Genomic DNA, 57671 nt, shown 5'->3' on the forward strand with positions numbered 1-57671 from the left:
GACGCCGGTGACCCGGCGGTGCTGTGGGCGGAGAAACGCCGCGAGGACGAGCTTCGACGGCTTGGCTACGTCGTCGTCCGCATCACGTGGGCAGACCTCGAGCGCCCGGGAGCCGTGTCCGCGAAGGTGCGTTCGGCCCTCGCGGCGGCGTGACCGCGAAGGCGCGCTCGGCGCTCGCGGCGGCGTGACGGCATACAGGCGTGACGGCATACGGGGCCGGTCGCCTGCGAGAGGGGGCAACCATGCGGAGGGAAGGTTGAGGCTCCGGAGAGAAATGTTCCGTCCGGACCCTCAAGGTTCCCTCATGGGGAGCAAAAGTTCGTGGGGTCAGAGGGCGGTGAGGATGTCGTCGACGCGCTGCTTGGCGTCGCCGAAGAGCATCTGCGAGTTCTCGCGGAAGAAGAGCGGGTTCTGCACGCCGGCATACCCCGTCGCCATCGAGCGCTTGAAGACGACGACGTCGCGCGCGTTCCACACCTGGAGCACCGGCATGCCCGCGATCGGCGAGGTCGGGTCCTCCGCGGCCGCCGGGTTGACCGTGTCGTTGGCGCCGATGACGAGGACGACGTCGGTCGAGGGGAAGTCGTCGTTGACCTCGTCCATCTCGAGCACGATGTCGTAGGGCACCTTGGCCTCAGCGAGCAGGACGTTCATGTGCCCGGGCAGGCGCCCCGCGACCGGGTGGATGCCGAACCGGACGTCCACGCCACGGTCACGCAGCCGCTTGGTGAGCTCGGCGACGGGGTACTGCGCCTGCGCGACCGCCATCCCGTAGCCCGGCGTGATGATGACCGACGACGCGTCACGCAGCAGGTCGGCAGCGCCCTCGGCGGTGATCTCGCGGTGCTCGCCGTAGTCCTTGTCGTCGCCGAGAGCGACCTCCTGGCCGAACCCGCCGGCGATGACCGAGACGAACGAGCGGTTCATCGCGCGGCACATGATCCACGACAGGATCGCACCCGAGGCTCCGACGAGCGCACCCGTGACGATGAGTAGGTCGTTGCCGAGCATGAAGCCGGCCGCGGCCGCCGCCCAGCCGGAGTAGGAGTTGAGCATCGACACGACGACGGGCATGTCGCCGCCGCCGATCGACGCGACGAGGTGCCAGCCGAACGCCAGGGCGATGACCGTCATGAGCAGCAGAGGCACGACCGAGTGCGACTGGACGAACCACACCATGAGCAGCGCCGACACGACGAGCGCGGCGAGGTTGAGCCAGTGCCGGGCGGGCAGCATGAGCGGTGTCGAGGCGATCCGTGCCGACAGCTTGAGGAACGCGACGACCGACCCGGTGAGCGTCACCGCACCGATGAACACCCCGAGGAAGACCTCGACGGAGTGGATGGTGTCCGACGCGTCGCCGACCGTGAGGTGGCTGTTGAAGCCGACGAGCACCGCGGCGAGACCGACGAACGAGTGCAGCATCGCCACGAGCTCGGGCATCTGGGTCATCTCGACCTTGCGCGCCCGCCACAACCCGATCGCGGCACCGATCGCCATGGCCAGCGCGATGAGCAGCAGTGTGGCGAGGGCGTGCTCGGACCGCGAGAGCGTGAGCCAGACGGTCGCACCGAGGGCGATGACCATGCCGGTCACGCCGTAGGCGTTGCCCTCCTTGGCACTCTCGTGCTTGCTCAGCCCGGCGAGGGAGAGGACGAAGAAGACGGCAGAGACGATGTATGCCGCAGAGACCACGTTGGACGTCATCGTCGCCTCAGTCCTTCCGGAACATCTCGAGCATGCGGCCGGTCACTGCGAATCCTCCGAAGATGTTGATGCTGGCGACGAGGATGGCGAGGAACGCCAAGGTCTTGACGACGAGGTCGTCGGAGTCGATCTGTAGCAGGCCGCCGACGACGATGATCCCGCTGATGGCGTTGGTCTCGGCCATGAGTGGGGTGTGCAGGGCGTGCGACACGTTGGAGATGACGTAGAAGCCGACGATGACCGCGAGCGCGAAGACCGTGAAGTGGCCGAGGAAGACCGCGGGGGAGGCCGAGGCGATGAGTGCGAACACCAGTGCGCCGACGGCCATCCAGAGGTACTTGAGGCGCGGGTCGCGCTTCTTCGGCGGCGAAGGCGGCGTCGCGGCGACCACCGCCGTGGCGTCCGGGCCCGATGACCCGGGCGCGGCCGAGACCTGCACCGGCGGCGGGGGCCACATGACGTCTCCGTCGCGTACGACGGTCATCCCCCGCTGCACCGGGTCGTCGAGGTCGAGCTCGAGGTGGCCGTCCTTCTCGGGCGTGAGCAGCTTGAGGAGGTTGACGAGGTTGGTGCCGAAGAGCTGCGACGCCTGGCTCGGCAGCCGGGCCGGCAGGTCGGTGTAGCCGAGGATCGTCACTCCGTTGGGCGTGACGACCTTCTGGTCCGCGACGGACCCGGCGACGTTGCCGCCGTTCGCCGCAGCCATGTCGACGATGACCGACCCGGGCTTCATCGAGGCGACCATGTCCTCGTCGAGCAGCCGCGGCGCCGGCCTGCCCGGGATGAGGGCGGTCGTGATGACGATGTCGACGTCCGCGGCCTGCGCGGCATAGAGCTGGGCGGCCTTGCGGTTGAAGTCCTCGCCGGTCTCCTTGGCGTAGCCGTCGGCCGAGGGCCCGGTGTCCTCGACGTCGATCCGGAGGAACTCGGCGCCCATCGACTCGACCTGCTCGGCAACCTCGCTGCGGGCGTCGAAGGCGCGCACGACTGCTCCCAGCGACCCGGCGGTGCCGATCGCCGACAGCCCGGCGACACCGGCTCCGACGACGAGCACCTTGGCCGGCGGCACCTTGCCGGCCGCCGTCACCTGCCCGGTGAAGACCGACCCGAACTCGTGCGCCGCCTCGATGACCGCGCGGTAGCCGCCGATGTTGGCCATCGACGACAGCACGTCGAGAGACTGGGCCCGCGAGATGCGCGGCACCGCATCCATCGCGAGCGCTGTCACCCCGCGCTCGGCGAGCGCCTCGACCAGGTCGGGACGCAGCGCGGGCGAGAGCAGGCTGACGAGGGTCTGTCCGGGCCGCAGCCGCGCCACCTCGACCTCGGAGGGCGCGTTGATCTTGAGGATGACGTCGGTGTTCCAGACGTCCTCGCCGACGATGTCCGCCCCGGCGTCGACGTAGGCGGAGTCCTCGAACGACGAGAGGTGGCCCGCGCCCGACTGGACGAACACGGCATACCCGAGGTCGACGAGCTGCTCGACCGTCCGGGGAGTCGCCGCAACCCTCGTCTCACCCGCCAACGACTCCAACGGCACACCGATGCGCACGACACGACCTCCTGGTGAGGGACAGACACGTGACCGCGAACCTACCTGTCACAGCGGTCCGGGGCGCGCCCATGTGACTGCCACGACGGAGCGTTGGCTTCGGAGGCCGCCAACGCCCCCTCCCGCTCGCGAGTCGCACTACGGTCGTTCCCATGGAGAACTCGGCGCTCTGGGTCGTCGGCGTGGTGGCCCTCGCGGTCGTCGTCGCCGCCTTCGTGTGGGTCCTGCGACACCGCGACGACGCGGCCGTCCCGGAGCACCACCACTACGCCGCGCCCGAGGTCACCGGCTCCGGCGGCTCGTCGGAGGGCGTCTCGACCTTCGGCGGCGTCGGCGACGCCCCCGTCGACGAGACCGTGCCGCTCAGCCGGCTCGGCGGCGCCGGGTGGCGCGACGGCGGCGCCGTCCCGCAGACCCACACGACCGACTCGTATGCCGTCGGCTCACCCACGTGGGCCGAGGACCCGTCCGCGGACGCGACCGACTCGCCCCTGGAGCACCACGTCTCGGTGGAGTCGAGCGGGGAGGGCGGCGAGGCCGACGACGAGCTCGACCGCCGCCGGGGTGGTCACTGGTGACGCGGACGCCGCACTGACTGGCCGGCTCACCCGGCAGCCGACGTCCCCCGGCACGACGACGCCCCGCCGGCAGCACCGGCGGGGTGTCGTCGTCGAGGGTCAGCCCTCGGAGGGGTTGAAGCCCGCGCGGCGGGCCGAGTCCTCGTCGTAGAACCAGACGTCGGGCTCCGCGGAGTCGTAGCCCTGCGCGCCCGGGGCGCGGTAGGTCATCGTGTCGCGGTAGGCCTGGATCGGGTGGTCGAGCGGCTGTGCCCGGTCCTCGAACGGTGCGGCCGAGCCGACGCCGAAGCCGCCGTCGCGGATCTCCTCCATCGACGAGATGCGCCGGCCCTCGCCGTCGGAGGAACCGCCGTCGGTGGTGGTGCCGTCGGTGCTGGCACCATCCGAGCTGTCGCTCTCGGTGGCGGCGCTGTCCGAGCTGCTCCAGTCGCCCGAGTCGGAGTCGTCCGTGGAGGACTCGTCGTCGGACCTCGTGTCGTCCGAGGTGTCGTCGGTGGACGTGGCGTCGTCCGAACCGTCGTCGACCTTGTTGATCCGCTCGGTGCCGTCCGGCCAGTGCGACGCGTCGCCGCCCTCGGTGGAGCCGTTGGCGTCGGTGTCCGAGCCCGTGTCGCTGGCCGAGTCGGTGCCACGGTCGTTGCTGGTGTCCGAGCCGGTGTCGCGGTCGGTCTCGGTGTCGCGGTCGGTCTCGCGGTCCGAGCCCGCCGCAGCGGCACCGGCCACAGCCCCGGCTCCCGCCCCGGCGCCCGCGGCCCCTGCCGTGCCCCAGTCGGAGGAGCCGGAGTCCGACGTGCTGCGGTCGCGCTGCTCGTTGCCGGACGCGTCGTCGGCGTCGGTGGCGGCGTCCGCCCTTCCCGAGTCCGCGACCTCGGTGTCGTGGTAGACGTCGTCGCTCAGGGCACCCTTGCTGGCAGACCCGTCATCGACCGCCGGACGCGCGTCCGAGCTGGACCGCTGGTCCGAGCTGGAACGCTCGTCGGATGTGGAGGCCTCGTCCCGGTCCCACGTCTCCTCGGTCGTCGGCTCGTCGTCGCTCGCCGCACGGTCGGAGCCTGCCTCGTCCGACGTCGACTCGTCCGACGCCGGGGCGACGCCGGGGGTCTGCTCGTCGGCCGGCAACGGCTCCGTCGAGGCGTAGTCCTCGACGTCGCCGATGATCGTCATGTCCGCGTCGCCGGAGGCCTCGTCGGAGCGCGTCGAGCCCTCGTCCTCCGAGCGGGCGTCATCCGCCTGCGAGCCGCTCTCAGCCGCACCGGCGGCGGCACCAGCGCCCGCCGCCGTCGCGCCTCCGGCGACGGAGTCGTCGGCCCGGCGCTCGCCGGCACTCTCGTCACCCGACGCCCCGCCGGTCACGCCCCCGTCACCGGCAGGGCTGGTCGAACCCTCCTCGCTGGAACGCTCGGCCCGCTCAGCGGCTGCTGCTCCGAAGAGCTCGTCGTCAGACATCGTTGTCTCCTTCGTGGGGCTGTCACCTGCATCCGCCACCGTGGCGTCATCGTCCCGGGAGTCGGGGGCAGTCGCCCCACCGGCCGCCAGGCCGTCGCGCGTGTCGTCCGCACGCGCGCTGTCGTCACCCATCTCGTCCGCGCGTGCGGCGTCGTCGCCCGAGGAGCCGTATACCGGCGTCTCGCTCGACACGGGGGTCCACGCCCGGGTCTCGGGCTCGTTGTCGGCGTAGTCGACACCGGAGGCGAGGCGAGCGGACGCCTCGTCGGGGTCGTTGCCGCGCGTGCCGGCATACGCGCTCCCGGCGGCGGCAGCGGCACCGCCGGCCACAGCGGCTCCGGTGCCCCAGCCACGGCCGGAGCCCGACTCGTCCGCGTCGGTCGCAGCCGAACGAGAAGAGGTGTCGTCCGACCCTTCCCAGCGGCTCGCTTCGGGCACGTCGGCGGCCTCGACCTCGCCGCGCCCAGCGGTCACGTCGTCACCCCGCTCAGACGTCGGCGAACCCCAGCGGCTCGCCTCGGGCTCCTCGGTCCCGGCGGCAGCAGCGGCCGGCACGGGCCGGTGGACCCGGGTCTCGTCGACGGAGCGGACGTCGTCGTCGAGGTCCTCGGGAAGCGGACGCGGGTCGTCCTTGTCGAGCTCGACGTCGGGGTCGATCTCGTCGGCCCGGCGCAGCTCGGCGTCACGCTCGAGGCGTCCGCGCTCGAGGTCGGCCTGGTGGCGCCTCGCCTCCTCCTCGACCCGCTGCGCCTCGCGCGCGCTCTCCTCGGCCCGACGGGCCCGCTCCTCGGCCTCCCGGCGCGCGAGCTCGGCGCGCTCGCTCGACTGCTGGGCGAAGACGGCCTGGCCGCGCAACGCCGTGTCGCGCTCCTCGGCGCCGGCCCGGATGCGGGCGGCCTCGGCGCGCTGCTCGTCGAGCCGGCGCTGTTTGCCCCTCGACACGAACCACCAGACGAGGAGGAGGAGGGCAACGATGACAAGGGCACCGATGAGGTACTTCACGGGATCTGCTCCTGACGTTCACGTCGAGTGCGGCGGCACCCGCTCGTGCCCAAAACTACCGTCGGACCTGCACGGATTGGGTCAGGGCCGACGCCCGCGTCAGCCGCCCTCGCCGAGGCCCAGCTCCCCCACCGTGATCTCCCGCATCTCGACCTTGCGGACCTTGCCGGTGACCGTCATCGGGAACTCGTCGACGATGCGGACGTAGCGCGGGACCTTGTAGTGGGCGAGCCGTCCGGAAGCGAACTCGCGCAATGCTTCCGGGGTCAGCGGCTCGGCCCCGTCGCGCATCCGCACCCACACCGCGAGCTCCTCGCCGTACTTCGGGTCGGGCACTCCGATGACCTGCGCGTCGACGATGTCGGGGTGGGTGTAGAGGAACTCCTCGATCTCGCGCGGGTAGACGTTCTCCCCTCCCCGGATGACCATGTCCTTGATCCGGCCGGTGATCTGGACGAAGCCCTCGGCGTCCATGACCGCGAGGTCGCCGGTGCGCATCCACCCGTCGACCACGGCCTCGGCGGTCTTGTCGTCCTGGCCCCAGTAGCCGAGCATCACCGAGTAGCCCTTGGTCCACAGCTCACCGGGCTCGCCGTGCGGCACCGTCTCGAGCGTCACCGGGTCGACGACCTTGACCTCGAGGTGCGGGCCGACCTGGCCGACGGTGCCCACCTTGCGGTCGAACTCGTCGTCGGTGCGGGTCTGGGTCGAGACCGGCGAGGTCTCGGTCATGCCGTAGCAGATCGTCATCTCGTCGATGCCGGCCGCGATGACCTTCTTCATGAGCTCCGCCGGGCACGTCGAGCCGGCCATGATGCCGGTCCGCACCGAGCTGAGGTCGTGGTCGCCGAAGGTCGGCAGGGCCCACTCGGCGATGAACATCGTCGGCACGCCGTAGAGGCTCGTGCACCGCTCCTCGGACGTCGCGGCGAGCGTGAGCCCGGGGTCGAACCCGGGCGCCGGGATGACCATGCAGGCGCCGTGCGACGTCGCCGCGAGGTTGCCCATGACCATCCCGAAGCAGTGGTAGAAGGGCACCGGAATGCAGATCCGGTCCTCCTCGGTGTAGCGGCACAGCTCACCGACGAGGTAGCCGTTGTTGAGGATGTTGCGGTGGCTCAGCGTCGCGCCCTTGGGGAACCCCGTCGTGCCCGAGGTGTACTGGATGTTGATCGGGTCGTCGGGCGAGAGCCCACCCGCCACCTCACGCAGCCGGTCCTCGGCGACGTCGTCGGCGCCGGCGAGCAGGTCGGCCCAGCTCTCCTGTCCCAAGACCCACACCTGCTCGAGGTCGGGGCACTCGTCGCGGACCTCCCCCACCATCGCGACGTAGTCGGACGTCTTGAACGACGGCGCCACGACGAGACCGCGTATGCCGGCCTGCTGCAGGACGTAGCCGAGCTCGTGCGAGCGGTAGGCCGGGTTGATGTTGACGAGGATGATCCCGACCTTCGCCGTGGCGTACTGGACGAGGGTCCACTCCGCGCAGTTCGGCGCCCAGATGCCCACCCGGTCCCCGGTGCGCAGGCCGGCGGCGAGGAACGCCTTGGCGAGCCGGTCCACCTCGGCCCCGAGGACGGCATATGTCCACCGGATCCCCTGGGCGCGGTCGACGAGCGCCTCGCGGTCCCCGTGGCGGGCGACGGTCGCGTCCAGGTTCGCCCCGATGGTCTCGCCGAGCAGCGGCGGCTCGGTGGGTCCGGTGGAGTGCGACAGGGTCGGGTCGGTGGTCACCATCGCGCGCGTCGGTCCTTCCCAGCCATATGGGCTCCTTGGCGTCGGTCTCGAACTCAGAACGTACTCCCGTGACCGGGCCCCTGTCGGTAGGGTCGCGACATGGAAGCGAGTGAGGGTGACGAGATCCCCGAGGGCGCAGTCGTCGTCGGCATCGGCAACAGCGACCGGGACGCGGAGTGCCTGACCTGGGCAGGGAGCTCGGCCCAGCGCTCCGGCAGCCCGCTCCACATCCTCCATGCCCACGAGCTCGGTGCCGAGCTCTCCGCGATCGACCCCGTCGCGGGCAACACGATCTCGCTCGGGCCCGAGGGCGACATCGGCAACGCGAGCCTGCTCGACGAGACCCTCGCGGAGGCGCGGAGGCGCTGGCCCGACGTGCCGGTGACCGGCAGCTTGCCCTTCGCCCGGCCCGAGCAGGCCCTCATCGACGCCTCGCGCACCGCGCGGCTCGTCGTCGTCGGAGCCGCCCGCGCCGGTGCGCTCCAGCGGTTCGGCCTCGGGCGTCCGTCGCTGGCCGCGGCCATGCACGCCGCCTGCCCCGTCGTCATCGTCCCGCAGGGGGCACGCGCCGAGGCCGAGGGGCCCGTCGTCGTCGGCATCGATGGCTCGGCGCACAGCGCGGCCGCGGCCGAACGCGCGTTCTGGATCGCCGACCTGCGCAAGGTCCCGCTCGTCGCGATCACGACGTGGAACGTCGAGGTCGTCGACGGTCTCGTCGTCACGACACCGGGCACCGACGCGTGGAACCAGGTCGAGGCGAAGTACCGCGCCGTCGCCGACCGCATCGTCGAGCCGTTGCGCGCCCAGCACCCCGATGTCGACTGCAATGTCGAGGTCGTGCGCGGCGTGCCGGCCAAGGTGCTCGCGGAGCGCTCGGCCGACGCCGGCCTGCTCGTCATGGGGACGCGCGGCCGTGGCGGGTTCGCCGGCATGCTCCTCGGCTCGCAGAGCCACAAGGTCCTCGAGACGGCGGCGTCACCGGTCATGCTCGTGCGCGCTCCGCAGCCGGACTGACCGCGGGTGGGCAGGCGCGACCGCTTCGACGGACACATCGCCGGCATCGGCTCGGCCTCGGGCACCCGGGTGGTCGTGGGCCACTGGCACTCGACGCCCCTCGGCTCCTTCAGCGACGCCATGGTCGAGACCGCAGGCGGTCACCGCGTCCTCCTCGCGCCGACCGAGGAGGTGGCCGACTACATCACCTCGACCTACGTCTTCGACGAGGTGCGGCTGGAACCGTTGTCCTGCACCGCCGGTGGCGCCTCGTGGGTCGTCACCTCTCCTTCGCTCTCGCTGGACCTCACGGTGGGATCTCGTATGCCGTTGGGCTGGCTCCTGCGCGCGGTGCCGCGCCCGCTCGGCGCCAGCCCGCTGTGGGCCCGGCTCGTGAACCCCGTCGCGCGGGTCGTGCTGCCGGGCGTGCGCACCGTCGGCACCGCCCTCGAGGGACGCCGCGAGTTCTACGGCGCGACCGACCTGCGACGGGTCACGGCGATGTCCGGGTCCTTCGACGGGACGCCCCTCGGTGCCCTCGCCGACATCGACCCGCCCTGCCGCTTCGGCTTCTCCTCGACCCCGCGGACCCCGTCGGTGACGACCGTCGTCACCACGGTCGTGCGCAGTGCCCGGCCGGGCACGGTCGTCACGCGCCGCAGCGTGGGGCACGACGGTCACGGACACGGGACCGGACGGCATACGGGCTGACCGACGCGACGCTCTGCGGCGAAACCTGCGCGCACGCGCCCCATGTCGTCTGGGAGCATGCGGGCATGCGCCGCATCGTCCAGAGCAGGAAGCTCCAGCACGTCCGCTACGACGTGAGGGGGCCGATCCTCGTCGAGGCCCAGCGGCTCGAGGCCGAGGGACACAAGATCCTCAAGCTCAACATCGGCAACACGGCGCCGTTCGGCTTCGAGGCACCCGAGGCGATCCTCGCCGACATCATCCACAACCTGCCCGAGGCGCAGGGCTACAGCGACTCGCGTGGGATCTACTCGGCGCGCACGGCGGTCGCGCAGTACTACCAGTCGCGCGGGCTCACCGAGACGACAGTCGAGGACGTCTTCATCGGCAACGGCGTCTCCGAGCTCATCTCGATGGTGCTCCAGGCGTTCGTCGACGACGGCAACGAGATCCTCATCCCCGCGCCCGACTACCCGCTGTGGACCGGCGCGGTGGCGCTGTCCGGCGGCACGCCGGTGCACTACCGGTGCGACGAGGAGAACGGGTGGAACCCCGACCTCGACGACATCGAGTCCAAGATCACCGAGAACACCCACGCGCTCGTCGTCATCAACCCCAACAACCCGACGGGCGCGGTCTACTCGGAGGAGACGGTCCGTGGTCTCGTCGACATCGCCCGCCGCCACCAGCTCGTCCTCATGGCCGACGAGATCTACGAGAAGATCCTCTACGCCGACGAGGCCGTGACGCCGGTGCACCACCACGTCGCCACCTACGCCGAGGACGACGTCCTGTGCCTCACCTTCAGCGGTCTGTCGAAGGCCTACCGCGTGTGCGGCTACCGCGCCGGCTGGGTCATGGTGTCGGGGCCGAAGCACATGGCGGAGGACTTCCTCGAGGGCCTCACGCTGCTCGCCAACATGCGCATGTGCGCGAACGTGCCTGCGCAGCACGCGATCCAGACCGCGCTCGGTGGCTACCAGTCGATCAACGAGCTCATCGTGCCGGGCGGCCGCTTCTACGAGCAGATCAAGCTCGCCAACCGGCTGCTCAACGAGATCCCCGGCGTGACGTCGGTCGAGCCACACGGCGCGCTCTACTGCTTCCCGCGGCTCGACCCGGAGATGTACGCGATCGAGGACGACCAGCAGTTCGTCATCGACCTGCTGCGCGCCAAGAAGATCCTCGTCACCCACGGCACCGGCTTCAACTGGTTCGAGCCCGACCACTTCCGGCTCGTCACCCTCCCCGACACCGAGGTGCTCACCGAGGCCATCGGCCGGATCGCGGAGTACCTCGAGACGATCCGCCGCTGACCCGTGGCCGTCCGGACACGTGACCTCGCGCTCGTCGCCGTCGGCGGCGTGCTCGGCTCGCTGACCCGGTATGCCGTGGGCACCGCGGTTCCGCACCCGGCCGGCGCCTGGCCGTGGGCCACCTTCGCCGTCAACCTCGCCGCGTCGGTGCTCGTCGGGCTCGTCGCCGGTTTCGCCTACTGGCGGCACGCCGCTCACTGGGTTCGCCCCCTCGTCATGACCGGCTTCCTCGGCGGCCTCAGCACCTTCTCGGCCTTCGCGGTCGACACGGTCACGCTCGCGGAAGGCGGAAGGGCAGCCCTCGCCACGGCATACGTCGTCGTGACGTTCATCGCCTGCGTCGTCGCGGTGGGTGCGGGAACGGCTGTGGCACAACGCATCTGGCAGCAACGATGACGCCGGTCCTGCTCGTGGCGCTCGGCGCCGCCGTCGGCGCGCCGATCCGGTATGCCGTGACGCACCACCTGCGCGACCGCGGCGCGACGACCCACGCGGGGACGCTGATCGTCAACGTCGTCGGCTCGCTCGTCCTCGGTCTGCTCGTGGGCGGCGGCGCCGGGGACGGGGCGACGGCGCTCGTCGGCATCGGGTTCTGCGGAGCACTCACGACGATGTCGACGCTCGCCCTCGAGCTGTGGGACTCGGTCATCGAGCGCCGGTCGCACCACGCGGTTGCCTCCGTCGTCCTGCACCTCGTGCTCGGGTTCGGCGCCGCGTGGCTGGGATGGGCGGTGGTGTCGTGAACCCGCGAGTGCATGCCATCCACATCGCTCCGGGGCGCAAGGTGCCGACGCGGTCGTTGGAGTCCGTCGAGGCGGAGGCAGGTGTGGGTCTCGTCGGCGACCGCTACCACGGCAGCAGGCACCGGCACGTCACCGTCCAGGCCCTCGACGAGGTCGAGGCCGCGGCCCGCGACCTCGGCCACGACATCCCGCTCGGAGCGACCCGCCGCAACATCACGATCACGGCCGGGCCGATCCCGAAGCGACCCGGCGAGCGGATGCGCATCGGCGACGTCGAGCTCGAGGTCGTGCGCATTGTCGCGCCGTGCCGGCTCCTCGACGACTGGATCGGGGTCGGTGCGATGAAGGCGATGCACGCCCGCGGCGGCACGGTCTTCCGGCTGCTGTCGTCGGGGACGATCCACGTCGGCGACGAGGTCCGGTTCGACTGAGGCGGACCGGGCCCAGCACGGCTCAGCTGGGGTCGGTCGGCTCAGGTGGGCTCAGGTGGGCTCGGGTCGGGGAACCCGCTCGGCGAGGGTGGGCGGCGCCTGGATGCAGTAGGAGTCGGTGAGCAGCTCCGCGAGCTCGGCCCAGTCGGTGTCGTCGTCGAGCATCAGGCCCACGACGTTGCTGCCCCAGCTCGCCTTGAAGTAGGGCTCGCCCATGTGCTGGAAGGCCATGACCTCGTCCGGCTCGGCGCGGAAGGTGATGCGGAACCGCTGGTCCTCGCCGCCGAAGACGTGCGCGACGGTGGCGGACCGGACCTTCCAGGCCATGCCCACCCACGCGTCGTGCTCGCGCACCTCGGGGAAGGCCGACACGATCGCCGAGAGCCGCTCGACCCAGTCGCGGGGCACGTCGGGGCGCGTCGTGCTCGTCACGGTCGACAGGCTAGGACCTCCCGCCGACAGCGCCCGGTCCGAACCGACGTCAGCCCTGCTGCTCCCAGGTCGCGCGGGCGCCGGCGTCCCCGGCGAGGAACGCGTAGACGAGCGTCGCCAGCGACACGAGCACGAGCAGGACGGGCAGGGCCGTCTCCAGCCACGGCGCGGCGAGCTCCTTCGCGCCGCGGCCGCTGGCGAAGCCCGACGGACCGCCGAGGAGCCACGCACCCGCAGCGGTGACGGCGAGCAGCCCGAGGACCACGAGCGACAGGGTCTCGCCGCGCTCCTCGTGCTCGCGGATCGCCGCGAGCACCGGGTTGTCGGCGGGCAGCGACGCGAACCGCGAGTCGAAGAAGTCGGTGCCGCTGATCCGGGCGAGCCACACGGTGACGGTCGCCACGAGGGCGAGCGCCAGCGCGGGCCAGCGCGTGAGGTAGCGCCACCGCGGGACCACCGCGAGGAGGGTCGCGGCGAGCGCAGCCAGCGGGGCGAAGACGACCGCGCCGTGCACGACGAGCACGTGGGCCGGAAGACCGTTGATGTCCATGGGTGCACCTGCCTGTCGCTCCAGCACGAGGACCTCCAGTCTCCCGCCGCCGCGTTCCACCCGGCCGGGATTCCGGCGAACCCGCCGCGGAGACAGGTATGCCGGCCGCTCGAGGTGAGCGGCCGGCATACCGGGATCGTGCGGGTCAGGACCGCATCGTCACTGGACGACTCCCAGGGCGTTGACGATGCCGTCGCCGTAGAAGGAGTTGAACTCCGCCGTGCCGACGCAGGTCGCCGTGAACTCGGCCGAGCGGCCCTCGGGCTCGTAGGAGCGGGCGGGCGCGTTGCAGGCGTGGTTCGTGGCCGTGCCCATGAGCAGGGCCTTCGTGGTGTCGGGCGCGAGCGAGAAGCTGCCCGCGTCCGCCCCCGTGCCGTGCGCGGCGACCGCGAGCGCGGCCACCCCGGCGGCGTGCGGGGACGCCATCGACGTGCCCTGGTACCAGGCGTAGTAGGAGCACGTGGCCTTCTGGTCCGGCTGGCGGCGGTCGGTGCACTGCTTGATGACGCCGTTGACGCGGCCCGGCTGGGTGATGTTGCCGTTCTTGTCGACCTCGCCCGTGTTGCGCAGGGAGGCCAGCGAGACCGACGACAGGATGAGGTTGCCGTTGGTGCGGTAGGTGTCGGTGCCGATGCCGTCGCGGTACCAGCCACCCGGGGCCGACACCTCGAGCTCTCCGGACGTGAGGTCCGTGGCCCAGTTCGAGTAGTCCGCCTTCTCACCCGTCGGGCCGAGCGCGGAGACGCCGATGACGTGCGGCCCCTCGACCGGGAGGTCCCAGCAGGTCTCGTTGTCGATCGTGCGCGGGTGCTCGGTGCCGCCCGGGTAGTCCGGGCTCGTGAGGTCGGTGCGCGGGTTGCTCAGGTCCTCGTGGTTGTTGCCGAGGGCGCCGACGAGCGTGACGTTCTTGGAGTGGGCGTAGTCGAGCGCCCGCGTCATGGCGGCGATGATGACGTCCTGCTCCATCGCCTCCTCGGGGCTGTCCTCGGGAGCGCCGCCGGCGCAGTTGTAGAGCCACGGGTCGACGTAGAACGACATGTTGACGACGTCGAGACCGGTGTCACCGGCATACGTCAGGGCGTTGACGACCGGGCCGAGGAAGAAGTAGCCGCTGTCCTGGCCACCGCGGATGTTGACGAGGTCGACGTCGGGGGCGACCCCGCTGAGGCCGAACCCGTTGAGGGCGGCGCCGATCGTGCCCGCGACGTGCGTGCCGTGGCCGTCGTCGTCGACGTTCGCCGGGTCGACGCAGGACGCGACCTCGCACGGGCCGTCGATGTCGGGCATGTCGGTCGTGAAGTTGCGCGAGAGTGCGGAGTCGAAGTTCGCGGCGAGGTCGAGGTGGGTGCCGTCGACACCGGTGTCGAGGACGCCGACGCGGACCTTGTCGCCCTTCTCGACGGCGTGGGCCTCGAACGCGTGGATCATCTGCATGCCCCAGAGGTGCCCGTCGAGGGGATCGTGACCGGCCGGCGGCGTGGGCGTGGACTTGTAGGTGCCGTTGGTCCTCGTCCGGTCGAAGACGTGCTCCTGCTCCACGGGGTCCGGACCCTTGGCGCGGACCGGGGCCGAGCCGATCGAGCGCTCGCGGGCTGCACCCTCGACTCCGGCGATGCTGCGCGCCGCACGGAGCACGTCGCCCGAGCCCTTGACGGTGACGAGACCGATCGCCGTGTTGACCGAGGTCACGGTCCCGCCGGCCCGCTTCAGCCGGTCGGCGATCGCCTTGACGTTCGCGCCCTCGTCGGCCAGGACGACGAAGGTTCCGCTGTCGGCCGTCGTCGCCGCAGGGGTGCTGGGCACGGCGGTCGCGGTGGCCGAGCCGGCGAAGGCCGCGACGAGCGCAGCCGTTCCGGTCAGGGCCAGCATGCGAGATCGTCGCATGGGTTCCTCCTCATGGAACGGGTGCGCCACGGTGCGCACCTCGCCGCCCAACCTAGGGCCGGCGGCACGCCCGGGACATGGCTGCCAGTGACCAGATTCGGCCTATGCTTCCCGAATGCCCAAGCGCGCCCGGACCGGCCCGATGCCGGACGTCTTCGAGACGTTCGCCCATCGGGTCGACGAGGAGGACCAGGCCGCCGGACCGATCGAGGTGGGCCAGGTCGCCAAGGGCGCCGGGCTCTCGCTGGGCCTCATGGTGATCACCGGGATGGCGTTCGTGCTCGGCTTCTGGACCGGGACGCAGAACGAGCCCGACCTCGCCTACGACCACCTCGTCTGGGAGGGGGTCATCAAGGTCGGGTTCGCGCTCGTCTGCGGGCTCCTCGCGGCTGCCGTCGTGCTCGCCCTCGCCATGGTGGCGATCGGCGTGCCGTGGGTGCAGCGCCAGCGCAAGCGTCGTCGCCGCCGGGGCTGAGCGGGCGGGCCGAGCCGGGCTCGCGCGACGTCGGGTGGCAAGGTCGCACGTCGGAGCACAACCGTTCCCACCCGACGTGCGCGGAACCCACTTCGGGCGAGAAAGGTGTGGCTACTTGAGCTGGGCGGAGGTCATGCCCAGGAGGCGGCGGGCGACGACGAGCAGCTGGATCTGCTGGGTGCCCTCGAAGATGTCGAGGATCTTGGAGTCGCGGGCCCACTTCTCGAGCAGCTCGCGCTCGGCGTAGCCCGTCGCACCCGCGAGCTCGACGCACGCGAGCGAGACGTCGACGCAGGTGCGCCCGGCCTTGGCCTTGGCCATCGACGCTTCCATCGAGTTCGGCCGGCCGTTGTCGGCCATCCACGCAGCCCGCAGCGTGAGCGCGTGCGCGGCCTCGTAGTCGGCCTCCATCTGGAGCAGCCGCGCCGCCGCGTGCGACTGCACGTGTGCTGGCCGGTCCCAGTCGACGGTCACGCCCGCCTTCGCGAGGAGCTCGGTCGTGAGGTCGAGGCTGGCACGGGTGAGACCGAGGGCCATCGCGGCGACGAGCGGCCGGGTGTTGTCGAAGGTCTGCATCGCACCGCCGAAGCCCCCTTCGATCCGGATCTCCGGGTCGCCGAGCAGGTCCTCGGCGGGCACCCGGCAGTCGTCGAGGACGAAGGCGGCGGTGTCGGAGGCACGGATGCCGAGCTTGTGCTCGAGCCGGACGAGCCGGAGCCCGGGGTTGTCGCGCCGGACGACGAACGACTTGATGGCCTGCTTGCCCAGGCTCCGGTCGAGCGTCGCCCACACGACGACGAGCTCGGCGCGCTCGCCGGCGGTGACGTAGATCTTCTCGCCGTTGAGGACGTACTCGTCACCGTCCCTCACCGCGGTCGTCCGGATGGCTCCCGAGTCCGAGCCGGTCTCGGGCTCGGTGATCGCCATCGCGGCCCACTGGCCGGCATACCTCTGCTTCTGCTCGTCGTTCGCGACGGCGGCGATGGCAGCGTTGCCGAGGCCCTGGCGCGGGATCGAGAGGGTGAGCCCGACGTCGCCGCGGCAGGTCTCGAGGATCGAGAGCACCGAGCTGAGGTTGGAGCCGTTGCGCACCTTCGACCCGGCGGGGTGGTGGCGGCCCGAGCCGACGGCGGCCACCTCGCCCTCCCCCTCGGGGTCCGTGGCGCGGGTGCTGCTCGACGCGCCCGCACCCTGACCGGCGCCCGAGCTGCTCAGTCCGTCGATGACGGCGGAGATGAGGTCGAGCTCACGCGGGTACTCGTGCTCGGCGAGGTCGTACTTGCGCGAGATGGGGCGGAAGACCTCCTCGGCCATGCCGCGCGCCTGCTCGACGAGCGGTCGGAACTTCCGGGGAACCTCGAGATCGATCATGGTCCAGTCCTTGGGGTCTCGGTATGCCGGTCAGACGAGCAGGGTGCCCTCGAGCACGCCCGCTCCACGCAGGTCGCGGTACCACCGCTCGTTGTCGAACTCCTTGACGAAGCCGTGGCCGCCGAGGAGCTGGACGGCGTGCGAGCCGATCCGGGCGGCGTGGGTCGCGGTGAGCGCGCGCACCTCGCCGACGACCTGCGCCACCTGAGCCGGGTCGGCGTCGGCGTCGAGCCGGGCGGCGGCCTTGAGCACGGCGAGCCGGAGGCCGTCGAGCTCGATGGCGATGTCGGCCACCATGAAGGCGACGGCCTGGCGCTGGCCGATCGGCTCCCCGAAGGCCTTGCGCTCCTTGACGTACTCGGTCACCTGGTCGAGCACGGCCTGACCGGTGCCGACGGCGGCCGCGGCCCAGGCGAGCCGCCCACGGCGCACGGCGTCACGGTGGTCGTCGGTCGTGCCGAGGAGGTTGGCCCGCGGGACGATGACGTCGGTGAGCACGACCCGGCCCGTGTGCGCGGCGCGCACGCCCATCGCGGGATCGTCCTCGACGGTGACACCCTCGGTGGCCGCCTCGACGACGACGAGCCGCGCCTCGCCCTCGACCATCGCCGAGACGACGAGGACCTCGGCGCTGTCGGCGTTGGCGACGAGGGCCTTGGTGCCGTTGAGGACGAGCGAGTCGCCCTGTGGCACAGCGGTGGTCGTGAGCGCGAAGGGGTCGAAGAGCGGCTGCGGCTCCTGCAGCGCGAGCGCCGCCGCGGCGACGGGCTCGTCGCCCGCGAAGTGCGGCAGGTAGGTCGCCTGCTGGTCGGCGTCGCCGTAGAGCGCGAGGGCGGTGGCGACCGCGGCGGTCCCCATCTGGGCGACGGCGATGCCCATGTCACCGCGGGCGAGCTGCTCGAGGACGAGGACACCGGCGACCGCGGACCGCTCCTCGGCGATGCCGCCGAGCTCCTCGGGGACGCCGACGAGCACGAGCCCCATCTCCTGCAGGGCCTCGCGCACCTCGGCGGGCACGGCGCGCTCGGTGTCGGCGCGCGACCCCGCGGGGCGGATGACCTCGTCGGCGAGCTCGCGGGTCGCCTCCTGGAGCATCTGCTGGTCCTCGGTCGGCGTGAGGTCGAAGACCCCACGGCGCGAGACGGGCGAGGGTCGCTTCGCCGACCCCGAGCCCTTGACCTGCTTGAAGGCCCGACCAACGGCGACCTGGGCTCGGAAGCCGGCGTGGGTGCTGCGACCGAGGATGCGCTCGACCCGGCCGCGGACCTTGGGGTCGGCCATGACGGGCAGCCCGGCGGCCTTGGAGATGAGGCGCAGGCCGAGGCGCTGGCCCCGGTCGGCGAGGGTGGGCGTCGTCGCCATGCTGGCGTCCTTCCACGTGGGTTCCGGTTGCAGCTCGGCTTCGCAAAGTATCCGGTACACCGAGTGCCTGATACCGAGCCTACCGCAAACTTGTCAGTCGGTAACCAGAACCTCGCCCGGGGCTCGGGGTCAGGAGGCGGAGGCCGCCCGGTGGACCGGGATCTCGATGCCGAGGTCCCAGCCGGGCACGAGCGGCAGCGAGTCGCCGCTCCAGAAGCGGCCGGGGTCGTACCAGTTCATCGGCGCGTCGGGCGTGAGCAAGCCCATCTCCTCGTAGGTCAGCGCCACGACCTCGGCGCAGTAGGCGACCTCCGGCCGGATCGCCCTGAGGTCGAGGTCGCGGGCCGACACGTGCGCGTCACGGCCCGTGAGCCAGCGCCACGCGAGTCGACCGGTCGACGGGAACGAGACGCCGTCGAGCCGGGCGACGCAGCGCAGCACGGCGTCCTCGTGCTCGGGCCCGACCTCGGGGGTGAGCTGGCGCAGCCACGCCCGCTGGTCGTAGGCCTCCTGCCAGCGCGACACCGCCGCGCGCAGGTCGTGCAGCTGGACGCCGCGGTGGTGCCCGCCGGTCCACATGTCCTGCAGTGACTTGCCCATCTCGGCGTGCCACATGAGCGGCGGGAGGTCGTCGAGGACGACGGCCATGCCGACGTGGTTGACGGGGGCGTTCGTCGCCGTCTGGATCGCGCGGTCGGCGACCGAGCGCCCGCGGAAGATCCACACGTCGCCCGTGCGGGTGAGCTCGACGGCCTCGTCGAGCGAGAGGCCTTCGGACGTCTGCTCCGCGCGAACCATGACCGCAGCGTATGCCGGGAGCGCGAGCACCCGGCATACGCTGCGGTCATGCAGTCGAACTGGTGGAAGCTGCTCGGTCTCGCCGGCGTCGTGTCGGTCGTCGCGACCGGCGCGGTCGTGGCGCGCAACGAGCGGCAGCGGCGGGCCTACACGCCCGACGAGGTGCGCGAGCGCCTCCACGAGCGGCACGCCCGCGCCCAGCAGCAGCGCCCCTGACCCCGACTGATTGCCCTTTCCAGCGCGGTCCCGGAACGGGACCGGACCGTGAAAGCCGCTGGAAAGGGCAATCAGTCGCAGCACTCGTGAGGGTCAGACCCAGAGGCTGGTGCAGCGGATGTAGCCGCCGCCCTTGGCGAGCTCGTCGACGTGCGGGGTGATGACCTTGAGGCCGGCGCGCTCGACGTCGGCACGCAGCAGCGGGGCGCTGTCGCTCATGACGACGGTCGTGCCGGTGGAGACGAGGTTGCAGGCGAAGGACTCCATCGCCTCGGACTCGGCGATCTCGATCTTGTCGACGGTGTCGAGACGATCGAGGAGCTGGCGGCTCTCGGGCGTGAAGGCCTCGGGGCAGTAGGCGATGAGGCCCCTGCCGGTCGAGTCCGGCTCGCGCAGGACGGCGAGGGTGAGGTCGATGTCGTACCAGTAGCTGTCGGGCCAGCCGCTGACGACGTTGACGTGGGGGGTGCCGTCGGGGTTGAGCAGGGGCAGCGTCTGGAGCTGGATGCGCTCGAGGCCGAAGCGGTCCGCGGCATACGCGAGTGCCGGCTCGTCGGAGCGGTAGCCGGCGCCGCAGAAGACGAGGTCGCCGCAGACGAGGGCGTCGCCCTGGCCGCTGAAGCGCCACGCGTGCGGCAGGTCCTCGACGGCGTAGCCGAGCTCGGTGAGCTTGGTGCGGGCCCACGGCTCCTCGCTCTTGCGCGACGGCGGCAGGGTGGCCATGAGGGCGACGCCGTCGCGGACGAGGGCCCAGTTGGCGGTGTAGACGCCGTCCTGGCTGGTCGGCGGCGCGTCGACCTGGAGGATCTCGGCGCCGGCGGACCGGAGCGCCTCGCGGATGCCGGCGTGCTCGACCTCGGCCTTCGCCGTGTCGACGGTCTCGCCGTCCTCGTAGTAGGGGTTGAGCTTGTGGTCGTTGCCGAAGAAGTGGGCGGACGACATGAGCAGCGTCGAGTTCAACACCGTCGGACTCCCGTGCGGGGTGGAGGGCGCGCCTCACGGAAACGGAGACTCGGGGGCACGCTACCCCCTGGGAAGCCTCAGCCAGGAACGGGAGCAGCGATCTGGGCCGCCATGTGACCGGCGCCGTAGCCGTTGTCGATGTTGACGACGGCGACGCCCGGAGCGCAGCTGTTGAGCATCGTCAGCAGCGGCGCGAGGCCCTCGAAGGCAGCGCCCTAGCCCACCGACGTCGGCACCGCGACGACCGGCGCCGACACGAGGCCCGCGACGACGCCGGGAAGGGCGCCGTCCATGCCCGCGACGACGACGATGGCCCGCGCGGCACGCAGCTCGTCCAGCCGGCCGAGGATGCGGTGCAGCCCGGCGATCCCGACGTCGACGACGAGGTCGGCGCGGCGTCCGAGGTGGCGGGCGACGAGCAGGGCCTCACGCGCGACGGGCAGGTCCGAGGTGCCGGCGGCGACGACGAGGACGGTCGATCCACGTCACAGCGTCGGGCAGCGGTGCCGGGACCAAGGACGTCGAGGGCCGGGCCAACGTAACGAGGGTCGTCCTCGGGACGCCGACCGGCGACGCGGGGCCGTCCGGGGCCCCGGCCGGCGCCTCCTCCCTCGTCGGCGTGACTCCCGAGGAGCTGTGGGTCCTCGAAGCCAACGTCGACGACCTCGACCCGCGGCTGTGGCCGGGCGTCCTCGAGGCCCTCCTCGACGCGGGGGCGGCCGACGCCTGGCTCACCCCGATCCTCATGAAGAAGGGTCGTCCGGCGCACACCCTGTCGGTGCTGTGCTTCGACGACCTCCGCGCCGCCCTGCGCGACGTCGTCCTCGAGCACACGACGACGCTCGGCGTGCGTGAGCACCGGGTCGAGCGGTTCGCGCTCGGACGGTCCTGGGAGACCGTCACCGTCCGCGGGCACGACGTGCGGGTCAAGCTCTCGCACGCTCCGGACGGACGGGTCGTGCACGCGACCCCCGAGTTCGAGGACCTGCGTGCGGCAGCCGAGGCGGCCGGCATACCGGCTCGGGTCCTCCTCGACGAGACGAACGCGGCCGCGCAGGGCCTGCGGGACCCGGCGGCGGACCGCCCTCGCCAGGACTGAGACCGGCGGCTCAGCCCAGGCGCTCGGGGTGGAGCAGGAGGTCGCGCACGATGCCGGCGAGGCGACCGGCGTGCGCCCCGTCGACGATGCGATGGTCGGCGGTCGCGACGAGCACGAGGACCGGTCGCACGACGACCTCGTCTCCCACGGCCACGGGTCTGGGCTGCACGGCGCCCACGGCGAGGTAGACGGGCGTGCGGGCGAAGGGCAAAGGCGCGAGGAAGGCCTCGTCGAGCCCGAGGGTCCCGACGTTGGACACGAAGGCGGTCCCGAGCGGGAAGCCCGGCTGCCCCAGGGCGGACCGTCCCAGCCCTCCCGACAGGAGGCTCGCGACCGACAGCGCCGACCGCATGAGCCACGTCGGGGTGAGGCGCACGATCCCCGAGCTCCGGCGGTAGGCGAGGTCCTCGCGGGCGCGGAGCCGGGCAGCGCCCGCGTCCACGCGGCGGGCGACCTCGAGAGGCGTGAGCCGGTCGACGTCGGGCACCTTGACCGGGGCGAGGTCGGACCCCTGCTCGATGTCGACCGCGAAGCCCACGTCGCAGGTCTCGAGCTCGACGAGGCGGCCCATCACGACGCGGGCCCGCACCTCGGGCACCTCCCGGAGGGCCCGGCCGAGCGCCGCCCCGACGACGTGCGTGATGGTGACGCGCTCACCCGACTCTGCCCGGACGCGGTCGAGGTAGGCGAGCGCGGCCGTGGCGTCGACCTCCATGCGGGCGTAGATCCGTCCGTCGCGCGACGGTCGCCACGTCGCCACCGCGATCTTGCGCCGGATCGGGGTGCGGCGGCGGGTCACGACCCGCCTCCCCCACGGTCGTCGCCCGTCGACGACGCCGTCGGTATGCCGGTCAGCGCCACTCGCGCGAGCGCCCTCGGGACGCCGGTCACGGCGGCCAGCGGCGCAGCGCGTCGCGGCAGGCGGAGGTGCGGGCGGTCCTGCTCGATGGCCCGCACCACCTCGCGCGCGACGTCGTCGGGGTCGAGCATCGTGAGCAGCCGGGCGCGCAGCACCCTGCTGAAGGACGCCGCGCTGGGACCGTGGCCGTTGATCCGCTCCATCATCTCGGAGGCGACGGGACCGATCTCGACCGTGAGCGTCCGCACGGGCGTGCCGCGCAGGTCGGCCCGCAGGCCGGACGTCCCGTGGGTGAGACCTGCCTTGCTGGCGCCGTAGGCCGCGAGACCCGGAAACGTCGCCACCCCCGCCAGCGACGAGATGTTGACGAGGTGGCCCCGGCCGCGGTCGAGCATGCCGGGCAGGACCTGACGGCACAGCTCGAGGGGCGCGGCGAGGTTGAGGTCGAGCGTGGTGCGCAGCTGCTCGGCGGAGAGGTCGGTCAGGTGGGCGCTCGTCTCGACACCGGCGTTGTTGACGAGGATGTCGACCGGTCCCTGCTGCGCCTCGACCTCGTCGACGAGGCCGCGCAGCCGGTTCGGGTCGCAGAGGTCGGCGGCGACGGCGGCTCCTCCGGTCGCGTCGGCGAGCGCCTCGAGCACGTCAGGCGTGCGGGCCACCATGGTGACCCGCGCCCCCTGGGCGCCGAGCCGCCGGGCGAGGGCGGCGCCGATCGTGCCGGTGGCCCCGGTGAGAAGGACGTGCGCGCTCGTCGTCCGCATCAGCACAGTCTCACCCACGACCCCGACCGGGTCGCACGGAGTCGCGGCGGAAGGGGAGCGGACGGCATACCGGCTCGGTTGGTCCCGAGCGACACGAACGCCGCCGCGCGGGCCGCGGGTCTCCGCGATCCTGCGCGACGGCGTCGCTGGGCCGGTCCTGAACCGGCCGGTGTGTCAGATCTCCGTGTCGTCCCCGAGGTGGGCCTCCTCGAGGTTCCCCTCGCGCTTGCGGGCGGCACGGGCGATGAGGAAGAGCACGGTGCCGACGACGACGTAGGCGCCGCTGATGAGCCACGTCTGGGCGTCGAACTGCGTGAGCAGGGCGATGCTCGCGACGAGCGCGACGACCGAGACGACCGCCGGGGTGCGGAAGTACGTGTGCTCGACCGTGTCCTTCTTGAGCACGAGCACCGAGATGTTCGCCGAGATGAAGACGATGACGAGCAGGAGCACGGTCGTGTCCGCGAGGGTGCCGACGTCGCCGACGAAGCTCATGACCATCGTCACCGCGCCGATGACGAGGATCGCGACCCACGGCGTGCGCCGCGTCGAGGCCACCTTGCCGAAGACGCTCGGCAGCAGCCCGCACTCGGCGAGGCCGTAGGTCGCACGGCTCGCCATGACCATGAAGAGGAGCGCGCCGTTGCCGATCGCGACGAGGGCGATGGCGCCGAAGAGCCACGACGGGAAGTTGATGCCCGAGAACGTGATGACCTCGAGCAGCGGACCCTCCGACGCCGCGAGCTCATTGGTCGGGACGACCGCGGCAGCGCCGAGGGCGATGAGCAGGTAGATGACGGCGGCGGTGAGGATGGCGCCGAAGAGCGCCCGCGGGTAGGCCTTGGTCGGCTCCTTGACCTCCTCGGCCATGTTGGCCGCGGCCTCGAATCCGAGAAAGGAGAAGAAGGCGATGGTCGTCGCGGCGAAGGCGCCCTGAAGCGGCGTGACGCCCTCGGCGAAGGTCGTGAGCCGGCCCGTGTCGGCGTCGCCCCTGCCGAAGACCATGGCGGCGACGACGATGATGATGATGAGGCCGGTCATCTCGATGACGGTCGCGCCGACGTTGGTCATGAGCGACTCGCGCACGCCACGCAGGTTGACCGCGACGAGCAGGGCGATGAAGACGAGGGTCACGGGCACGGACGGCCAGTCGACGAGCGCCTTGAGGTAGTCGCCCGCGAAGGCGTTGGCGAGCGCTGCCGAGGTCGTGATGCCCGAAGACAACATGAGGAAGCCGATGAGGAACGTGACGTAGGGCTTGTCGAAGGCACGCTCGGCGTAGCGGGCGGCACCGCCGGCGTGCGGGTACTTCGTGATGAGCTCGGCATAGGTGCCGGCCGTGAGGAGCGCCAGCACGAGCGCGAAGATGAGCGGCAGCCAGATGGCGCCACCGACGTCCTTCGCCATGCTCCCGACGAGCGTGTAGATGCCCGCCCCGAGGGTGTCGCCCACGATGAAGAAGAAGAGCAGGAGTGGCGTGATGCTCCGCTTGAGCCTCGTCGCCGTCTCGCCGGACTCCGAGATCTGCGTGTCGGTTGCCATGTCGCCACACTCTGCCCTGACGTGGAGCCGACATCGACTTTGCGAGCGGACCGGTTTGCGCGGCCGGGGGCCGGCCGTCGTCCCGCCCGCGACAGCCGAACGGCCTCAGGGCTGGAGCGGCGGCGGGCCCGGGACGACCGTGGCGTCGGCGCCGGACCGGCGCTGCGCTGTGACGAACGCCTCGAGACACCGCAGCCCGGAGACGGCGGCCGCGCCGGCGACGTAGCGGCTCTCGCGTCCCGCGCCGCTCTCGGACTCGACCCCCTCGATGAGCCCGTCGACGGCTCGACGCGCCTGCGCGACGTGCTCCTCGTCGGGCACCTCGTCGCCGACCGCCTCGAAGAGTGTGGCGAGCGCGGCCATGAGGTCAGCCGTCCGGCGGCGGAGGTCGTCGGGCAGCTCCGTGGCGTTCGGGTCGAGGACGACGATCGCCATCGACTCGACGGCCGTGCTGCACCGCTGGAGCGTCTCACCGAGGTCGAAGAGCGCCCGGTGGATGTGGGCGGTGCGCGGGGCGCGCGGGTTGGCCCGGCGAGCGCTCCTCGCCTCGGCGATGGCGAGCCGGACGCGCTCGCGCGCAGGACCGACGTCCGGCAGCGTCGCGAGGACGTTGTCCTCCCGTCGCCCGCCCTCGTCGGCGAGGGCGTTGGCCACGGCCCGCAGCTGCCGTGCGAGCTCCCGGCGAAGGGCGGTCGTCGACGTCTGCAGCTCGTGCAGCGGCAGCGGTGCGAACGCCACGAAGTTGACGACCGTCCCGACGACGGCGCCGAGGACGATCTGCACGACGTAGGCCTCGACGTACCCCTCTGGCCGGGCACCGCCGACGGCGAGCACGAAGAGTGCGACGACCGGCACCCACGTCGTCTGGTCGCGCAGCCACCGCCATGCCCCGACGACGACGCCGAGACCGACGGCCAGTCCCACAGTGATGGGGTTGGTCCATGCCGTGAGCTGAAGCGCCATCGCGAGGAGGGCACCCAGCAGCACCCCGACCACGGCCCGGGCTCCTTGGACCACCGAGTCCGAGACGCTGGGGTAGATGACCGAGTAGGCGCCGAGCGCGGCGTAGTAGCGGTACTCACCGAGGTCGCCCGGCAGCAGCCCTCCGAGCCAGAACGCGAGCCCGGCCGCGGCAGCCGACTTCACCGCGAGCGCGGTCACCGGGTGGTGCCATGCCAGCGAGAACGCGGCCCGGGCACGGGGTCGGCTGGGACGCAGCTCCATGGCGCTCCTCCTGGTCACTCGGGTCCGGACAGCCTTCGATCGTGCCACCTCACCTACCCCGACGGCACATCCGTATGCCGTCCGCCCGGGACCTTGGGCCCTGCATCTACGCGCGTGGCCGGCGGGACGCTGGGAGCAGCGGAAGGGAGAGCACCATGAGCACCCAGGACACCCACGCCGACCTCCCGGTGGTCGTCGGCGTCGACAGCGGCCAGTCCGCCGGGCGTGCGGTCGAGGAGGCGGCCGCTCTCGCCCGACGCTGGGGCCGCTCGTTGCGGGTCATGCACGCCACGGGCCTGACGATCGTCCCGTGGACCGACGAGCACCTCGTGCGGGTGGCGGCCCACACCGAACAGTGCCGCGAGCGGGCCCGCAAGGCCGCGCCCGAGCTCGCCGTCACCGCCGTCACCGAGGTCGACGACCCCGCTGCCATGCTCGTCGCCGCGAGCCGCGACGCGGCGATGGTCGTCGTCGACGGGGGCCGGCTCGGCCAGGCCGGGGCGGCGCTCCTCGGGTCCACGGCCGACAAGGTCATGGCCCACGCCGAGTGCCCGGTCATGGTCGTCCCGCTGGCGGCGGACCGGTCGGCCACGGGGCCGGTCGTCGTCGGCGTCGACGCGCACGAGCACTCGGCCCCGGCGGTCGCCTTCGCCTTCGCCGAGGCGTCGCGCCTCGGGGTGCCGCTCGTCGCCGTGCACTCGTGGTGGTGGGACGAGCCCAACGTCGTCCTCGTCGCCCACGACCTCGACGAGGAGCACGCGCGGGTCGTCGAGGAGCACCGGCTGGTCGTCTCCGAGATGCTCGCCGGCTACCGCGACGACTTCCCGGACGTGCGCGTCACCGAGACCCTCGAGCACGGCCACGCGGGCACGACGCTCGTCCAGGCGTCGCGCGGGGCGCAGCTGCTCGTCGTCGGGCGCCGTGGTCTCGGCGGGTTCCCGGGGCTGCTCCTCGGTTCGGTGAGCCGTCACGTCGTCCACCACGCCCACTGCCCCGTCGTCGTCGTGCCACCTGGCGACCGGAGGGCCACGGGCAAGGCCGCCCGGTGAGCGCCGTCCTCACGTTCCTCGGAGCTGCCGGGACCGTGACCGGCAGCAAGACGCTCGTGGAGCACGACCGTCGCCGGGCGCTCGTGGACTGCGGTCTCTACCAGGGCGAGCGCCAGTGGCGACGGCTCAACTGGGAGCCGTTCCGCGTGCCGGCGTCGAGCATCGAGGACGTCGTGCTCACCCACACCCACCTGGACCACTGCGGCTACCTCCCGGCACTCGTGCGCCAGGGGTTCGCCGGCCCGGCATGGTGCAGCCGCGCGTCCGCGGCGCTCGTCCCGATCGTCCTGCGCGACAGCGCCCACCTGCTCGAGAACGAGGCGGAGTGGGCACGGACGTCGGGCTACTCCCGCCACGACCCACCGCTCCCGCTCTACACCGCGAACGACGCGGAGCGCGCGATCGAGTCGCTGGAGGTGACGGCATACGACAGGCCGACAGCCCTCCGGTCGGGAGGTGAGCTGACCCTCGTCCGTGCGGGGCACGTGCTCGGGTCGGCGAGCGCGCTGCTCGAGGTGGGCGGGACGTCGGTGCTCTTCTCCGGCGACCTCGGCCGCCCGCACCACCCGCTCCTGCGACCGCGGGCGGCGCCCCCGGCCGCCCGGCACGTCGTCGTCGAGGCGACCTACGGCGACCGGACCCATCCCGGTGACGACCCCGACCACCACGAGATGGCGGCGACGATCAGGCGCACCGTCGAGCGCGGTGGCTCGGTGCTCGTGCCGGCCTTCGCGGTCGACCGCACCGAGCTCGTCCTCGAGGCCCTCGGGCGGCTGCGCTCCGAGGGCCTCATCCCGGACGTCCCCATCCACCTCGACAGCCCGATGGCGCTCAAGGTGCTCGAGGTCTATCGCAGCTCGGTCGCGGAGGGCGAGCTCGCCGAGGACATCGAGACGACGCTTCGGGCGCTCCCGCGCTGGCAGCTCGCGCTCACCGCCGACGAGTCGCGCGCGCTCAACAGGCCGCGGAGCCCGAGCATCATCGTCTCGGCCTCGGGGATGGCCAACGGCGGCCGGGTCGTCCACCACCTCGCGGGGATGCTGCCCGACCCGCGGCACACGGTGCTGCTCACCGGCTACCAGGCCGTCGGCACTCGCGGCCGCGCGCTCGCCGACGGCGCCCACGAGGTCAAGATCGCCGGGTCCTACGTGCCGGTGCGCGCCGAGATCGCCCATGACGAGGGCTTCTCGGTCCACGCGGACGCCGACGAGCTCCTCGGCTGGCTGCACGAGCTGCCGAGGCCACCCGAGAGCGTCTTCGTGACGCACGGCGAGCCGTCGTCGGCACAGGCACTGGCCGAGCGGATCCGGAGCGAGCTCGACGCGGCCGTCATCGTGCCGCGCCTCGGGGAGCGCGTCCGGGTCGACTGACCGGACCAACACCCTCCGCCCGTCGGCAGGGACGGGCGGAGGGTGCTCCAGCCGTCAGGACGGGCGCTGCTTCGGTGCGTTCTGCGCGGTCTTGCCGGGGTCCCGCTCGACGACGTCGCCGAGCACCTCGTCGATCCGGGTCATGAGCTCCGGCTCGAGCCGGACGCCCGCGGCCTTGACGTTCTCGTGGACCTGCTCCGGACGTGACGCCCCGACGAGGGCGGCGGCGACGTTGTCGTTCTGGAGCACCCAGGCGACGGCGAGCTGGGCCATCGTCAGGCCCGCCTCGTCGGCGAGCGGGCGCAGCCCCTGCACCCGGGTGAGGACGTCGTCGTTCATGAAGCGCTTGATCATGTCGGCGCCACCCTTCTCGTCGGTGGCGCGCGAGCCCGCGGGCGGCGCCTGTCCCGGCTCGTACTTGCCGGTGAGCACGCCCTGCGCGATGGGGCTCCAGACGATCTGGCTCACGCCGAGCTCGGCGCAGGTGGGCACGACCTCGTCCTCGATGACCCGCCACAGCATCGAGTACTGCGGCTGGCTCGACACGAGCTGGAACCCGAGCTCCTTGCTCAGCCGCACGCCCTCGCGGATCTGGTCGGCCGTCCACTCGCTCACTCCGATGTAGAGCGCCTTGCCCTGCCGCACGATGTCGGCGAAGGCCTGCATCGTCTCCTCGAGCGGGGTCTCGGTGTCGTAGCGGTGCGCCTGGTAGAGGTCGACGTAGTCGGTCTGCAACCTCCGGAGCGAGCCGTCGATCGACTCCATGACGTGCTTGCGCGAGAGCCCGCTGTCGTTCTTGCCGCCGGGCCCGGTGGGCCAGTAGACCTTCGTGAAGATCTCCAGCCCCTCGCGCCGCTCGCCCTTGAGCGCCTCGCCGAGGACGGTCTCCGCCTTGGTGTTCGCGTAGACGTCTGCGGTGTCGAAGGTGCTGATGCCGGCGTCGAGCGCGGCCCGCACGCACTCCGTCGCCGCGTCGTTCTCGACCTGCGACCCGTGGGTCAGCCAGTTGCCGTAGGTGATCTCCGAGATCTTGAGCCCGCTGTTGCCGAGGTACCTGTAGTCCATCTCCCCACCGTATGCCGGTCAGCGTCGTCGCAGGTGAGCGCACCTCTGCGGCCCTTTCGGCGGCCTCGCTCACGTAGCGTCGACGACAGGCCCGACCCGGGCTTGACCCCAACGGAAGGAGCACCATGTCGGACGACGAGAAGGCTGCCGAGGAGCTGGTCGAGACCCTGCGGGACGGTGAGCGAGGCTACGCCGACGCCGCCAAGAAGCTGCGCGACAGCGACCGCGCCGAGTGGGCCAGCGTGCTCGAGTCGTTCTCCGAGCAACGTGCCGGGTTCCGGCGCGAGATCGTGGCTCTCGGTCACCAGTACGGCGACGACGTCGACGAGAGCGGGACCGCCGCCGCGGCCGTGCACCGCGGCTGGATCGCGCTCAAGGACGCGCTCACAGGCGACGACGCCGGCAGCGTCCTCGGCGCCGTGGTCACCGGCGAGGACCACGCGGTGTCGGAGTACGAGAAGGCCCTCGAGAAGGACCTCAGCGCGGGCTTCCGCGACGTCGTCTCGCGCCAGCACCGTGCCGTCGTCGCCGCGCGCGACGAGGTCAAGGCGCTGCAGACCGCGGACTGAGCGGACGGCATACGAGGAGGCCCCGGGAGCCCAGCGCTCCCGGGGCCTCCCGCACGTCCGGCTGGGCTCCCGCGACGTGGAACTCCACATCCCACCCGGGACGAACGAAGCCCCGGCCGCGTTGCCGCTGCCGGGGCTTCCTCTCTGTCTCAACACAGAGTGCGCCCGAAGGGATTCGAACCCCTAACCTTCTGATCCGTAGTCAGATGCTCTATCCGTTGAGCTACGGGCGCGTGTCGCACCCTGTCGGGGCAACGATCGGAAAGCATACGCGAGCACCCGGCATACCGAGAAATCCGTCCGCGGACGCGCTCGCGGGACGCGTCCTGGCGACGGGGGCGGACGGCATACCCGCAGGTAGGCGTGGCTGTGAGGGACCTCATAGGTGCGGAAAGGTTTCCGCCGTCCGCGTTGTCCACTCAACCTCCTACGGTGGACAAACGGGCTCCCATGGAGCGCGAGGCACGGAACTCCGCCGTGGGACAAGATGCGTCTCACGATGCGAGTACCGTGGCGCACATCCAGCAGGTCAGTCGTCGGATCCCCTCCGAGGTGGCTCCGGCGGTGGACCGGGCCACCATGCCGGGCACACGCCCGGAACCGGAAGGACAACGGACGCAGATGACCGCCCCCGCCGCACCCGTTCAGGGCACCACGCACGCAGGCCTCCAGGCCTGGGTCGACGAGGTCGCCGCGATGACCACCCCCGACGAGGTCGTGTGGGTGACCGGGTCCGACGAGGAGTGGACCCGCCTCACCGACCGGCTCGTCGCCGCCGGCACCTTCGTGCGCCTCAACGAGGAGAAGAAGCCCAACAGCTTCTACGCCGCGTCCGACCCGACCGACGTCGCCCGGGTCGAGGACCGGACCTTCATCTGCTCGGTCGACGAAAAGGACTCCGGGCCGACGAACAACTGGATGGACCCCAACGAGATGAAGGACCTCATGCGCGGGCTCTACGCCGGCTGCATGAAGGGCCGCACCATGTACGTCATCCCGTTCGTCATGGGCCACCTCGAGTCCGAGAACCCGATGTTCGGCGTCGAGCTCACCGACAGCGAGTACGTCGTCGCGTCGATGCGCGTCATGGCCCGCTGCGGCACCGAGGTCCTGCGCCGCATCGAGGAGCTCGGCGACGACGCGAAGTACGTCCCCGCCCTGCACTCGCTCGGCGCCCCGCTCGAGCCCGGCCAGCAGGACGTGAAGTGGCCGTGCAACCCCGAGAAGTACATCGTCCAGTTCCCCGAGGAGCGGATGATCTGGTCCTACGGCTCGGGCTACGGCGGCAACGCCCTCCTGGGCAAGAAGTGCTACAGCCTGCGCATCGCCAGCGTCATGGCGCGCGACGAGGGCTGGATGGCCGAGCACATGCTCATCCTCAAGCTCACCTCGCCGGAGCAGCAGGTCTACTACATCGCGGCCGGCTTCCCGAGCGCCTGCGGCAAGACCAACCTCGCGATGCTCGAGCCGACGATCCCGGGCTGGAAGGTCGAGACCCTCGGCGACGACATCGCCTGGATGCGCTTCGGCAAGGACGGCCGCCTGTATGCCGTCAACCCGGAGTTCGGCTTCTTCGGCGTCGCCCCCGGCACCAACGAGCACACCAACCCCAACGCGATGCGCACCATCAACAAGGGCAACTCGGTCTTCACCAACGTCGCCCTCACCGACGACGGCGACATCTGGTGGGAGGGCCTCGAGAACACGCCCGAGCACGCGACGAGCTGGAAGGGCGAGGACTGGACTCCCGAGGACGGCGCGAAGGGCGTCCTCTCGAGCCACGCCAACAGCCGCTACTGCACCCCCATCAAGCAGTGCGACATCCTCGCCCCCGAGTACGACGACCCCAACGGTGTGCCGATCTCGGCGATCTTCTTCGGCGGCCGCCGCAAGACGACCGTCCCGCTCGTCACCGAGTCGCGCGACTGGACGCACGGCACCTTCATGGGCGCCACGCTCTCGTCCGAGACGACCGCCGCGGCCACCGGCGAGGTCGGCGTCGTCCGCCGCGACCCGATGGCGATGCTGCCCTTCATCGGCTACAACGCCGGCGACTACTTCCAGCACTGGATCAACATCGGCAAGGACGCGGACGCGACCAAGCTGCCGAAGATCTTCTACGTCAACTGGTTCCGTCGTGACGAGAACGGCGACTTCGTCTGGCCCGGGTTCGGCGAGAACAGCCGCGTCCTCAAGTGGGCCATCGAGCGCATCGAGGGCAAGGCCGCCGCGGTCGAGACGCCGATCGGCCACGTGCCGACGCCGGAGTCGATCGACACCGACGGCCTCGACATGGACCCCGAGGAGCTCGCCAAGGCGCTCACGGTCGACCCCGAGGAGTGGAAGGCCGAGATCCCGCAGATCGAGGAGTGGTTCGCCAAGTTCGGCGACAACCTGCCGACCGCGCTCCAGGTCGAGCTCGACGGCCTCAAGGCCCGCCTCGGCATGGACTGAGGTCCGAGCCCGACACAGCGAGAGGCGCCGCTTCCCTTCGAGGGAGGCGGCGCCTCTCGCGTTGCGTCCGGCAAGGTGCCGCCCTGGCCCCCACGGTTGCGGACACAAGCCGAGCCCGTATGCCGTTCACTCCCTTGCGTCCGGCAAGGTGCCGGCCTGGCCCCCACGGTTGCGGACGCAAGCAGAGTCCGTATGCCGTGACGACACGGGAGTTTCCTCCGGTAGCCACCCGTTCTTTGCCAACTCCTGACCCGTCACGGGTGACCTCCTGACCGCCTGCCGGTTTGGCTGAGCCCAGCACCAGGTCGAACGGCACGACCACCGTGACCGTCGGGGTGCCTTCTCAAGGATGGGGAGTTCGACAGATGACACACGGAGGACGACGCCGCGGGATCACCGTCTCGGCGGCGGCACTGGCAGCAGTGGTGGCGGTGGGGACGGCGACATCCGGGTCCGCCCTGGCCGCGCCACCCGAGACGCCACGAGGTGTGCCGGCGGCCGGTGACGACCACGACCACCTGCCCGACATCGACGTGCGCAAGGCGTCGGCGGCCCCGACCGCCGCGCAGAAGTCGGCGGCCGCCCCCGGCGGCAAGGCAAGCCGCGGCACCGGCGGGGCATCGGTGACCTTCAACCGGTTCGGCTCGGTCGGCACCGTGACTCCCTCCGGCACCGCCGCACTCGCCACCGGTCTCGGGTCGGACCCGGTCGCTGCCGCGCGCACCTACCTGCAGCGCAACGCGACCGCCTTCGGGATCACCGCCGGCGACATCGCTGCGATGGAGCACGTGAGCACCAACACGATCGGCACGTCGTCGGTGGTCATGCTCCGCCAGGTCATCGGCGGCGTTCCCGCGGGCATCGACGGGCTCGTCGTCATCGCCGTCGACAAGGGCAGCGCCCGCTACGTCAGCTCGACCCTCGCCCCGCTGCGGGGCTCGAGCACGGCCCGCCGCGCCGCCCCGTCGCTCTCCGCCGAGCAGGCGCTCGCCAAGGCCGCGACCAACGTCGGCGCCAAGGCGTCCGACGTCTCGCGCCGGTCCGACGCGAAGCGCGCCGCCGGGTCGCGGTGGACCACCCTCACGGCCAAGGGCCTCGTCGGCGACCAGCAGGTCCAGCAGGTCGCGGTGCCGGTCCCCGGCAGCGGTGCGCGGACGGCATACCACGTCGTCCTTCGCGACCACGACGACAGCGGCTACTCGGTCTACGTCGACGCGAGCAACGGTGAGGTCATCGCGCGCGAGTCGCTCGTCGACTTCGACACCGACAACCCGCGCTGGAAGGTCTTCACCGGCACGCCGTCGACCGACCACAGCTCGACCGACACCCGCGTCGAGTGGTGCTGGACGACGGCCGCCGGTTGCACCGAGACCGTGGGCAACCCGGCCTCGCCGAAGGCGTGGGACGTCGACCCGGTGACCGGTCAGAGCACGACGACGACCAACGGCAACAACGCCTACAGCGGCGAGCGCTGGCGCGGCTTCGGCGCGGTCAACCCCGTGCCGCTCACGCCGGACCGCACCTACTCCTACCCCTGGACGAACCAGTGGCAGGTCGAGAAGTGCAACCCAGCCAACTACGCGAGCCCGGCGAAGAACGACATCGACGCCGCCACGGCGAACCTCTTCGCGATGCACAACCGGATGCACGACTGGTCCTACCAGCTCGGCTTCACCGAGACGGCGTGGAACTTCCAGCGTGACAACGCCGGCAAGGGCGGCGTCGGCAACGACCCCGTCCTCGGCTACAGCCAGTCCGGTGCGCAGTCCGGCTCGCGCAACAACGCCAACTTCGGCACCCCGCCCGAGGGCACGAGCGGCTACAGCAACATGTACCTCTGGCAGCCGCTCGCCGGTTCCTTCTACGCGCCCTGCGTCGACGGTGACTACGACATGTCGGTCATCGGCCACGAGTACGGCCACGGCATCAGCAACCGCATGGCGGGCGGCCCCAACAGCGGCCTCTCCGGTCTCCAGGCGGGTGCGATGGGCGAGAGCTGGTCGGACCTCATGGCGACCGAGTATCTCCAGGAGTGGGGCTACGTCCCGGTGAGCGCGACGGCGACGCCGATGGGCGCCTACGTCACGGGCAACGAGAGCCGCGGCATCCGCAACTACAACTTCAGCCAGAGCCCGCTCAACTACAGCAACGTCGGCTACGACCTCACCGGTCCGCAGGTGCACGCCGACGGCGAGATCTGGTCGGCGACGCACAGCGACCTGCGCAGCGCGTTCATGCAGCGCTACGGTGCCGGCAACGCCACCCTCCAGCGCAGCTGCGCGACCGGCGCCACCCCTGCGACCGAGTGCCCGGGCAACCGGCGCTGGATGCAGCTCGTCTTCGACGCGTGGCTGCTCATGCCGAGCGGTGCGGTGAGCATGGTCGACGCGCGCAACGCGATGCTCGCCGCCGACCTCCTCCGCTTCGGCGGGGCGAACCAGGACCTGCTGTGGAACGGGTTCGCCGGACGCGGTCTCGGTGAGGGTGCGTCGTCGCGCAACAGCGCCGACTCCGACCCGGTCCCGTCGTTCACGTCGGCCTACGGCAGCCCGGCGACCCTGCGGTTCAACCCGACCGACGAGGACAAACGCCCGGTGACGGGTGCCAAGGTCTTCGTCGGCGAGTACACCGCGCGCTCGACGCCGGTCGCGGACACCGACGCGGCGACCGAGCTCGGCGACACCTTCGAGATCCTGCCCGGTGCGCGCACCTACACGGTGACCGCACCGGGTCGCGCCCAGACGCGGGTCACCTTCACGGCCAAGCCGAACCAGACGCGCGACATGCCGGTCAAGGTCCTCACCAACCTGGCGAGCAGCCAGGCCGGTGCCACGATCACCGGTGAGGGCGTCGACGTCCCCGCGGTCATCGACGGCGACGAGGGCTCGACGGCGACGACGGTGCCCGCACCGACCGCGAGCCAGAAGCAGTTCACCATCGACCTCGTCGGCGGCCGCCAGGTCGTCCGCAAGGTCCAGGTGAGCGCCCTGCCCGAGCCCGGGGCCGCCGGCCGGTTCCAGAACCTGCGCTCGTTCACGGTGCTCGCCTGCGACGCCAAGGGCCGGGTCCTCTGCACCGAGGACGCGGACTTCCGTCCGGTCTTCACGTCCGCTCCGGACGCCTTCCCGGGCGCCGCGCCCCGGCCGGTCGCGCCCGAGCTCAAGATGCGCACGTTCGCGATCCCGCAGACCGCGGCGACGCACCTGCGCATCCAGCTCGACGCGAACCAGTGCCAGGGCGGCCCGCAGTTCCAGGGCGAGCAGGACAACGACCCCGCCAACGCGACCGACTGCACGACGGCCTACGCCGGCGCCAGGACGGTCGCGGTGACGGAGGTCCAGGTCCTGCGCAACTGACGGGCCGACTCCCCAGCGAGGCGCCGCTTCCCGGATCCGTTCCGGGGAGCGGCGCCTCTCCGTGCGTCCGGCACCCTGCCGCCCTGGCCACCACACCTGCGGACGCAACAGCTCGTATGCCGGGAGCGTGACGAGCGGACGAACGCTCGGCGAGCGTTCGGTGCGCGAGGAGCGTTCGGGTGGCGGGACGGCATACATGAGGGTGTACTTCTCCTGTGAGTTTCCTCCGCAGCCCCCGGACCACCCTCGTCGCCGGCGCCGCCGCCGTGACGACCGCGGCCGTCGCGCTGCTGCCCCAGTCGGCTCCGGCCGTCGCGGGGGCCCCGACGACGCAGGTCGGGACGTGGGCGACGGCGGTCGACACGACGACGTTCGCGCTGAGCGACCAGACCGTGCGCAACATCGTCCACACGAGCGTCGGCGGCTCCGGGCTGCGGATCTCGCTCTCCAACGCGTTCGGGTCGGTGCCGGTGACCTTCGACTCCGTGTGGGTGGGCCGCTCCGCCACCGGGGCGAACGTCGAGCCGGGCACGAACCGGCAGCTGACCTTCGGCGACAGCACGTCGGTCACCGTCCCCGTCGGCGCCGAGGTGCTGAGCGAACCGCTGCCCGGCGACCTGCCGGCGCAGTCGACGCTCGCCGTGAGCATCCACGTCGTCGGCGACGCCGGCACCGTGAGCGGTCACAAGCTCGCGCACCAGACGAGCTGGGTGTCGACCCCGGGCGACCACGCCGCCGACGAGGGCGCCGAGGACTTCCCCACCGCGACGACGAGCTGGGCGTGGGTCGAGTCGGCCGTCGTCGACGCGCCGCACCAGGTCGACACGGTCGTCACCCTCGGCGACTCGATCACCGACGGCGACAGGTCGACGACGAGCGCCAACCGCCGGTGGCCCGACGTCCTCGCCGACCGCGTGCTCGCGCAGCCTGCGCCGCTCCGGCTCGGCGTCATGAACGAGGGCATCTCGGGCAACCGCGTCCTCGCCGACGGCTCCGGCGTGAGCGCCCTGGCCCGCTTCGACCGCGACGTGCTCGCCCAGCCGGGGGTCGGGACCGTCGTCGTCCTCGAGGGCGTCAACGACCTCCGCTGGGACTTCGCGAGGAAGCCGGCCGACCTCATCAACGCCTACCGCCAGCTCGCGGCCCGCGCGCACGCCCGCGGCATCTGCATCGTCGGCGGCACGATTCTCCCGTGGGAGGGCGGCAGCCGCTGGTCGGCGCAGCGCGAGGCGATCCGCGTCCAGGTCAACCAGTGGATCCGCACGACCGGCGAGTTCGACGCGGTCGTCGACTTCGACGCCGCCGTCCGCGACCCGCAGCGTCCGACGCGGATGCTGCCGGCCTACGACAGCGGGGACCACCTGCACCCGGGCGACGCGGGCTACGCCGCCATGGCCGCCGCCGTCGACCTCGGCGACCTGGAGTGCCGGCGCTGACCGGCCCTCCCGTGCCAGCCGTGACGTGACGAGCGACGCACGGGGACGGTGGTTACCGGCCGGTTCGGCTGCGTATCGTGCTGGGCGAACCCTCTCGCGCGCCCTCGAAGGAGCCGGTCCATGCCCGAGCAGCCCCAGGCCGTCATCTACGACGCCCTCCGCACCCCGCGCGGACGCGGCAAGTCGTCCGGAGCCCTCCACGAGGTCAAGCCGATCGACCTCGTGACCGGCCTCATCGACGCCGTCCGCGAGCGCAATCCCGGTCTCGACACCGCCCAGATCGACGACATCGTCCTCGGCATCGTCTCGCCGGTCGGCGACCAGGGTGCGGTCCTCCCCCGCGTCGCCGCGATGTATGCCGGCCTGCCCGAGCCGGTGGCCGGCGTCCAGGTCAACCGGTTCTGCGGCTCCGGCCTCGAGGCCGTCAACCAGGCCGCGTCGCGCGTCCGCTCTGGCTTCGAGGACCTCATCCTCGCCGGCGGGGTCGAGTCGATGTCGCGGGTGCCGATGGGCAGCGACGGCGGCGCGTGGGCCATGGACCCGGCGACCGCGCTCGCCACCGACTTCGTCCCGCAGGGCATCGGCGCCGACCTCATCGCCACCCTCGAGGGCTACGACCGGGCCGAGGTCGACCGCTTCGCCGCCCAGTCCCACGCGCGTGCGGCCGCCGCCTGGGAGGCCGGCCACTTCGCCCGGTCGGTCGTCCCGGTCAAGGACGCCAACGGGCTCACCGTGCTCGACCGCGACGAGACGATCCGCCCCGACACGACCGTCGAGTCGCTCTCCGCGCTCCGCCCGTCCTTCGCCGCGATCGGCGACAAGGGCGGCTTCGACTTCGTCGCGACCGAGAAGTACCCCGCCGTCGACCGGATCGACCACGTCCACCACGCCGGCAACTCCTCGGGCATCGTCGACGGCGCCGCCCTGCTCCTCATCGGCACCGAGCAGATCGGGCGCGAGATGGGCCTCACGCCGCGGGCGCGCATCGTGTCGACCGCCGTCGTCGGCTCCGAGCCGACGATCATGCTCACCGGCCCGGCACCCGCCTGCCGCAAGGCCCTCGACCGCGTCGGCATGACCGCCAAGGACATCGACCTCGTCGAGATCAACGAGGCCTTCGCCGCCGTCGCCCTCAAGCTCATGCGCGACATGGGCTGGAGCGAGGATCAGACCAACGTCAACGGTGGCGCCATCGCCATGGGCCACCCGCTCGGTGCCACCGGGGCCATGGTCCTCGGCACGCTCGTCGACGAGCTCCAGCGCCGCGACCTCGAGCGCGGCATCGCCACCCTGTGCATCGGAGCGGGCATGGGCATCGCCACCGTCGTCGAGCGCGTCTGACCGCCTGCCCCTGCCAGCCTCCCCGCACCGCCTGACATCCCTGAACTCCCGACAGGAACCCAGATCCCATGAGCGACAGCATGATCCGCTACGAGCGCGACGACGAGGGCATCGTCACCCTGACGATGGACGACCCGGACGCGGGCGCCAACACGATGAACGCGGCATACAAGGCCGCGATGGCCGCGACGATCGACCGGCTCGAGGCCGAGCGCGACGAGATCACCGGCGTCGTCCTCACCTCGGGCAAGAAGACCTTCTTCGCCGGCGGCAACCTCACCGACCTCCAGAGGGTGACGCCCGAGACCGTCGGCGAGACGTTCGAGGAGGTCGAGGCGATCAAGGCCCAGCTGCGCCGCCTCGAGCGCCTCGGCCGGCCGGTCGTCGCGGCCGTCAACGGGGCCGCCCTCGGCGGCGGTCTCGAGATCGCCCTTGCGTGCCACCACCGCATCGCCGTCGACGACGACCGCATCAAGCTCGGGCTGCCCGAGGTGACGCTCGGCCTCCTGCCCGGCGGCGGCGGTGTCACCCGGCTCGTGCGCATGCTCGGCATCTCGGAGGCGCTCATGGACTGGCTGCTCCAGGGCCAGCAGCGCACCCCCGGGGACGCGCACGCCAAGGGCGTCGTCGACGAGCTCGTCGCCACCCGCGAGGAGCTCGTGCCCGCCGCCAAGAAGTGGATCCGCGAGCACGCCGATGACGAGGGCGCGGCCACGCAGCCGTGGGACGTCAAGGGCTTCCGGATCCCCGGTGGCACGCCGACGACCCCGGCCTTCGCCGCGAACCTCCCGGCGTTCCCGGCCACCCTGCGCAAGCAGCTCAAGGGCAGCCCGGTCCGGTCGCCGCGCGCCATCCTCTCGGCGGCCGTCGAGGGTGCCCAGGTCGACGTCGACACAGCCAGTCGCATCGAGTCCCGCTACTTCGCCGGGCTCGCCGCGGGACGCGAGTCGACGGCGATGATCCAGGCGTTCTTCTTCGACCTCCAGGCGATCAACAGCGGGGCGCTCCGGCCTGCGGGCGTCGAGAAGCGCAGGGTCACCCGGGTCGGCATCCTCGGCGCCGGGATGATGGGTGCCGGCATCGCCCACGCCTGCGCCACCTCGGGCATCGAGGTCGTCCTCAAGGACGTGAGCCTCGAGGGCGCCGAGAAGGGCAAGGCCCACGCGGCCCAGCTGCTCGACGCCAAGGTCGCGAAGGGCCGGCTGAGCGAGGAGGAGCGCGACGCGGTCCTCGCCCGCATCACCCCGACCGCCGACGCCGCCGACCTCGCCGGGGTCGACGTCGTCGTCGAGGCCGTCTTCGAGGACCAGGACCTCAAGGCCAGGGTCTTCGCCGAAGTCGAGGCGGTCGTCGGACCCGACACCCTTCTCTGCTCCAACACGTCGACGCTGCCGATCACCGGCCTCCAGGGGTTCAGCAGCCGGCCGGAGGACGTCATCGGGCTGCACTTCTTCTCACCCGTCGACAGGATGAAGCTCGTCGAGATCATCCGCGGCGAGCACACGTCCGACGAGGCGACGGCCCGCGCCGTCGACCTCGTCCAGCAGATCCGCAAGATCCCGGTCGTCGTCGGCGACGGGCGCGGCTTCTTCACGAGCCGGGTCTTCGGGACGCTCATCGTGGAGGGCGCCAACGCCCTGGCCGAGGGCGTCGACCCGATGGTCGTCGAGCGGGCCGCCACGACAGCGGGCTTCCCCGCACCGCCGCTGGCCATGCTCGACGAGGTGTCGCTCACGCTCACCCAGCACATCCGCACCGAGGCCGAGAAGGCCGCGGCGGCGGAGGGGCGCACCATCGAGCGGTCCGCCGGCGAGGAGCTCATCGACGCCATGGTCGAGCTCGGACGCAAGGGCCGCGCGGCGGGCTCCGGGATGTACGACTACCCCGAGGGCGAGCCCAAGGTGCTGTGGCCGGGCCTGCGCGAGCGCTGGGGCCGCGGCACGCAGGTCCCGATGCGCGACCTGCAGGACCGCTACCTCTTCCGCATGGCGCTCGAGACCGCCGCGTGCTTCGAGGAGGGCGTCCTGGGCGACACCCCGTCGGCCAACATCGGCGGCATCTTCGGCATCGGCTTCCCGCCGCACACCGGCGGGCCGGCGACGTTCATGACGAACTTCGAGGGCGGCCTCGCCGGCTTCGTGGCCCGGGCCGACGAGCTCGCCGACACCTACGGCGAGCGGTTCCGCCCGTCCGCGTGGCTGCGCGAGCGCGCGGAGTCGGGGACGCTCGTGGACGCCGGGGCCTGACGTGACCGGTCCGCTCGACGGCGTGCGCGTCGTCTCTGTCGCGATCAACCTGCCGGGGCCGGCCGCCGTCGCGCGCCTGGCCTCGCTCGGCGCGAGCGTGACGACCGTCCTGCCGCCGTCGGGCGACCCGGTCGAGACCTACGCCCCCGCCTACTTCGCCGAACTGCACGCCGGCCAGGACGTCGAGCGCCTCGACCTCAAGGACGACGAGGGCCGGGCCCGGCTCGACGCCATCCTCGGCGAGGCCGACGTCCTCGTCACGAGCTCGCGCCCCTCGGCGCTCGCCCGGCTCGGCCTCGACCACGCGACGGTGGGCGGACGGCATACGCGGCTCTGCCAGGTCGACGTCGTCGGCCAGCCGGGAGCGGCAGCCGAGGTCCCCGGTCACGACCTCACCTACCAGGCCGGCGCCGGGCTCCTGCGCGACGGACGTATGCCGTCCACGACCTTCGTCGACCTCGCCGGCGCCGAGCGGGTCGTCGCCGAAGTGTGCGCCTCGCTCGTCGAGCGGGCGCGCACCGGACGCGGCTCGCGTCGCGAGGTCGCGCTCTCCGACGTCGCCGACGCCCTCGCCCGACCGGTCGTCCACGGGCTCACCTCTCCCGACGGGCCGATCGGTGGCGGTCTCCCCGTCTACGACGTGTATGCCGCGGCGCAGGGGCACGTCGCACTCGCCGCGCTCGAGCCGCACTTCGTCACCCGGCTCGCCGAGGCGGTCGAGCTCGCCCCCGAAGAGCTCACCCGCGAGCGGCTCGCCGAGGTCTTCGCGACGCGTCCGGCGCGCGAGTGGCAGGAGTGGGCGGACGAGCGCGACATCCCGCTCGCCGTCGTGCGCTGACCCTCTGCTCCTCGCCGGTCCCACTCACAGGATTCGCACAGGGGACTCATGGACGGGTCCGAGCCCGCGCCGGTCTACTGGTCACCATGAGCACGAGTCCGACCTCCGCCGTCAAGCTGCAGCGACCCGACGGCACCCCCGTCCGGGTGCTCGTCGTCGACGACGAGTCGAACCTCACCGAGCTGCTGTCGATGGCCCTGCGCTACGAGGGGTGGGAGGTCCGCGCCGCCGGCACCGGGCTCAAGGCGGTCAAGGCCGCGCGCGAGTTCCAGCCCGACGCCGTCGTGCTGGACATGATGCTCCCCGACTTCGACGGGCTCGAGGTGCTGCGCCGGATGCGCGCCGACAACGACGCGGTGCCGGTGCTCTTCCTCACCGCGAAGGACGCCGTCGAGGACCGGGTCGCCGGGCTCACCGCCGGTGGCGACGACTACGTCACCAAGCCCTTCAGTCTGGAGGAGGTCGTCGCCCGGCTCCGTGCCCTCATGCGGCGCACGACCGTCGTCGCCGAGGAGTCCTCGTCGCTGCTGGTCGTCGGTGACCTCACGATGGACGAGGACAGCCACGAGGTGACCCGCGGCGGTGTCGAGATCGCCCTGACGGCCACCGAGTTCGAGCTGCTGCGCTACCTCATGCGCAACCCCAAGCGCGTGCTCTCCAAGGCGCAGATCCTCGACCGGGTGTGGAACTACGATTTCGGCGGCCAGGCCAACGTCGTCGAGCTCTACATCTCCTACCTGCGCAAGAAGATCGACGCCGGGCGCGAGCCGATGATCCACACGATGCGCGGCGTGGGCTACGTCCTCAAGCCGGCACCGTGACCGCGTCCGGGACCACGCAGGCCCGGTCCTGGCTCGACCCGTCCGGGTGGTCGCTGACGACGAAGCTCGTCGCCGCCGTCGTCGGGCTCTTCCTCGTCATCACGGTGGCCACCTCGACGTTCACCGTCATCGCGCTCGAGAACCACCTGCTCAACCAGATCGACCAGGACGTCACGTCGAGCCTCGTGCGCGCGGGCGGACCGCGAGGCCCGGGCGGTGGCAACGGCGGCCCGATCCCCGGCGGTGGTGGCGAGTCGCTGCTCGTCGTCCGTCGTGACGGCGAGGTCGTCGTCAACCGGCTCGAGAGCGGGCGCACGATCGGCGAGCTGAGCACCCAGCAGCTCGTGGCTCTCAGCCGCGCCGGGCTCGGCCCGACGCCGCGGACGGTCGAGATCGAGGGACTGGGCGACTACCGCGTCGCGGCTGCGCGACAGGGTGGCGCCACCGTCGTCTCGGGACTGCCGATGGCCGGCATCGACAAGATCGTCGACGCCGTCCTCGGACTCGTCATCGGCACGACCATCGCCGGTCTCGCGCTCGTGGCCCTCGGCGGACAGTGGCTCATCCGACGCAACCTCGCTCCCCTCCAGAGGGTCGCGCACACGGCGACACAGGTGAGCCGGCTCGAGCTCGACTCCGGCGCCGTCGCCCTCGCCCAACGCTTGCCCGCGGCCGACACCGACCCGCGCACGGAGGTGGGCCAGGTGGGGCTGGCGCTCAACAACATGCTCGACAACGTCGAGGGCGCGCTCAAGGCCCGGCACGAGTCGGAGACGCAGGTGCGCCAGTTCGTCGCCGACGCGTCGCACGAGCTGCGGACCCCGCTCGCCTCGATCCGCGGCTACGCCGAGCTGTCGCGCCGTGAGCGCGAGCCCGTGCCCCCGTCGGTCACGCATGCCCTCACCCGCGTCGAGTCGGAGTCCCTGCGGATGCAGGGGCTCGTCGAGGACCTCCTGCTCCTGGCCCGGCTCGACGCAGGCCGCCCCCTCGAGAGCGAGCCGGTCGACCTCTCGCTGCTCGCCATGGACGCCGTCTCGGACGCCCACGCCGCCGCCCCGGACCACGTGTGGGAGCTCGACCTGCCCGACGAGCCGGTCGAGGTGCCGGGCGACCGCGCCCGGCTCCACCAGGTCGTCGCGAACCTCCTCGCCAACGCCCGGACCCACACGCCTCCCGGCACGCGCGTCGTCACCTCTCTCCGTCGTGACGGCGACCACGTCCGGCTCGCCGTCCACGACGACGGCCCCGGAGTGCCGGAGACGTTGCAGGACAGCGTCTTCGAGCGCTTCTCGCGCGGTGACGAGGCACGCAACCGGGCCGGCGGGTCGACCGGTCTCGGGCTGTCGATCGTCGACGCCGTCTCGAAGTCGCACGGTGGCCGCGTCGCACTCGACAGCCGCCCCGGCTCGACGACCTTCACCGTCGAGCTTCCTGCCTCGCCCGCCTGAGCGCGCCGCAGCCCGACTCGCCCATCCGGCGCGGGGCGGCCCGTCGCGCCACAGCCTTTCGTGACGGCGCTGATGCAGCGACGGCGGTGACGCCAGCGACGGCTCATCTCCGTGCGACAGCAACACCACAGCACCCGCACAGCCGCCGGCCCGAGCGTGGTCGGCATGAACGCGCTGACCTACTCCCCCGGCCCCGCCGACGCCGACGCGCCGCGCGCCCGGACGGTGCCCGCCGACCGCGGCTCCGCCCTCGCGGACCGCCTCCGCCGACTCGTGCGCGGCGGCTCCGAGGACCCGTCGTGGGCCCGCCCCGCCCTCCTCGGCCTGCTCGCCCTCACCACCGTGCTCTACACGTGGAACCTCACGAGCAACGGGTGGGCCAACAGCTTCTACTCGGCCGCTGCGCAGGCCGGCAGCGAGTCGTGGAAGGCCTTCTTCTACGGCGCCTCCGACGCCGGCAGCTCGATCACGGTCGACAAGCCCCCTGCCGCCCTCTGGGTCATGGCGCTGAGCGTGCGCCTCCTCGGCCTCAGCTCGTTCTCGATCCTCCTGCCCGAGGTGCTCATGGGCGTCGGGACCGTCGCCGTGGTCGCTGCCACGGTGCGCCGTCACTGGGGCCACGCCGCCGGGCTCGTCGCCGGTGCGGTCATGGCGCTCACCCCCGTCGCGGTCCTCATGTTCCGCTTCAACAACCCCGACGCGCTCCTCGTCCTCCTCATGGCGCTCGGCGCGTGGGCAACGATGCGCTCGATCGAGCAGGGCTCGGCCCGCTGGATGGCCGTCGTCGGCGTCTTCATCGGGCTCGGCTTCCTCACCAAGACCCTCCAGGTCCTGCTCGTCGTGCCGTTCTTCGGCATCGCCTACCTCGTCGCCGCCGACACGACCCTGCGCCGCCGCATCGTCGGCGCCGTGACGGGCGTGGCCGCCATGGTTCTCTCGGCCGGCTGGTGGGTCGCCGTCGTCGAGCTCGTCCCGGCGAGCATGCGCCCCTACATCGGCGGCAGCCAGACCAACTCCTTCCTCGAGCTCACCTTCGGCTACAACGGCCTCGGACGGCTCAACGGCGACGAGACCGGCTCCGTCGGCGGCGGCAACGGCTGGGGCGAGACCGGCCTGGGCCGCATGTTCACCGCGTCCATCGGCGGCCAGATCTCGTGGCTCATCCCGAGTGCCGTCATCCTGCTCGTCGTCGGGCTCGTCCTGCGCGGCCGCGCTCCCCGAACCGACCTGCGCCGCGCCGGCTACGTCGTCTGGGGCGGCTGGCTCGTCGTGACGATGCTGACCTTCTCGCTCATGGCCGGGATCTTCCACGAGTACTACACCGTCGCCCTCGCCCCCGCCGTCGCCGCGCTCGTCGGCATGGGCTCGGCCGAGGCCTGGGAACGGCGGGACACCCTCCTCGGCAGCAGTGCCCTCGCCCTCGCGACGGGAGCAGCCGCGGTCTGGGGCTTCGTCCTGCTCGGTCGCACGACGGCATACGGGGGTTGGCTTCCCGGACTCGTCCTCGTCGTCGGTCTCGCGGCCGCGGTCGGCCTCCTCGTCGTCACCCGGATCCCGCGCCGCGCGGTCCTCGCGGTCGTCATCGGAGCCCTCGTCGCGGCGCTGGCCGGCCCGACGGCATACAGCCTCACGACGGTCTCGACGGGCCACACCGGTTCGATCGTCACGGCGGGTCCCGCCACCGTGGGTGCCGGTCCAGGCGGACGAGGTATGCCGGGTGGTCGCGGGATGCCGGGCGGCGCACCTCCGCAGGATGGCCCGCAGGGCGCGATGCCGGGTGGCGCGGCCGGGGGCTTCCCCGGTGGAGGCTTCCCCGGTGGCGCGCCGAACGGCGCACCGGGTGGGACGACCGGCGGCACCGCCCGCGGCGCCGGCGGCGGCATGGGCGGCCTCCTCGACGCCACCACGCCGAGCACCGACGTCGTGGCGGCAGTGTCCGAGGACGCGAGCAGCTATCGCTGGGTCGCCGCCGCGATCGGCTCGCAGAACGCCGCAGGCCTCCAGCTCGGCACGGAGCTGCCCGTCATGGCGATCGGCGGGTTCAACGGCTCCGACCCGAGCCCGACGCTCGCGCAGTTCCAGGCGTACGTCGACCAAGGGCTCATCCACTGGTTCGCCGCCGGCGGCGGGATGGGTGGCCGCGGCGGCATGGGAGGCACCAGCACCGCGTCGGAGATCTCGGCGTGGGTGCAGGCGAACTTCACCGCCGTGACGATCGACGGCTCCACGTTCTACGACCTCACGGCCCCGGCCGGCTCGGCCACGTCGACCGACTTCGCGACGTCCACGACGGTGGTGACGGTGTGAGCCCCGTGCTCGAGGTCGTCGTCCCGGTGCACGACGAGGAGCGGTCGCTCGCAAGGAGCGTGCGACGTCTCCACGCCCACCTGAATGCGAACTTCCCCCACCCGTTCCGGATCACCGTCGCCGACAACGCGAGCACCGACGCGACGTGGCTCGTCGCCCAGGAGCTCGTCGCGGAGCTCGACGGCGTGCACGCGGTGCACCTGGCGCAGAAGGGCCGGGGTCGTGCGCTCAAGCAGGTGTGGCTCGCGTCCGACGCCGACGTCGTCGCCTACATGGACGTCGACCTCTCGACCGACCTGGCCGCACTTGCACCGCTCGTCGCGCCGCTGCTGTCCGGCCACTCCGACATCGCCATTGGGTCCCGGCTGGCCCGGGGCGCTCGGGTCGTGCGCGGCCCGAGGCGCGAGGTCATCTCGCGCGGCTACAACCTCGTCCTTCGCGGCACGCTCGGGGCCCGGTTCACCGACGCCCAGTGCGGGTTCAAGGCGCTGCGCGCCGACGTCGCGCGCGACCTGCTGCCGCTCGTCGAGGACCCGACGTGGTTCTTCGACACGGAGCTGCTCGTCCTCGCCCAGCGCGCCGGGCTGCGGATCCACGAGGTGCCGGTCGACTGGGTCGACGACCCCGACAGCCGGGTCGACATCGTCAGCACCGCGCGCGACGACCTCCGCGGCGTCTGGCGGATGCGACGCACCCTGGGTGCCTCGTCGGAACCGGTCCGCGCCCTCGCCGAACGCCACGGACGTCGTGTGCCGTCCCACCCGGGCGGTGGGCCCCGCGCCCACCTCCCGCGCCAGGCCACCGCCTTCGCGCTCGTCGGGGTCGCCTCGACCGTGCTCCACCTCGGGCTCTTCGCGCTGCTCCGTCAGGGAGTAGCGTCGGCCGCGCTCGCCAACGCCGTCGCCCTGCTCGTCGCGACGATGGTCAACACCTCGTGGAACCGGCGGTGGACGTTCGGGGTGCGGGGGCGGGTGGGCGCCGCCCGCCAGCAGGTCCAGGCGCTCGTCGTCTTCGGAACCACACTCGCCCTGACGACCGCCGGCCTCGGGCTGCTCCACGCCGTGACGCCATCGGCGCCGACGTGGGTCGAGACCGCAGCCGTCGCGGTGATGACGGCGGTGTCGACGGTGCTGAAGTTCGTGCTCATGCGGACGTGGATCTTCGCCACCACGTCGGCGGACGGGGCAGGGCACGCGCCCGTCGAGGACGCGGCGCCCGTGGCCGCCGCACAGGTGACCGGCGACCAGCACAGCCTGGCCCGCTAGACCCGGCCACCGTTGGGGTGGAGGATCGCAGGGGTCATGGTCCCCGCGATCCTCCACCCGGCTGTCCGCTCGGTGGGCCTGCCGGGGGGTCGCTTTGCCCGGCGCGCGGCCCGGCGGTTACCCTGTTGCGGCTGAGGAGGCGTCGCCTAGTCCGGTCTATGGCGCCGCACTGCTAATGCGGTTTGGGCTAACCGCCCATCGAGGGTTCAAATCCCTCCGCCTCCGCACACCGAAAGGGCCCTGGTCGCACCGCGACCAGGGCCCTTTTCGGTGCGCACACCCCCTGCCCACGGCACACTGTCCCGGTGAGCGACACACCCCCGATGCGCCGCTGGGTTGCGACTCGCCGTTCGGCGAACGAGGCGGCCCGCGCCTTCACCCGTCTCACCTTGGGGCGTCGCCGTTGGTGGGCCTTCGTGCTGGTGCTCGAGCTCGGCTTCGCACTCGCCATCGGCCTGGGGTTCGACGACCGATACGGCCTGGCGACCCGACTGGTCTTCGCCCCGCTGTATGCCGTGGTGCCGACCGTGGTCTGTGCGCTCCTCACTCTCGTCGTGGGACACCTCCTCACCCTGCGGACCTTCCGCAGGCGGCTCGGCGAGGGCGTGACACTCGAGGGCGGCGTCGGCGAGCGGACCGTCGTGCTCAACGGACCCTGGACCCAGACCACCCTCTCCTTCGACGGGATCGCCTCCATGCGCCGCGTGGCGGACTGGGTCTTCCTCCAGCAGGTCGGGTCCCCGGTCATGTTCGCCTGGCCCGCACACCTCTTCGAACCCACCGGCCTGGCGCGGCTGGAGGAGAACCTGCGAGACCGCTCACGCATGTCGGCGTCCTCGCGTTGAATGGACATGATGACGACCTCGCCCCCGCCCACCTCGACCCGGCGCCACACGACGCTGGCGACCGAGCTCGGCGACCTGCTCGCCGTCGCCGAGGGTGACGCGCTCGCGGGCCTCTACTTCCCCCGCCACTGGCACCCGCCGGCGGCTGGTTCGACCGGTCCCGAGGTCTCCGCGACGGGCGACCCGGTCTTCGAGGCCACTCGCACCCAGCTCGCGGAGTACGTCCGCAGGGAGCGCACGACCTTCACCGTGCCCACCGTCACCCACGGCGACGCCTTCTCCGAGCGCGTGTGGGACCTGCTCATGGGCATCCCCTACGGCGAGACGACGACCTACGGCGCCATCGCCCGCGAGCTCGGCAACCCCCGCCTCGCCCAGCGCGTCGGACAGGCCGTGGGACGCAACCCGGTGAGCGTCCTCATCCCGTGCCACCGGGTCGTCGGGGCCGACGGCTCGCTCACGGGCTACGCCGGCGGGCTGGAGCGCAAGGCACGGCTGCTCGAGATCGAGGAGCCCGCCGAGGCCGCCGAGGCGCGCCTCTTCTGACGGCAGGCGAGCCCGGGAGCGCCCGTCAGGAGCAGATGTCGTCGCTCGCCTTGCGCGGCTGGAGCACGCTCGACGACGGCGTGGACGAGAGGGTCGGCTTCGGCAGGGGCTCCTCGCCGAGACGGTTGGGCACCTCGACGACGTCGGGGGCACCCACACCGAGGGTGACGCGGACCTGCTGGCCGAGGTCGCGCTGGGCCTTCGCGATCGTCGCACCCGGGAACGCTGCCGCGACGGTCCGAGCCGCCTCCTCGTTGTCGCCGGAGTACTCGACGGTCGCGCCCTTGGTGACGGCGTCACCGTTGCTCGACACGACGTCGGCGAAGCCCTGGACGCGTAGCGCACCGACGGCCTGCTTGGCGAGGCCCACGACGCCCGAGGCGTTGACGACCTCGACCGAGATCTCGTCAGGGGTGACGGTGAGCGGCTCGGTCGACGTCGGGCTCGGCGTCGGGCTCGGGGCACCGAGCTCGCGGTCGGCGCGGATGGCCTCCCACAGCTCCTCGGCCTCGGGTGCCCACTGCACCCGGTTGAGGTCCTGGGGGTAGGCCTGCGTCGGCACGGTGACGAACTTGATCTTGTCGACGCCGATGCCCTTGACGCTCTCGGCGATGTCCTTCATGGGCCCGAGGCCGAAGTCGGGGTCCATCTGGAGCGAGCTCGTCGCCGCGCCGAGGAAGCGGAGGAGCCGGTCGGGGCGGAGCAGCAGCTTGGTGTCGGTCGCCTTCTGCGCGACGGAGGAGAGGAACGCCTGCTGGCGCTTGATCCGCTGGATGTCCGAGCCGTCGCCCACGCTCTTGCGAGTGCGGACGTAGCCGAGCGCCTGCTCACCGTCGAGGATGTGCCGGCCCGCCTTGAGCGTGAAGTTCGCCTTGGGGTCGTCGATGTCGAACGGCGTGCAGGCGGGGACCCCGCCGAGCGCGTCGACCATGTCCTTGAAGCCGGCGAAGTCGACGACGGCAAAGTGGTTGACGAAGACGTCGGTGTTGCCCTCGAGGGTGCGGATGACGCAGCCCGGCCCGCCCTTGGTGAAGTTCTGGTTCCACTGGTGGACGCGCCACTGGTTCTCCGGCGCGTTGCCGTCGCAGTCGACCGGTGACGGGACCATCGAGTCCCGCGGGATCGACACCATCGTCACGGACTTCCGGTCCCCCGAGATGTGCATGAGGATGTTGGTGTCGGAGTGCTGCCCGGGCTCCCACTCGCCGTTGCCGTAGTCCTCGTTGCCCTCGCCCGTGCGGACGTCGGAGCCGATGAGCAGGATGTTGAGCGGCCCGCTCGAGACGTCTCCGGACGGGGTGGGTCGGTCCTTGCCGACCATCTTCGACACGTCGAGCCGGTCGATGTTGCCGTTGAGCTTGGCGTAGGTGCCGATCATGCCGACGACGAGCAGGGCAGCGACGATGCCGAGGACGGAGAGCCCGCGACGTCGACGCCGGCGGGCTCGCTCCGCGCGATGCCCACGGAGCGCGGCACGGGTGCCGGAGCCCGGCCCGTGCCCTCCCTGGTCACCTCGTTCGTCGCGCTCGTCCACGTCCATGCAGTCCTCGTCGTCGGTTCATCCCAAAGCCGCCCCCGGCTCCCCTCCGGACGCGGCGCCATCGAGTGTAGGGGCCGAGTCTGGGAGGCGCCTGACATGCCCCAGTGATCCGGGCCGGCGGTGCACGGAACGGGGCCCGGAACGTGACGAGGCCCTCACCGCAGTGCGGTGAGGGCCTCGCTCAAAGACTGTGGGGAGTCCTCGATCAGAGGGGGCGGACCTGCTCGGCCTGCGGACCCTTCGGACCCTGGGTGACCTCGAACTCGACCTGCTGGTTCTCGTCGAGGCTGCGGTAGCCCTGGGTGTCGATGGCGGAGTAGTGAACGAACACGTCGGGTCCGCCGCCGTCCTGGGCGATGAAACCAAAGCCCTTCTCAGCGTTGAACCACTTCACGGTGCCCTGTGCCATGTGGGGTAACTCTTTCCTGTGTGTAGCACTCGGACGCAGCAGAATCGCGGCGCCCATCGGCTGCACGTCCGGCCAAACCCCAGAGCCGGGAACCGGCTCAGACACATCAACGCCCGCCTTCTGTGGAAGCGAGACGGGCGCGTACTGCGACCTGCGAGGAACTGCTGTTGTGCAACCGCTTCGAAACCTACCAGCAAACCCCGCGCACGCGCCCGCTCAGCGGACCCGAGTCGCCGAATGTTCACGCAGCGAGAACAAGACGAGAGGTATGCCGGGAAGGCGGCTTCCCGGCATACCTCTCGTTCGTTTCGTCAGGCCTTGACCGCGAGCACCGCGCAGGCCGCGTCGAGCAGCACCTGCTGGGCCGTGCTGCCGGTGACGACCTTGCCGAGCGGTGAGCGCTTGCGGACCCCGATGACGATGAGGTCGGCGTTCACCTCCGCGGCGACGGACAGGATCTCCTCGGCCGGGGCGAGGCCCCGGGTCGACTGACGGACCTCGTGGTCGATGCCCTTCTCGCTGAGCTGGGCGTCGAGGGCGTCGAGGTCCTTCGGGTCGGCGAAGCTCGGTCCCGAGTAGTCGCCGAGCACACCCGAGTTGACGACGACGAGCCGGTCGCTGCGGCGCTCGGCCTCCTCGATCGCCGCGTCGACGGCCGCCAGGCCCTGCGGGCTGGGGATGTAGCCGACAACGATGGTCATGACCCGTCCGCCAGCTTCTTGGCGCCGGTCATGATCGCCACGCCCTCACCCATGTCGTGGGTCTCAGGGGTGACGACGCCGGCCCGGCCGCCGAGCCGCTGGATGTGGATGCGGTCGGCGACCTCCCACACGTGCGGCATGTTGTGCGAGATGAGGATGACCGACAGGCCCTTGTCCCTCAGCTGCTTGACCATGTCGAGGACCATCCCCGACTCCTTGACGCCGAGCGCCGCCGTCGGCTCGTCGAGGACGACGACCTTGCTGCCGAACGCCGCGGCACGGGCCACGGCGACGGCCTGGCGCTGGCCACCGGAGAGGGTCTCGACGGCCTGACCCATGTTCTGGATCGTCTGGATGCCGAGGTTCTGCACCGACTCGCCGGCGCGCTTCTCCATCCCCTTCTTGTCGAGCATCCGGAACACCGACCCGAGCGGGCCCTTGCGGCGTTCCTCGCGGGCGAGGTAGAGGTTGCTCGCGATGTCGAGCGCGGGGATGACGGCCAGCTGTTGGTAGACCGTCTCGATCCCCGCCTCGCGAGCGTCCTGCGGGCGCTTGAAGTGGACCGGCTCGCCATTCATCGTGATCGTGCCGGAGTCGGGGACGTAGGCCCCGGTGAGGCACTTGATGAGCGTCGACTTGCCGGCGCCGTTGTCGCCGATGACCGCGAGGACCTCGCCGGGGTAGAGGTCGAGGTCGACCCCGTCGAGGCCGACGACGCGACCGAAGGTGATGACGAGGTTGCGGGCCGAGAGCACGGGCTCCTGCTCGTAGATGTGCTCCTTGCCGGAGGGGACGCCGCCGTACGCGACCTCGAGGTCGGTGACTGTCATGACTTGACCTTTCGGATCCACTGGTCGATGGCGACCGCGACGATGACGAGGATGCCGGTGGCGAGGACGCGCCACTGCTGGTCGACACCGAGCTGCGAGAGCCCGAACGCGAACGTCTGGACGATGAGGGCCCCGATGAGCGTGCCAATGAGGCGGCCGCGTCCACCGAAGAGGCTCGTGCCGCCGATGACGACCGCGGTGATGCTTGCGAGGTTGGCGTCGGGGATGGCGTTGGGCGTCGCCGCGCCTGCGCGACCGATGAGGATCCACGCTGCGATGCCGTAGATGAGACCAGCCACCGTGTAGACGGCGAGGAGGATCCGCTTGCTCGGCACACCGGAGAGGCGCGCCGACTCCGCGTCGTCGCCGACGGCATACACGTAGCGGCCCCAGGCGGTCTGGGACAGGACGTAGGCCATCACCGCGTAGATGAGGATGACGACGACGATGCCCCACGTGAGCCGGAACTGGCCGATGCCGAAGCCCTTGCCGAGGAAGTTGAGCAGGTCCGGGAGCCGGTCGGCCTGGATGCTCGAGCCGCCCGAGTAGAGCAGCGCGATGGCCGTGAAGATGCTCAGCGTGCCGAGTGTGACGATGAACGGCGGCAGGTTGATGCGGGTGACGAGGAAGCCGTTGAGCAGGCCGGCCCCGGTCGCGAGCAGGACACCGAGCAGCAGCCCGATGAGGCTCGGCATGCCGTCGTCCTTGGACAGCGAGGCCATGACCATCATCGAGAGCACCATGATCGCGCCGCACGACAGGTCGATGCCGGCCGTGAGGATGACGAGGGTCTGCCCCACCGCAAGAGCCGCGACGACCGCGGTCTGCTGGAGCAGGATGCCCATCGAGTTCGCCGTGAGGAACGTCGGCGTCGAGATGAAGAAGGCGATGAAGGCGACCAGCAGGAGGAAGAGCGGGCTCAGCCACGGCTTGCCGTGGAGCTGGTGCTGCAGCCTCTGCACCGGGGACTGCTGCCGCCGAGCGAACTCGGCGGCAGCAGAGGAGACGTCGGCAGACATCGTCAGTTGCCCCAGCAGATCTTGGAGCCCTCGTCGGAGGTGATGCTCTCGACGCCGTCGGCCGGCTTGTCGGTCACGAGCGCGACACCGGTGTTCTTGAAGTCGAGGCCGGAGTCGGGCTGCGGCTTCTCGCCGCCGCGGGCGACCGACGCGATGGCGGCCATGCCTTCGGTCGCCATCTTGAGCGGGTACTGCTGGGCGGTCGCACCGATGACGCCGGACTTCACCGACGCGACGCCGGCGCAGCCACCGTCGACCGAGACGATCGTCGCGGTCTTGCCGGCCGCCTTGAGCGCGGCGTTGGCGCCGACGGCCGTCGGCTCGTTGATCGTGTAGACGAGGTTGATGTTGGGGTTCTTGGCGAGGCACTTCTCCATGGCGGAGCGGCCACCGTCCTCGGCGCCGTTGCCGGCCTCGTTGCAGACGATCGTGTAGTCGCCACCACCGGAGGCGGAGTACTTGCCCGTCTTGGCCTCGTCGCCGTTCTTCTTGCCGTCCTTGACGTCGATGCCCATGCCCTCGAGGAAGCCCTGGTCACGGTTGTAGTCGACCGAGACGATCTTGTCGTTGAAGAGGTCGAGCAGGGCGATCGTCGCCGGCTTGCCGGCCATCTGCGCCGCCGCCCACTGGCCGATGAGCTTGCCGGCCTCGCGGTTGTCGGTGGCGAAGGTGATGTCGACGGTGTCGGCCGGGTCGGGCGGGGTGTCGAGCGCGATGACGTAGAGGCCGGCGTCGCGGGCCTTCTTGATCGCCGCGTTGACGCCGGTGCTCATCGGGGTGATGAGGATGCCCTTGTCGCCGCGGGCGATGGCGTCCTCGATCGCGGTGATCTGGCCCTGGTCGTCACCCTCCTGCTTGCCGGAGGCGACCGTGAGCTTGACGTTGTTCTTCTGGGCGTCCGCCTTGGCGCCCTGCTGCATGGCGACGAAGAACGGGTTCGTCGAGTCCTTGGTGATGAGGGCGACACCCACTGCCGCCTCACCGCCACTCCCGGTGTCGGAGTCGCTGGACCGGTTGCAGGCCGAGAGGCCGAGTGCCGTCGAGGCCGCCACGGCGAGGACGAGGGCGCGTGAGGCGCGTGAGGTGGTGCGCATGGATGTCTCTCCTTTGAGTGTCCGATGACAACGTTGTCAAAGCCATTTATAGGGCTTGCTTGCCTTGAGGTCAAGGGATGGCGTACAACTCGTGACATGACGGTGACATCGTTGTCCAACCGCCCGCCGCAGCGGCGGCGCCATGACTGAGCGGGTCGGGCGCGCGACGATGCGCGATGTCGCCGCCCTCGCGGGCGTGAGCATCAAGACGGTGTCGCGGGTCGTCAACGACGAGCCGGGCGTGGCCGAGCAGGTCCGGATGCGCGTCCAGGACGCGGTCGACCGGCTCGACTACCGCCACCACCTCGCGGCGAGCAACCTCCGTCGCGGAGGCGGACGCAGCGGTCTCATCGGCGCCCTGCTCCAGGACGTCGGCAACAGCTTCTCCGCCGCCCTCCTCCGGTCGCTCGAGGACGCCGCCCGGGCGCGAGGCACCGCCATCCTCTCGGCGAGCCTCGACGAGGAGCCCGAGCGCGAGCGCACCCTCGTCCACGACCTCGTGACGCGGCGGGTCGACGGCCTCGTCCTCATGCCCTCGACGGACCGCCAGGACTACCTCTCCTCCGAGGTGCGGGCCGGCATGCCCGTCGTCTTCGTCGACCGCGAGCCGCGTGGCATCGCCGCCGACTCAGTGACCGTCGAGAACGTCGAGGGCGCCGTCATGGGCACCGAACACCTTCTCGCACAGGGACATCGGCGCATCGCCTGCCTCACCGACCTGCCCGACATCTCGACCGCCCAGCAGCGGCTTCAGGGCTTCGTCGACGCCCACCGGGCGCGCGGGGTGCACCCCGACGAACGACTCACGGTGACCGGGCTGCGTGGCCCCGCCGCGGGCGAGGCGGCGGTGTCACGACTGCTCGACCTCGACCGCCCGCCGACGGCGATCTTCGCCGGCCGCAACGACCTCGCACAGGGTGCGGTGCGTGCCCTGCGTCGGCGCGGGCTCGGTGACTCGGTGGCGATCGTCGGGTTCGACGACTTCCCGCTCGCCGACCTGCTCACGCCACCGCTCACCGTCATCCGCCAGGACGTCGTCCGGATCGGGCGCCTCACCGCCGACCTGCTCGTCGCCCGGCTCGACGGTGACGAGCGGCCCCCGCAGCGGATCGTCGTCGAGCCGACGCTCGTCGTCCGGGGGTCCGGCGAGATCCCGCCCTCGGACTGATTGCGCAGGAGCGACGCGAACCCGGGCACATCCGGGCCCTTGACGTCGCTCCCGCGCAATCAGTCGGGAGTGAGGGTGGCTGGTCAGGGTCGCAGGGGCGTCACCTTGACGTCGACGGCCTTGGCCGTGCCACCCACCGCGTAGGCCGCGACCCCAGTGGCCGACGCCGGCGGGTAGATGAGGTCGGTCACCGAACGCTGCCCGCCCTCGGCGAGCACCTCCACCGAGCTGCGGTCGAGGTATGCCGTGAACGTCGCCTCGCCGTCGCGCACCGTCACCGGCGCCTCCTCGACGCTGGCGAAGAGCGCGTTGAACCCGACGTCGCCGCTGCGAGTCCGGTCGACGACGAGGGTGCCGTCGCGCCGCACCCCCACCCGGGTGCCGACCGCACCGTCGGCGCTGCGCCGCAGCACGACGCCGGCCTCCTGCGCGGAGCCCAGGGCGACGCGGACCTCGACCCGCGCCACGGTGGTGTCGAGCCCGGTCGACCGCTCACCCGCAGCCACACCGCGGACCTTGGCCTGCTCCTTGTCACGGTTGACGAGCGCCTTCTCGACGGCGGCGACGGGCGTCTGCCGCAGCTGCGGCCCACCGTCAGCGGACACGAGCGACAGCGTGCGCGGCATCGTCATCTGCCCGCGCCAGGGGCTCGTCGGCACGTCCTGCGCGTACTGCCAGTTGTTCATCCACGACAGGGTCGTGCGCTGGGAGTCGGGCAGGCCGTTGAACGTCACGCCGGCGTAGTTGTCGCGGCCGTGGTCCACCCAGCTCGCACGCTCGGTGCCGTTCCTCGCCGGCGCGTCGGCGAGCATGAACTGGTCGGCGAGGACGTGACCCCAGCCTCCAGAGCTGTGGTCGACGATCCGCACCTGGGCCGTCCGCCCCTGGAGGTCGGACAGGTCCCACGACGTCCAGTCGAGGGCCTCGCTGTCGGAGCCGGTCGCCGACCGGACGACCTCGCCGCCGACGACGAGGTTGACCGTCGTCTGCGTGTCACGAGGGCCGGCGGCGGTGTCGGAGAAGCGGATGTCGTCGACCATGAGGTGACCCCAGTCTCCGCTGCTGTTGTCGTCGCGCACGACGATGCGGGCCTTCTCGCCCACCACCGAGCGTGCGTCGATGTGCCGCCAGTCCATGTCGCCCGAGCTGTTGCCGGACACCGACCCGACGATTACACCACCGGAGACGAGCTCGACGACGGTCGGTCCGCTCGCGCCGAGCGGGTGGTTGCCGCCGGCGATGAGCAGGTTGACCCAGTCGCGCGTCACCGTGAACTCGGGCGAGACGAACGTGCCGGTCGCGGGGTCGCACCGGTCCGGCACGACGCAGGTGTCGAGCACCTTGTCGCCCTGGTGGTAGGGCAGCCCGGAGCTCGTCGCGCCGTAGCCGACGAACTCGCCGGTCGCGCTCCAGCCGGCCGGCAGGTGCGTGGCCGGGTCGAGCGTCTCGAAGTCGGTGAAGACCTCTCCGCCCGGATCGCCCTGGGTCGCCCCGGGCACGGCCGGGTGGCGGCCGCCACCGACGAGGAAGTTGAGGTGCGGCCGGTCGATGGTGAACTCGGGCGAGGTCAGCGTGCCCTGCGACGCGTCGAAGTCGAGGAAGCTGTTGACGAGCCGCTCGCCCACGTAGCCCGAGACGGTCTGCTGGCCCGGCAGGGTCCCGGCCGCGGGCTGGGAGCCGAACGCGGTCCCGGTCGCGGTCCAGCCGGCATACCCGTTCTCGAAGCCCTGGAGGAGAGTGCCGGCGGGCGGCTCGTACGTCGCGGGCCCGTCGGCGGTGAAGGTGGTCCCGTCGAAGTCGCCGACGAAGTACTGCGTGCCCGACCCGCCGGCGATGCCGCCCGGGTTGAGGCTGACGAGCATGACCCACTTGACGTTGCCCGGGTCGCCGTCGACGGCGAGTGGGAAGAGGTCGGGGCACTCCCAGACGCCACCGGTGGCGTTGCGAGGACCGAACTCCGAGAGGCGAGTCCACGCCTTGAGGTCGGCCGAGCGCCAGATGAGGACCTTGTGCTCGTTGGCGATGACGGCGACCATGCGCCACTCCTTGGCGGGCTCGTACCAGAACACCTTCGGGTCGCGGAATTCACGCGACCCGATGTCGATGACCGGGTTGCCCGAGTACTTCGTCCACGTCAGGCCGTCGTCGGTGGAGTACGCGAGCGACTGCGCCTGGATGCCGTCGCGCCCGCTCGCCTGCGTGTAGGCGCTCGTGTACATCGCG

51 protein-coding genes and 2 tRNA genes (2 of these 53 running past the window's edge) are annotated in these 57671 nt (G+C 71.7%); 29 read left to right on the forward strand and 24 right to left on the reverse strand.

What is annotated here, in order from left to right:
• Window positions 1-153, forward strand: partial view of a type IV toxin-antitoxin system AbiEi family antitoxin domain-containing protein gene (locus tag N798_RS02155; RefSeq protein WP_188450379.1) — the 3' portion only. Its footprint begins 768 nt before the window's first position; 153 of the gene's 921 nt are visible here — the last part of the coding sequence; the start codon falls outside the window, past its left edge; the stop codon is at window positions 151-153.
• Window positions 154-327: 174 nt separating this feature from the next.
• Here N798_RS02155 and pntB read toward each other — a convergent pair whose 3' ends face one another.
• Together pntB and N798_RS02165 are read right to left on the reverse strand one after the other, a co-directional pair.
• The gene (pntB, locus tag N798_RS02160; RefSeq protein WP_035945894.1) at window positions 328-1707 is read right to left on the reverse strand and encodes a Re/Si-specific NAD(P)(+) transhydrogenase subunit beta; all 1380 of its coding nucleotides are present in this window, start codon (window positions 1705-1707) and stop codon (window positions 328-330) included.
• A gap of 7 nt (window positions 1708-1714) precedes the next feature.
• On the reverse strand, window positions 1715-3259 hold the full coding sequence (locus tag N798_RS02165) for a Re/Si-specific NAD(P)(+) transhydrogenase subunit alpha (protein WP_035945895.1): 1545 nt from the start codon (window positions 3257-3259) through the stop codon (window positions 1715-1717).
• A 152-nt stretch (window positions 3260-3411) separates the two neighbouring features.
• Here N798_RS02165 and N798_RS02170 point away from each other — a divergent pair, with 152 nt between their 5' ends.
• Window positions 3412-3837, forward strand: a complete 426-nt coding sequence (locus N798_RS02170) for a hypothetical protein (protein WP_035945896.1) — start codon at window positions 3412-3414, stop codon at window positions 3835-3837.
• Window positions 3838-3936: 99 nt separating this feature from the next.
• On the opposite strand, the gene N798_RS02175 is transcribed toward N798_RS02170, so the two are convergent.
• Window positions 3937-6285: a sunset domain-containing protein gene (locus tag N798_RS02175; protein ID WP_035945897.1), complete on the reverse strand. Its 2349-nt coding sequence runs from the start codon at window positions 6283-6285 to the stop codon at window positions 3937-3939.
• A gap of 99 nt (window positions 6286-6384) precedes the next feature.
• On the reverse strand, window positions 6385-8022 hold the full coding sequence (locus N798_RS02180; protein ID WP_035945898.1) for an AMP-binding protein: 1638 nt from the start codon (window positions 8020-8022) through the stop codon (window positions 6385-6387).
• Between the two features lie 99 nt (window positions 8023-8121).
• Between N798_RS02180 and N798_RS02185 the strand changes: the two genes are divergently transcribed.
• The 6 genes from N798_RS02185 to N798_RS02210 all read left to right on the forward strand — a co-directional run bounded on the left by N798_RS02185 (window position 8122) and on the right by N798_RS02210 (window position 12195).
• Window positions 8122-9036: a universal stress protein gene (locus tag N798_RS02185; RefSeq protein ID WP_035945899.1), complete on the forward strand. Its 915-nt coding sequence runs from the start codon at window positions 8122-8124 to the stop codon at window positions 9034-9036.
• Window positions 9037-9042: 6 nt separating this feature from the next.
• A complete protein-coding gene (locus N798_RS02190; protein WP_229708389.1) occupies window positions 9043-9726 on the forward strand; it encodes a hypothetical protein in 684 nt (227 codons plus the stop codon).
• Window positions 9727-9791: 65 nt separating this feature from the next.
• The gene (locus tag N798_RS02195) at window positions 9792-11021 is read left to right on the forward strand and encodes a pyridoxal phosphate-dependent aminotransferase (RefSeq protein ID WP_035945900.1); all 1230 of its coding nucleotides are present in this window, start codon (window positions 9792-9794) and stop codon (window positions 11019-11021) included.
• Between the two features lie 3 nt (window positions 11022-11024).
• Window positions 11025-11417: a fluoride efflux transporter FluC gene (locus N798_RS02200; RefSeq protein ID WP_035945901.1), complete on the forward strand. Its 393-nt coding sequence runs from the start codon at window positions 11025-11027 to the stop codon at window positions 11415-11417.
• Window positions 11414-11764, forward strand: coding sequence for a fluoride efflux transporter FluC (locus tag N798_RS02205; protein ID WP_035945902.1), 351 nt, complete (start codon window positions 11414-11416; stop codon window positions 11762-11764). Before N798_RS02200 ends, N798_RS02205 begins: the two co-directional genes overlap by 4 nt.
• Before the next feature lie 8 nt (window positions 11765-11772).
• On the forward strand, window positions 11773-12195 hold the full coding sequence (locus N798_RS02210; protein WP_229708391.1) for an MOSC domain-containing protein: 423 nt from the start codon (window positions 11773-11775) through the stop codon (window positions 12193-12195).
• A gap of 51 nt (window positions 12196-12246) precedes the next feature.
• Here N798_RS02210 and N798_RS02215 read toward each other — a convergent pair whose 3' ends face one another.
• The 3 genes from N798_RS02215 to N798_RS02225 form a co-directional block, all read right to left on the reverse strand.
• Window positions 12247-12627, reverse strand: a complete 381-nt coding sequence (locus tag N798_RS02215; RefSeq protein ID WP_035945904.1) for an MmcQ/YjbR family DNA-binding protein — start codon at window positions 12625-12627, stop codon at window positions 12247-12249.
• Window positions 12628-12676: 49 nt separating this feature from the next.
• The gene (locus tag N798_RS02220) at window positions 12677-13177 is read right to left on the reverse strand and encodes a hypothetical protein (RefSeq protein WP_035945906.1); all 501 of its coding nucleotides are present in this window, start codon (window positions 13175-13177) and stop codon (window positions 12677-12679) included.
• Between the two features lie 159 nt (window positions 13178-13336).
• Window positions 13337-15061 carry a S8 family serine peptidase gene (locus N798_RS02225; protein ID WP_188450380.1) on the reverse strand — a complete coding sequence of 575 codons (1725 nt, stop codon included), beginning with the start codon at window positions 15059-15061 and terminating at the stop codon, window positions 13337-13339.
• A 115-nt stretch (window positions 15062-15176) separates the two neighbouring features.
• Here N798_RS02225 and N798_RS02230 point away from each other — a divergent pair, with 115 nt between their 5' ends.
• Entirely contained in the window at window positions 15177-15536 is a 360-nt protein-coding gene (locus N798_RS02230) for a hypothetical protein (protein WP_035945910.1), read from the forward strand.
• A gap of 111 nt (window positions 15537-15647) precedes the next feature.
• Here the strand turns inward: N798_RS02230 and N798_RS02235 are convergent, their stop codons facing one another.
• From N798_RS02235 to N798_RS02245, 3 genes are all read right to left on the reverse strand, one after another.
• On the reverse strand, window positions 15648-16907 hold the full coding sequence (locus N798_RS02235; protein ID WP_035945911.1) for an acyl-CoA dehydrogenase family protein: 1260 nt from the start codon (window positions 16905-16907) through the stop codon (window positions 15648-15650).
• 30 nt (window positions 16908-16937) lie between these two features.
• A complete protein-coding gene (locus N798_RS02240; RefSeq protein ID WP_035945913.1) occupies window positions 16938-18269 on the reverse strand; it encodes an acyl-CoA dehydrogenase family protein in 1332 nt (443 codons plus the stop codon).
• A gap of 129 nt (window positions 18270-18398) precedes the next feature.
• Window positions 18399-19067, reverse strand: a complete 669-nt coding sequence (locus N798_RS02245; protein ID WP_035945982.1) for a hypothetical protein — start codon at window positions 19065-19067, stop codon at window positions 18399-18401.
• A gap of 48 nt (window positions 19068-19115) precedes the next feature.
• Here N798_RS02245 and N798_RS18305 point away from each other — a divergent pair, with 48 nt between their 5' ends.
• On the forward strand, window positions 19116-19283 hold the full coding sequence (locus N798_RS18305; protein WP_188450381.1) for a hypothetical protein: 168 nt from the start codon (window positions 19116-19118) through the stop codon (window positions 19281-19283).
• Between the two features lie 93 nt (window positions 19284-19376).
• On the opposite strand, the gene N798_RS02250 is transcribed toward N798_RS18305, so the two are convergent.
• Window positions 19377-20246: a dimethylarginine dimethylaminohydrolase family protein gene (locus N798_RS02250; protein WP_052116828.1), complete on the reverse strand. Its 870-nt coding sequence runs from the start codon at window positions 20244-20246 to the stop codon at window positions 19377-19379.
• Between the two features lie 113 nt (window positions 20247-20359).
• On the opposite strand from N798_RS02250, the gene N798_RS19005 reads away from it, so the two are divergent.
• A complete protein-coding gene (locus N798_RS19005) occupies window positions 20360-20788 on the forward strand; it encodes a hypothetical protein (protein ID WP_035945914.1) in 429 nt (142 codons plus the stop codon).
• Window positions 20725-21345, forward strand: coding sequence for a nickel pincer cofactor biosynthesis protein LarC2 (gene larC2, locus N798_RS02260; protein WP_084100007.1), 621 nt, complete (start codon window positions 20725-20727; stop codon window positions 21343-21345). The genes N798_RS19005 and larC2 overlap by 64 nt, the downstream gene beginning before the upstream one ends.
• A 10-nt stretch (window positions 21346-21355) precedes the next feature.
• Here larC2 and N798_RS02265 read toward each other — a convergent pair whose 3' ends face one another.
• From N798_RS02265 to N798_RS17160, 4 genes are all read right to left on the reverse strand, one after another.
• The gene (locus N798_RS02265; RefSeq protein ID WP_035945915.1) at window positions 21356-22144 is read right to left on the reverse strand and encodes a 2-oxo acid dehydrogenase subunit E2; all 789 of its coding nucleotides are present in this window, start codon (window positions 22142-22144) and stop codon (window positions 21356-21358) included.
• Window positions 22141-22965, reverse strand: a complete 825-nt coding sequence (locus N798_RS02270) for an SDR family NAD(P)-dependent oxidoreductase (protein WP_156971578.1) — start codon at window positions 22963-22965, stop codon at window positions 22141-22143. The genes N798_RS02265 and N798_RS02270 overlap by 4 nt, the downstream gene beginning before the upstream one ends.
• Before the next feature lie 174 nt (window positions 22966-23139).
• Entirely contained in the window at window positions 23140-24507 is a 1368-nt protein-coding gene (locus tag N798_RS02275; protein WP_035945917.1) for an APC family permease, read from the reverse strand.
• Between the two features lie 105 nt (window positions 24508-24612).
• Window positions 24613-25731 carry an aromatic acid exporter family protein gene (locus N798_RS17160; protein WP_052116831.1) on the reverse strand — a complete coding sequence of 373 codons (1119 nt, stop codon included), beginning with the start codon at window positions 25729-25731 and terminating at the stop codon, window positions 24613-24615.
• Window positions 25732-25886: 155 nt separating this feature from the next.
• Here N798_RS17160 and N798_RS02285 point away from each other — a divergent pair, with 155 nt between their 5' ends.
• Both N798_RS02285 and N798_RS02290 read left to right on the forward strand, forming a co-directional pair.
• Window positions 25887-26780 (forward strand): universal stress protein, encoded by an 894-nt coding sequence (locus N798_RS02285; protein WP_035945918.1) that lies wholly within the window; start codon window positions 25887-25889, stop codon window positions 26778-26780.
• Complete coding sequence (locus N798_RS02290; RefSeq protein ID WP_035945919.1) at window positions 26777-28150, forward strand: MBL fold metallo-hydrolase RNA specificity domain-containing protein; 1374 nt, start codon at window positions 26777-26779, stop codon at window positions 28148-28150. Before N798_RS02285 ends, N798_RS02290 begins: the two co-directional genes overlap by 4 nt.
• Window positions 28151-28204: 54 nt before the next feature.
• On the opposite strand, the gene N798_RS02295 is transcribed toward N798_RS02290, so the two are convergent.
• Window positions 28205-29215: an aldo/keto reductase family protein gene (locus N798_RS02295; RefSeq protein ID WP_035945921.1), complete on the reverse strand. Its 1011-nt coding sequence runs from the start codon at window positions 29213-29215 to the stop codon at window positions 28205-28207.
• Between the two features lie 125 nt (window positions 29216-29340).
• On the opposite strand from N798_RS02295, the gene N798_RS02300 reads away from it, so the two are divergent.
• The gene (locus N798_RS02300) at window positions 29341-29784 is read left to right on the forward strand and encodes a PA2169 family four-helix-bundle protein (protein WP_035945923.1); all 444 of its coding nucleotides are present in this window, start codon (window positions 29341-29343) and stop codon (window positions 29782-29784) included.
• A gap of 160 nt (window positions 29785-29944) precedes the next feature.
• On the opposite strand, the gene N798_RS02305 is transcribed toward N798_RS02300, so the two are convergent.
• Window positions 29945-30017: transfer RNA gene (locus tag N798_RS02305), tRNA-Arg, on the reverse strand.
• A gap of 388 nt (window positions 30018-30405) precedes the next feature.
• Here N798_RS02305 and N798_RS02310 point away from each other — a divergent pair.
• From N798_RS02310 to N798_RS02370, 13 genes are all read left to right on the forward strand, one after another.
• Window positions 30406-32238: a phosphoenolpyruvate carboxykinase (GTP) gene (locus N798_RS02310; RefSeq protein WP_035945925.1), complete on the forward strand. Its 1833-nt coding sequence runs from the start codon at window positions 30406-30408 to the stop codon at window positions 32236-32238.
• Between the two features lie 365 nt (window positions 32239-32603).
• Window positions 32604-35594: a M36 family metallopeptidase gene (locus N798_RS02315; protein WP_035945927.1), complete on the forward strand. Its 2991-nt coding sequence runs from the start codon at window positions 32604-32606 to the stop codon at window positions 35592-35594.
• A gap of 215 nt (window positions 35595-35809) precedes the next feature.
• Window positions 35810-37030, forward strand: coding sequence for an SGNH/GDSL hydrolase family protein (locus tag N798_RS02320; RefSeq protein WP_035945928.1), 1221 nt, complete (start codon window positions 35810-35812; stop codon window positions 37028-37030).
• Between the two features lie 120 nt (window positions 37031-37150).
• Window positions 37151-38371, forward strand: a complete 1221-nt coding sequence (locus tag N798_RS02325) for an acetyl-CoA C-acetyltransferase (RefSeq protein ID WP_035945930.1) — start codon at window positions 37151-37153, stop codon at window positions 38369-38371.
• A 68-nt stretch (window positions 38372-38439) separates the two neighbouring features.
• The gene (locus tag N798_RS02330; protein WP_035945931.1) at window positions 38440-40617 is read left to right on the forward strand and encodes a 3-hydroxyacyl-CoA dehydrogenase NAD-binding domain-containing protein; all 2178 of its coding nucleotides are present in this window, start codon (window positions 38440-38442) and stop codon (window positions 40615-40617) included.
• Window position 40618: 1 nt separating this feature from the next.
• Window positions 40619-41455 (forward strand): CoA transferase, encoded by an 837-nt coding sequence (locus N798_RS02335; protein ID WP_035945933.1) that lies wholly within the window; start codon window positions 40619-40621, stop codon window positions 41453-41455.
• An 86-nt stretch (window positions 41456-41541) separates the two neighbouring features.
• Complete coding sequence (locus tag N798_RS02340; RefSeq protein ID WP_035945935.1) at window positions 41542-42276, forward strand: response regulator transcription factor; 735 nt, start codon at window positions 41542-41544, stop codon at window positions 42274-42276.
• A complete protein-coding gene (locus tag N798_RS02345; RefSeq protein ID WP_035945936.1) occupies window positions 42273-43724 on the forward strand; it encodes a sensor histidine kinase in 1452 nt (483 codons plus the stop codon). The genes N798_RS02340 and N798_RS02345 overlap by 4 nt, the downstream gene beginning before the upstream one ends.
• A gap of 165 nt (window positions 43725-43889) precedes the next feature.
• Complete coding sequence (locus tag N798_RS02350; RefSeq protein ID WP_035945937.1) at window positions 43890-46031, forward strand: ArnT family glycosyltransferase; 2142 nt, start codon at window positions 43890-43892, stop codon at window positions 46029-46031.
• Entirely contained in the window at window positions 46028-47296 is a 1269-nt protein-coding gene (locus N798_RS02355; protein ID WP_084100013.1) for a bifunctional glycosyltransferase family 2/GtrA family protein, read from the forward strand. The genes N798_RS02350 and N798_RS02355 overlap by 4 nt, the downstream gene beginning before the upstream one ends.
• Before the next feature lie 135 nt (window positions 47297-47431).
• Window positions 47432-47521, forward strand: a tRNA-Ser gene (locus tag N798_RS02360).
• 80 nt (window positions 47522-47601) lie between these two features.
• Window positions 47602-48141: a hypothetical protein gene (locus tag N798_RS02365; protein ID WP_156971579.1), complete on the forward strand. Its 540-nt coding sequence runs from the start codon at window positions 47602-47604 to the stop codon at window positions 48139-48141.
• 9 nt (window positions 48142-48150) lie between these two features.
• The gene (locus N798_RS02370) at window positions 48151-48687 is read left to right on the forward strand and encodes a methylated-DNA--[protein]-cysteine S-methyltransferase (protein WP_035945992.1); all 537 of its coding nucleotides are present in this window, start codon (window positions 48151-48153) and stop codon (window positions 48685-48687) included.
• A 25-nt stretch (window positions 48688-48712) separates the two neighbouring features.
• Here N798_RS02370 and N798_RS02375 read toward each other — a convergent pair whose 3' ends face one another.
• From N798_RS02375 to N798_RS02400, 6 genes are all read right to left on the reverse strand, one after another.
• Window positions 48713-50227 (reverse strand): LCP family protein, encoded by a 1515-nt coding sequence (locus N798_RS02375; protein WP_052116833.1) that lies wholly within the window; start codon window positions 50225-50227, stop codon window positions 48713-48715.
• 205 nt (window positions 50228-50432) lie between these two features.
• Window positions 50433-50636: a cold-shock protein gene (locus N798_RS02380; protein WP_009776543.1), complete on the reverse strand. Its 204-nt coding sequence runs from the start codon at window positions 50634-50636 to the stop codon at window positions 50433-50435.
• Window positions 50637-50947: 311 nt separating this feature from the next.
• Entirely contained in the window at window positions 50948-51337 is a 390-nt protein-coding gene (locus N798_RS02385; RefSeq protein ID WP_035945939.1) for a universal stress protein, read from the reverse strand.
• Entirely contained in the window at window positions 51334-52167 is an 834-nt protein-coding gene (locus N798_RS02390) for an ATP-binding cassette domain-containing protein (protein WP_035945942.1), read from the reverse strand. The genes N798_RS02385 and N798_RS02390 overlap by 4 nt, the downstream gene beginning before the upstream one ends.
• Window positions 52164-53186: an ABC transporter permease gene (locus N798_RS02395; protein ID WP_035945944.1), complete on the reverse strand. Its 1023-nt coding sequence runs from the start codon at window positions 53184-53186 to the stop codon at window positions 52164-52166. Before N798_RS02395 ends, N798_RS02390 begins: the two co-directional genes overlap by 4 nt.
• 2 nt (window positions 53187-53188) lie before the next feature.
• Window positions 53189-54280: a substrate-binding domain-containing protein gene (locus tag N798_RS02400; protein WP_035945946.1), complete on the reverse strand. Its 1092-nt coding sequence runs from the start codon at window positions 54278-54280 to the stop codon at window positions 53189-53191.
• Between the two features lie 142 nt (window positions 54281-54422).
• Here N798_RS02400 and N798_RS02405 point away from each other — a divergent pair, with 142 nt between their 5' ends.
• Window positions 54423-55448 carry a LacI family DNA-binding transcriptional regulator gene (locus N798_RS02405; RefSeq protein WP_035945948.1) on the forward strand — a complete coding sequence of 342 codons (1026 nt, stop codon included), beginning with the start codon at window positions 54423-54425 and terminating at the stop codon, window positions 55446-55448.
• A gap of 83 nt (window positions 55449-55531) precedes the next feature.
• Here the strand turns inward: N798_RS02405 and N798_RS02410 are convergent, their stop codons facing one another.
• Window positions 55532-57671, reverse strand: the 3' portion of a protein-coding gene (locus N798_RS02410) for a glycoside hydrolase family 32 protein (protein ID WP_052116834.1). 395 nt of this gene lie beyond the right edge of the window; only the last 2140 of its 2535 coding nucleotides appear in the window; its start codon lies off the right edge, out of view — the gene reads right to left on this strand; the stop codon is at window positions 55532-55534.

This window comes from Knoellia flava TL1, from assembly GCF_000768675.1.
Classification (GTDB): Bacteria; Actinomycetota; Actinomycetes; order Actinomycetales; family Dermatophilaceae; genus Knoellia; species Knoellia flava.

Bases quoted from the DNA above. Each gene is read 5' to 3' on its own strand.
- N798_RS02225 (WP_188450380.1), bottom strand. From the start codon at position 15,061: ATGCGACGATCTCGCATGCTGGCCCTGACCGGAACGGCTGCGCTCGTC.
- N798_RS02230 (WP_035945910.1), top strand. From the start codon at position 15,177: ATGCCCAAGCGCGCCCGGACCGGCCCGATGCCGGACGTCTTCGAGACG.
- N798_RS02400 (WP_035945946.1), bottom strand. From the start codon at position 54,280: ATGCGCACCACCTCACGCGCCTCACGCGCCCTCGTCCTCGCCGTGGCG.
- N798_RS02235 (WP_035945911.1), bottom strand. From the start codon at position 16,907: ATGATCGATCTCGAGGTTCCCCGGAAGTTCCGACCGCTCGTCGAGCAG.
- N798_RS02185 (WP_035945899.1), top strand. From the start codon at position 8,122: ATGGAAGCGAGTGAGGGTGACGAGATCCCCGAGGGCGCAGTCGTCGTC.
- N798_RS02350 (WP_035945937.1), top strand. From the start codon at position 43,890: ATGAACGCGCTGACCTACTCCCCCGGCCCCGCCGACGCCGACGCGCCG.
- N798_RS02170 (WP_035945896.1), top strand. From the start codon at position 3,412: ATGGAGAACTCGGCGCTCTGGGTCGTCGGCGTGGTGGCCCTCGCGGTC.
- N798_RS02340 (WP_035945935.1), top strand. From the start codon at position 41,542: ATGAGCACGAGTCCGACCTCCGCCGTCAAGCTGCAGCGACCCGACGGC.
- N798_RS02300 (WP_035945923.1), top strand. From the start codon at position 29,341: ATGTCGGACGACGAGAAGGCTGCCGAGGAGCTGGTCGAGACCCTGCGG.
- pntB (WP_035945894.1), bottom strand. From the start codon at position 1,707: ATGACGTCCAACGTGGTCTCTGCGGCATACATCGTCTCTGCCGTCTTC.
- N798_RS02295 (WP_035945921.1), bottom strand. From the start codon at position 29,215: ATGGACTACAGGTACCTCGGCAACAGCGGGCTCAAGATCTCGGAGATC.
- N798_RS02375 (WP_052116833.1), bottom strand. From the start codon at position 50,227: ATGGACGTGGACGAGCGCGACGAACGAGGTGACCAGGGAGGGCACGGG.
- N798_RS02315 (WP_035945927.1), top strand. From the start codon at position 32,604: ATGACACACGGAGGACGACGCCGCGGGATCACCGTCTCGGCGGCGGCA.
- N798_RS02395 (WP_035945944.1), bottom strand. From the start codon at position 53,186: ATGTCTGCCGACGTCTCCTCTGCTGCCGCCGAGTTCGCTCGGCGGCAG.
- N798_RS02390 (WP_035945942.1), bottom strand. From the start codon at position 52,167: ATGACAGTCACCGACCTCGAGGTCGCGTACGGCGGCGTCCCCTCCGGC.
- N798_RS02275 (WP_035945917.1), bottom strand. From the start codon at position 24,507: ATGGCAACCGACACGCAGATCTCGGAGTCCGGCGAGACGGCGACGAGG.
- N798_RS17160 (WP_052116831.1), bottom strand. From the start codon at position 25,731: ATGGAGCTGCGTCCCAGCCGACCCCGTGCCCGGGCCGCGTTCTCGCTG.
- N798_RS02240 (WP_035945913.1), bottom strand. From the start codon at position 18,269: ATGGCGACGACGCCCACCCTCGCCGACCGGGGCCAGCGCCTCGGCCTG.
- N798_RS02285 (WP_035945918.1), top strand. From the start codon at position 25,887: ATGAGCACCCAGGACACCCACGCCGACCTCCCGGTGGTCGTCGGCGTC.
- N798_RS02205 (WP_035945902.1), top strand. From the start codon at position 11,414: ATGACGCCGGTCCTGCTCGTGGCGCTCGGCGCCGCCGTCGGCGCGCCG.
- N798_RS02380 (WP_009776543.1), bottom strand. From the start codon at position 50,636: ATGGCACAGGGCACCGTGAAGTGGTTCAACGCTGAGAAGGGCTTTGGT.
- N798_RS02310 (WP_035945925.1), top strand. From the start codon at position 30,406: ATGACCGCCCCCGCCGCACCCGTTCAGGGCACCACGCACGCAGGCCTC.
- N798_RS02195 (WP_035945900.1), top strand. From the start codon at position 9,792: ATGCGCCGCATCGTCCAGAGCAGGAAGCTCCAGCACGTCCGCTACGAC.
- N798_RS02385 (WP_035945939.1), bottom strand. From the start codon at position 51,337: ATGACCATCGTTGTCGGCTACATCCCCAGCCCGCAGGGCCTGGCGGCC.
- N798_RS02270 (WP_156971578.1), bottom strand. From the start codon at position 22,965: ATGCGGACGACGAGCGCGCACGTCCTTCTCACCGGGGCCACCGGCACG.
- N798_RS02370 (WP_035945992.1), top strand. From the start codon at position 48,151: ATGACGACCTCGCCCCCGCCCACCTCGACCCGGCGCCACACGACGCTG.
- N798_RS02405 (WP_035945948.1), top strand. From the start codon at position 54,423: ATGACTGAGCGGGTCGGGCGCGCGACGATGCGCGATGTCGCCGCCCTC.
- N798_RS02325 (WP_035945930.1), top strand. From the start codon at position 37,151: ATGCCCGAGCAGCCCCAGGCCGTCATCTACGACGCCCTCCGCACCCCG.
- N798_RS02220 (WP_035945906.1), bottom strand. From the start codon at position 13,177: ATGGACATCAACGGTCTTCCGGCCCACGTGCTCGTCGTGCACGGCGCG.
- N798_RS18305 (WP_188450381.1), top strand. From the start codon at position 19,116: ATGCAGTCGAACTGGTGGAAGCTGCTCGGTCTCGCCGGCGTCGTGTCG.
- N798_RS02180 (WP_035945898.1), bottom strand. From the start codon at position 8,022: ATGGTGACCACCGACCCGACCCTGTCGCACTCCACCGGACCCACCGAG.
- N798_RS02330 (WP_035945931.1), top strand. From the start codon at position 38,440: ATGAGCGACAGCATGATCCGCTACGAGCGCGACGACGAGGGCATCGTC.
- N798_RS02245 (WP_035945982.1), bottom strand. From the start codon at position 19,067: ATGGTTCGCGCGGAGCAGACGTCCGAAGGCCTCTCGCTCGACGAGGCC.